Source organism: Peptoniphilus rhinitidis 1-13 (assembly GCF_000246925.1).
Lineage (GTDB): Bacteria > Bacillota > Clostridia > Tissierellales > Peptoniphilaceae > Peptoniphilus_A > Peptoniphilus_A lacydonensis.
On the sequence record NZ_BAEW01000009.1, the window covers coordinates 1 to 57,671 of the forward strand.

A 57,671-nucleotide genomic window follows, 5' to 3' on the forward strand; every position below is an offset into this window, starting at 1 on the left:
AATTAAATTAGTAGGAAGTTTAGTTAGTAGTATTTTTTATTTTTTTTTTTTGAATACGTTTTCTCTTTTTCTATTAGTCAAATTTTTAATATTCTTAGTCTTATATTCTAAGTATTTATTTTTTACTTAACTTTTTAAACCTATTATAAATAAAATTTTACAAATACTGCTTTTAACTTTGGGTAATTTGAGTTAATATAAGGATGGGGGTGCTTATGAAAAAATTATTTGGCGCTTTAGTGGCGAACTTTTTATCATTTTACATTTTAGATTTACTATTTGACAAAATTCACTTCGCAAATGCTGGATCAATTGTTGCCATGGCAATAATATTTGCACTAGTGAATATGACAATCAAGCCAATTTTAAAAGTATTATCTCTGCCAATTACAATTGTAACTCTTGGTATATTCTCACTTGTAGTAAACGCAATTGTTTTGGAAATCTCCTTTAGTCTTGCACCAAACTCTTCCATCGGAAGTTTTGGTACGGCTTTCTGGGCAAGTATCGTGCTAAGTTTTCTAAATAATCTTATAAGAGAAGCTATTAGCAAAAATTTTGAAAAATAATAAAAAACCCGCAGTTTTGACAATGTCTATCCTGCGGATTTTTTAATTTGTATCATATTTATTTAAAATTTAGTGATTTTTTAAAATATTCGTTGCAAGCTCAAGCATTTCAATTGCAACATTAAAATTGTCCCCAAATAAATCAAACACAGCATCTTCAGACAAAACTCCACAAGGCAAATTTTTAGGAAGTTCGCCTTTATCATATCTTTTTAAATCGTCAAAATAAACTTCAGAGCTGTAATAATCGCTTAGCTTTTGGTATTCACCTTGATGTTTTTCAAACTTCTCGATTGCATCTCTCAAGTTTTTAATTAAATCTTCGTGATCGTTTAAAATTCTTTCCATTTCAGTAATTCTTTTAACAGGATCCATACCGTCCTCCTTATAATATAATTTTTATCCTTTATCTTATTTAATTTTTACTCTTCACAATATAAATTATATTATAAAAAGAGATTTATATGAAGAAAAATAATTGAATGAAAAACAACCCTAACATATTGCCAGGGCTGTAAAAATTTTATTTAATTATTTTCTTCTACTTTATCTGGAATAGTAATCTTTCCAATTTTAACTTTATATTCATCTGAAGCACTAACAGTTTTATCATCTTTTGTTGATTCAAAATTTACAGTTGCCGTTATTGTCTTTCCCTCTAATTTTTTAATGCTTTCTGGGGATGAATCTTCTATATTTATTTCTGGTGCATTTAATAATGCTTCGATTACAGCTTTCTTTAATTCTTTATCTGACTTTTTTTCAAGATTATCAACAGTTGTTGTGCCTATTGTAAAAGACTTTAGTCCATGATTTGCTACTAAATCTTTTAACTTTACTATTGCATTTGTTCCTGTTATATTTTCAAGTGCTGTTTGTAAATTTTCTATATCAACTGTTGCTGTTCTTGTTTCTTTGTTAAATGTTTTTGTCATTCCTTCAAAATTAATTTCATCTATCGCACTAGAAACGGCATTTGCAAAGTCTTCTTTTAATTTTTCTTCTTCTGAAACAGGTGCTTCTGGAACTATCACTTTGTCAAATACAATTTTGTAATTATCTGTTACTTCTCTCTCACAATTCTCTTCTTTTGATTCGATTCTTACTGTTGCTTCTATTTTCTTTCCTTCTAATTTTTTATAGCCATCTGCTGTTGTAATATCTAAATTTTGTAGTTCTGGTGCATTTAATAATGCATCAATTACAGCTTCCTTTAATTCTTTATACGACTTTTCTTCAAGATTATCAACAGTTTTTGTGCCTATTGTAAAAGACTTTAGTCCATGATTTGCTGCTAAATCTTTTAACTTTACTATTGCATTTGTTCCTGTTATGTTTTCAAGTGCTGTTTGTAAATTATTTATTTCTACCTTTGATGTTCTCGTTTCTTTGTCAAATGTTTGCGTTAATCCTTCTGGCAATATTATTTTATTTATTGCTTTTTCTACTTCATTTGCAAAGTTATTTTTCACTTCATCTTCTGTTGGGCATGTTGATGCTTCATCTTCATAAGTCAATTTTATTGTTGTGTTTTCTGTTATAGTGAATGTATATTTTCCATCTTCTCCTATTGATAATTCTTCTGAATTTTCTCCAACAACTTTTTCTACTTTTGCAACTTTATCTTGCACTGCTTTTACTGTAAATGAAATTTCTGTACCTTTGTCGTATTTTCCATTTTCCTTTGGTGCTGTTAAATTTTCTATTCCACTTTGTTCATCAATTACCTTCAAAGTAAATTCATCTGTTGTTGGTTTTGATGGTTCTAATGGTGTTATTGTTTCTGCTGGTATTAATGGAACTAATGGACTTGATTCTTTTCTAGTACTTCTATGTGATTTTGATCCTCCACCTGTTGGCCATTTGCTATCTTTAATATCCATTACTGGTAAAGAATTCTTTGCTACTTTTGTAGTAGTCTTTTCTTCTTCCATAAAAGCATTGTAAAACATTGTGAAAACATCGCCTCTTAGACCTTCTTTTGAAAAATCTAAGTCTTCTTTTATATTAGAGTCTTTTCCAATAATTCCAAGTTCCCTTGCCCAAGCTATCCAAGATGTTGGCCATGTAGCATTTTCATACATTTCCTTAGTCAAATCTTTTTTCTTTAAGCAAACTAACATTTTGATTACTTCTGCATTAGAGATTTTATTTTCAGGCTTAAAAGTTCCATCTGGATATCCTGCAATAATATCAATATTATTTGCACTCTTTTCATCTTTTACAACCGAAATAATTCCATTTGCCCAATATTCTTTTTCTACGTCAGTAAATGGTTTTTCCTTTCCTTGTAATTTCTTTGCTTCCTCTTGTTTTTCTAAGGCGTACACAATTATTGTTGAGAATTCACTTCTTTTAATCTTATCTTCAAGTTTCAAAGATCCGTCTGCATAACCATGTAGGTAGCCTTTCTTTTGTAAAGTTTCGATTTTTTGATCTCTTCCAATAGTATGATCAAACTCTGGCAGTGCAAAAACATCTGCAAATGTTAACATAACCATTACTAATGCAAGGACCAGACAATTAATTCTTTTTGACATAATAGTCCCTCCTTATTTTTTGAAAACATCAACGATTTTCATATCCAATAATATCATAATCCTTAGATTTTTTCTATTGATTTAGATGATTGTAAAATATAAATAAAAACTTTCTACGATTTTACATTCGCACTAAATAAAAAGGACTACCTTTTGATAGCCCTAATTTTGTGTTTAGTCTTTTTTGAAAAATTCTACACCTGCTGTAAATATATCTTCTAATTCTATTCCATCAATATTTTTAAATGTGTCTTCTGTCACTCTCTCACTGTGACCCATCTTTCCTAAAATCTTTCCGTCCTTTGACATAAGTGCCTCTACATTTAGTGCTGATCCATTTGGTGCATCTTCGTAACAAATTGCGATTTGTTCATTATCTAACATTTCTTTTATTTTTTCTTCACTTGCTATAAGTCTTCCTTCTCCATGTGAAACTGGAACTTTGTAAGTTTTTCCAACTTCTAGTTTTGAAAGCCAAGGTGAATTGTTAGACATCACCACTGTGTCAACTACTCTTGCTATATGTCTTGTACAAGTGTTATACGTTAACGTTGGATCCTCTTCTTTTAATTCTTTTATTTCTCCATAAGGAAGCAGCCCTGTCTTTATAAGTGCTTGGAATCCGTTACAAATTCCTAAAATCAGTCCGTCATTTTCATTTAAAAGTTTTTCAATCGCTCTTTTTACTTTTTCTGATCTTATTACATTTGCAATAAATTTTCCTGATCCTCCTGGTTCATCTCCCAATGAAAATCCCCCTGGTATAGCAAGTATTTGTGCTTCTGATATTTTTTCTGCAAGTTCCTCTATTGATTCTAAAACTTTGGCCTCGTCTTTATTTTTAAATATTACAATTTCTGCTTTTGCTCCGGCTCTTTCAAAGGCTCTTGCTGTATCATACTCTGAATTTGTCCCAGGGAAAGCTGGAACTATTACTTTTACTTCGTCAACTGGTTTTTTAGACTTTCTTCTTCTATCTGGTGCTTTATTTTGTTTTATGTCACTTAATTTATGGGAGTCAGTTGGCTTAAATATTTTGTCCATTGTGTGAAGATAAGCTTTTTCTAATTTTCCTTTGTCAAGTTCTTTTCCATTTACTTTCATCTTCATGTCACTTCTAAATTCGCCAATTTTTTCGATAAAATCTCTGTCTTCTAAATATTCTACGACAAAAGAACCATAAAGTGGTGAATAAAGGTCAACTACTTGTAAGTCAAAACCTACATTATCTATTGCCATTTCATATATTTGTGGAAGTGTTCCCTTGTGATTTATTGCTGCTGCTGAAATTATATTGCCACTTTTTATTTCTTGTTCTAGATGTTCAAAGTTCTCTTTTGCTTCTTCTAAGTTAAGTGTTCCAATGTGTTCTCTGTCTGTTTTTATAACTCCGATTTTTCCCTTGCCTTTAAATTCTGGGCTTATAATATTTTTTGCATCTTGTGTATTTACTGCAAAGGAAATTAATGTTGGAGCTACATTTATATCTTCAAAAGTTCCACTCATTGAATCCTTGCCGCCAATTGGAGGTGCATCAAAATATCTTGATGCTGTAAGTGCTCCTAGTAGTGACTTGAGTGGCTTTGACCAAGATTTTTTATTGTCCATCTTTTCATAAAATTCTTGGAAAGAAAGTCTAATTCCAGTAAGGGGTGCACCTGCTGCAATTAGTTTTGCAATTGATTCTATTACTGCATAATATCCTCCAAGATATTGCGATTCTTCTGATAGTTTTGGATTAAAGCCATAACTCATAACAGATGCTGTTTTGGAATTGCCATCATCTGTTGGTATGAGTGCTGCCATAACTTGTGAAGGTGTATTTTGTTTTTTACCGCCAAAAGGTTGAAGTACAGTTGACGCTCCCACTGATGAGTCGAAAATTTCTACCATATTTTTCTTTGATGTGATATTTAAATCTGATAAGTACTTTTCTAAATCTTCTACTCCATCTTTATTTGTCAAAAATTCTGGGAAGTCTTCGCTTACTACTTCAACTTTTTCTTCTCTCTTTGCACCAGTTTGATTTACAAAGTCGTAGCTCATGTCGCAAATTAGTTCATCTTCATAATACATTTTAAGTCTGCCGTCGCCAGTTACCTTTGCAACTTCTGTGCTTTCTAAGTTTTCTTTATCTGCAAGTTTTATAAATTTTTCTACATCTTCTTTATCTATAACTACTGCCATTCTCTCTTGCGATTCTGAAATTGCAATTTCTCTTGGCTTTAGTCCAGAATATTTTAGAGGAACTTTATCAAGCTTTACTTCAATAGAATCTGCAAGCTCTCCTATGGCAACGGAAACTCCGCCTGCTCCAAAATCGTTACATTTTTTAATTAATTTTGCTGCATCAGGATTTCTGAAAAGTCTTTGAATTTTTCTCTCTTCAGGTGCATTACCTTTTTGCACTTGTGCTGATTCTGTTTCAATTGAAGAAACATTGTGTGACTTTGATGATCCCGTTGCTCCACCAATTCCATCTCTACCAGTTTTACCTCCGAGTAAAATTATTACATCGCCCTCTATTGGTTCAATTCTCTTTACATTTTCAAGAGGTGCTGCGGCAATTACTGCACCCGTTTCCATTCTCTTTGCAACATATCCACTGTGATAAACTTCATCGACAAGACCCGTTGCAACACCAACTTGATTTCCATAGGATGCATAACCAAGTGCTGCTTCTGTTACGATTTTCTTTTGGGGAAGTTTTCCTTCTAAAGTTTTTTCTATTGGAGTGAAAGGATCTCCCGCTCCAGTTACTCTCATAGCTTGATATACATAACTTCTGCCAGAAAGTGGATCTCTTATTGCTCCACCAAGGCAAGTGCTTGCTCCACCAACTGGTTCGATTTCTGTCGGATGATTGTGCGTTTCATTTTTAAACATAAGTAGATAGTCACGAAGTTCTTCTTTGCCATCTACTTCTACCTTTGCCTTTATCTTAACAGAGCAAGCATTTATTTCAGAGGAAACTTCTAAATCTTCTAGCTTTCCATTTTTTCTAAGTTCTTTGGACAAAATTGTACCAAGACTCATTAGTGTAATTGGTTTTTTTATGTCTAGTTCTTTTCTCATGTCCATGTATGAGTCAAAAGCTCTTTTTATTTCTCTATCAAGTTCTGTCACAACATCAAAATCTATATCTAATTCTGTATTAAATGTTGTGTGTCTGCAGTGGTCAGACCAATAAGTATCTATTATTGCAACTTCTGTTTCATTAGGATCTCTATTTTCAGATTTAAAATAATTTTGAAGAACTTTTAAATCTTCTTTACTCATGGCAAGGGACTTTTCTTCTACAAAGTTTTTTAATCCATTTTCATCTAAATTGTTAAAACCATTATAAATTAGATTTTCGTGATTTTCTTTTGCGTCATCTTTTAAATCTGTTTTTTCAAATACATCTACTTCGTGAGAATCGACAGGATTTATTAAAAATTCTTTAATTTTTTTAAGTTCATCATCACTTATGCCCTCTATGTCATAAATTTCTGCCACCTTTGCCTTTATTTTTTCATCGGTAAAAAGTGCAAGTGTTTGAATAAGTCCATCTTCTCTATTGTCAAATTGTCCAGCTTGATACTCAACTCCAATTGTCTTGTAAAAACTTTCTTCTAATCTTTTGTAATCTTCACAATAAATTTCTTCTACTGGTGGTTCATAAAATACATTTGAAATTGTTTCTTCCAAAGTTTTGTCAGAAATTTCAACATCATATCTTCTGTATTTTTTTAAACTTAAAGCATCAATTCCAAGAGATGATTTTATTTCTTCTCGAAGTGCTTTTGAATCGTGGTCAAATTCATCTTTCTTGCATACATAAATTCTCTTAATATTATTTTTCATCTTCAACTAACTCCTTTGGCTCAACTGCATAATTGCCATTAAAGCAGGCCTCGCAGAAAATATTTTCTTCCATTAAAGTCGCATCTAGCATGCCTTCCATTGATATAAAAGCTAAAGAATCTGCCCCAATCTTTTCTCTCATTTCTTCAACAGAATAATTTGCTGCAATAAGCTTTCTTCTAGACGGTGTGTCTATCCCATAGTAACAAGGATATTTTACTGGAGGCGAAACAATTCTCATATGAACTTCCTTTGCTCCAGCTTTTTTCATTCTCGTAATTAAATTCTTTGAAGTTGTTCCCCTAACTATGGAGTCATCTACAACTACAATTCTCTTGTCACGCAAAACTGTTTCTAAAGGATTTAATTTTAATTTTACAGAAAGTTCTCTTTCTTCTGCCGTAGGCTTTATAAAAGTTCTACCCATATATCTATTTTTTACAAGACCTTCTGCAAAAGGAATGCCTGATTCTTGTGCATATCCCATTGCCCCAGGTGTCCCAGAGTCTGGTACTGCAATGACAAGATCTGCATCAACTGGTGCTTCCTTGGACAAAATTTCGCCACATCTTCTTCTGAAATTGTAGGAATTTACTCCGTCAAGTGTTGCATCTGTTCTTGCAAAATAAACATATTCAAAGATGCAATGTTTTTTTTCTTTGTTTTCATAAAAATCTGAGTGGATTCCATTTTTATCTACAACAATAATTTCTGAAGGTTCTACATCTCTTATGGCATCTGTTCCAATAATTTCAAGAGGAGCATTTTCAGATGCAATTATAACTTCACCATTTTTTGCCCTTCCTATAAGAAGAGGTCTAAATCCATAGGGATCTCTAAAGGCTATGAGTTTATCTTCAAAAAGCATTACAACACTGTAAGCTCCTTTTATCTTTGCCATAGTTTTCTTAACAGCTTCAATTATATCGCCTTTATAATATTTTGCGACAAGAGATAAAATTACTTCTGTGTCAATTGCAGTTTGGAAAAGCATACCTTCATCTTCAAGTTCTTTTCTAATTGACTTGTGATTTACGAGATTCCCATTGTGTGCAAGAGCAAATTCTTTGTTCTTTGAGAAAGCAAGTAGTGGTTGTGAATTGTACTCATAAGATCCACCTGCTGTGGCATAGCGAACGTGACCTATGCCAATATTTCCACTTAGTTTCAAAAAACTTTCATCATCAAAATTATCATAGACAAGACCCATACCCTTATCTAATATCATATTTTTTCCATCAAATACACAGATTCCGCTTGCCTCTTGACCTCTGTGTTGAAGAGAGTTAAGTCCATAAAATAGTTTTTTACTTACATCACTCTCAGAATAAATTCCAATAACTCCACACATTAAAATAACACCCTCTTATAATTCTATAAATTATTTTCAAATTAAAATAAAATTACCCACTGCTTTCTCTAAATAAAAAAGCCCATCAAAAGATGAGCATCAATTATCTATATGAAAAATTAGTCGCAAAAATTGCGTTTCTAAGTCCATGATCTCTATGATAAAAACTTTTTGAAAACGCAGAAAATAAAAACATAAAATCAACTAATCCTCCAACCATAATAAAATAATTATATCATAAATATATGAAATTGTAATTATTACATCTAATTTTTAAATTGTGATATTACTTTTCCCTATACTTTACAGAAACTATATCTACAATAAAAATCGCAATCATATTGTTTAAAATCCAAGTTTTATTAGGATAACTTAAATAAACTGGATCCCATGTTGGTGAAAACTTTTCCTTATAAGCCCTAAGTCCTTCAAAAGAATAAAATTTATATCCAAACTTATAAATTAAATATGCAACCTTTTCTTCTACAAAACTATTTGTATTAATGCCAACATTGGAAAGTGGCGCCATTCCTATCTCAAAATATTTTTTCCCTTGTTCTTTGAAATATATCGTAAGTTTCAAAAGCAGGTATTCCATAATACTATCTAAATTTTCATCTTTTTTGTATCTCATAAGATCAATTGTGGCACAAACACTATTTGGATTTGGCATAATGTTTGCAAAAGCAAGGATATTTTTATCTTCATCTCGCACTACTGCCATGTCGCAAAACTTTAAATAATCTCTGTCAAAATACCCAAGAGAAAATCCTCTTTCTTTTTTATCGCCAAGCCAATTTGCGGAAATATTTTCTAACTTATTCAAAAATTCTTCATCATAGGGAGGTTTTAAAACTTCGAATGTATAATTATTTCTTTCAAATTTTGAAAGAACTTTCCTCTGCATCTTGTGTTTTTTACCTTCCAATGAAAATTTTTCAAGTTCTATATTTGCAGTTTCTCCAAATTTTAGAAAAGAAAATCCATAATCATGGAGTTTTATAGTTTGTTTTTCTCCAATTTCATAAAAAATTGGACTGTATCCGTAAGTATCTGCATCTCTTATAAATTTATCCAAAAGTTTATCGAAGTCTTCTTTATTGCCAAAAGGTTCGCCCATTACAATTATTTTGTCTTTATAAGTGTAAATAGACATCCCACAAGTTGCAACTTCCTCATCTTTGTAATAATAAATTTCTTTATCTCCAACAAGGGCAAGACCTGATTCAGGATGAGAATCATAAATTTCTAAAAGGCTTAAGATTTTTTCTGGATCCATTTTCTCTCCAAGCTTTATCCTTTTTCCTTTTAAATATCTTGATAGAAAAGACGCTGACACTATTAAAAGTGTAAATACAATGACAAAGTGTAAAAAGCTATTTTCAAAGGGCACTATAAAGAAGTCCTTTGGATTTATAGGTTTTAATTTATAATTTATTGCCATAAAATAAATTGTTACAATAGAAATTATTCCAAGTATAACCATATCCGTTGTAACAGCTTCAGATGAGTAGACAAGCTGCTCTCTATGAGGAATTTTTCTTGTTGTTATTGTCAAGAAAATTAAAATAATTATAAAAAACATTTCAATAAATCCAAATCCACTTAAAATTGAATAGGTAAGTGCGAGTACAAGGTAAATCAAAGTAACTTTTGTAGTCCTCTTTACTTTTTCTCTTGTGCTTCGCCCAAGTATTATAAAAGAAAATCCAAAGAAGAGGCTTGGAAATTGATAAATTAAATTCGCATGAAGGGGACTAAAATTTTTTAGCCACTGAAATTTTCCAAGCTCATCTGGTATTGTGGTGGAAATTATCATAAAAGCACCTGTTATATAAAGCATCGTTGAGGATAAATCGAGCCCCAAAGATTTTATTATCTTTGAAGGGATATTGTCCTTTTTTTCGTCAAAGACTGAGCCCAAATCTTCCATAAAAAATAAAAATCCAATTGCAAAGGGAATTATATAGTAAAAAATTCTATAAAGTAAAATCCAAGAAAAAACTACTTCGCTTTTAACTCCAACAGATGTAAGTGCAGCAAGTGCCACTAAATCAAAAGAACCAATGGATCCCGGCATAAAGGATGCAATTCCAATTATATTTGCAATTACAAAAATTGATAGTATATTAAAAAATTTTACTTTTATTCCCAAAACAAATCCAATAAAAATAAAAAATAGGCAAGCTCCAAGCCACTCCAAGAAAGAAACTAAAGAAACTTCTGCTGCATATTTTTTTGAAATTGCAAATTCTCCATCATTTCTTATTTTTGAAGCGAGAAATAAAACTGGATAATATAGCACTCCTCCAATTAACCAAATCTTATAATTTATTAAAATTTTACTTTTTGAAATTAACAAAAATATTAAAGATATAATTGCAAGAAAAGAAATTCCTGCCAAATCAAAGAGAAGGGACTTCACAAGAAATTCAAAGAGGTGCTTGTCCTCTTTTTCTTCTCCAAAGTATCTCATTCTAAGTCCCAAGTTTATTACTCCGCCAAAACCTATTAAATTATTAAAAGAATTTATTGTAATGGATCTCTTTACAATATACTTTTTGTCCCTATTTATTTTTAAAAATTTCTTGAGCAAAAAATCATAGCCAAGCATTGGCAAAAAAGATACAAATCCTAAAATTGCCATGGCAAAAATTTTTATTAAATTTATTTCATAAAATATTCTAGAAATTTCTTCTAAAGATATTTCTTTTCTAAGTTTTCCAAATTCAAGAACAATTAATAAAATAACGCCAGATAAAAATATTGGCTTTATATTCTTTAAAATTTTCTTTAACTTTTCCACTATTCCCCCCTATATAAAATAAATTTTACCTCCAAATTCATTTTACAATTATTTTTTAAATTTTTAAATAAATAATATAAAAAGATGCCCTTTGACATCTTTTAGATTGATTACAAATTAAAAACTCCTTTGTGCGAAGTTTTTCTACAATCTTAATTCGTCTTAAGCATCTTTTAAAATAAATTTATTTTGGAATTATTAAAGTAAATTTACAATTACTCTTGATATTTCTGATCTCGTTATATTATCTTTTGGTGCAAATTCTCCATTATCTCTTCCTTCAAAAATACCTCTATTTACAGCCTTTTTAACTTCATCCTTCGCCCAGTCTGAAATCTTTTCAGAATCTTTAAAGTCAATGTCTTTAAACTCTTTTCTTTCAATTCCAAGCTTTTCAACATATCTATTTAAGATAGCTGCAACTTCTTCTCTTGAAATTTCTCTATCTTTTTTAAATTCACCATCTTCATATCCATAGATAATCCCATTTTTGTTTGCCCAAATTACATAGCCATTATCATCTGAATCTTTGTCCAAATCTTTAAAGATTTTTTCATTGTAATCTTTAGGGCTTACATTTTGCATCTTTGCAAGTGCCTTTACAAGTTCAATTCTTGTGGACTTTTTGTCTGGATAAAATTTTCCACTTTTTAAGTCCATTAGATTTTTATCTAAAACTTTTTCTATATATTCTTTTGCCCAGTGATCTTTATAGTCACTTTCATCTGAAGTTTTATTTGATACAACACTTTCTTTTTTATTTTCTTTCTTTAGTGTGCTTCCTGCAAATACTGAATAAGTTTTTCTGTTATGAGAATGATGTTTCTTGGTTGAACTTTTCCTATCTTCCTTTGAATTATCCTCAGTATTATTATTTTTATTTTCTTTATCTTTAATTAATTCCGCATTGTCTTCTATATCTGTCCATGGAATTTTCTTCGAATCTTGATCTTTCTTTTCATATTCATATTTTTTTGCGAAGTCAAATCTATCATTGAAGTTAAAATTAACTACATCGTCATTTCCCTTTCCAAGCATATAATTTACATCAAAGAAAGTTTTTTCATCATTAGAAAGACTTGCAGCATAAGGTGAATAAGTTTTTAAGAAAATCTTATTCGCATCTTCGTCAAACTCTATATACTTGAAAAATCCATTTCCGCCATTGTATGAAAATTGATAATCAGCCAAAACTGTCAAGACTGGCTTTCCATTGTCATTCATATAAACTTTATTTCCAGCTCCATGATAGTGACCTGATACTGTCATAAATACTTGATCATACTTTTTAATTACATTCCAAATTTCTTCTCCAACTCCTGAAAACTGAACAGAAGATGGCTCTGTGTCAGAACAGTCAACTACATTGTGAGCCACAATTATTGTTGGATTTTCTTTATTACTTCTTAAAATATTTTCAAACCAATCCATGTCACGACCAAGATCATACCAAGAAAGACCAATCATTAAATACTCATAGGAGCCTGCTCTAACTTTCATGTAAGATGATCTTCCAGAAGGAGAATCATTTACTACATAACTTGCCTTTTTGGTAAATTCTGAATCCTTTCCATAATAGTCTTTATAAAATAAATCTTTAGGATTGTTGTTTGGATTCATATAGAATTCTTTATCATCATAACCATATCCATCTTCAGGCAGATAGTCGTGATTGCCTGGAATAATCAAAGTTTTTATTTCAGAATCGGCAAGTTTATAAAATGTATTTTTAGAATTTTCAAACTGTTCCTTTGAATCGTAATCTTCAACTATATCTCCAAGGTGTGAAACTGCTTTAATATTTCCCTTGTCTTTGTCATTAATTAATCCCCTAATAGCACTATCCATTACATCTGGTTTAAATTTGACAGTGTTTTGCGTATCTGGTAAAAATACAAAATTGTAATTATCTTTATTTTCTAAGGCAAATTCCTTATTTGTGCCAAAATCTCCTGCAAGACTTTCTGGATTTGGTATCAACCACTCACTTCTATCTAGTGCCCCTTTAGAAATTCTAACTGTTTCAATATTTCCATTTAAAAATTTATCTAAAGTTTGATTTCCTTCCTTCCACCAAGATGATCCAACTCTAAATCTTCCATCTTGTGGATCGGCAAAAATACCTTTCATAGCTCCTCCATCTGTTGAATTATAATTTCTAAATGATTCCGCTCCATTTAAGAAAGACTTTATATTTCCCTTATCGTCACAAGTTATAGCAATATGATACCATTGACCACCCTTATCCATTGCAACAGACCACACAGATGAATTCATAAGATGTGAATCCTTTTCATTCACTGTCAAATATTGAATTTCTTTACAATTTGAAACTGCAACAGATGTTGAACCAAGTTCTGCTTCGTCCATTGTATTGACATTTTTGGGATCAGCAACTTGTCTTGCCAACATTCCCATCCATCTATCGCTATTAGTCCAAGTCTTTGGCAAATAATATAAAATTTCAATTGTATAACCATCACTAAAAGTTTCTTTATTTATTGGGGCATTTTGAGTCGTTATAAAATCTGCCCCTCTATCCTTTGCGATTCCACTAAATTCAACGGAACCTTTTCCTAATACTGATTCATTTGAAAACTTCAAATATTTTTCCCACTCTTCAGCACTCTTATCATCAGTAAGATGTCCTCCTGTGTAAGTTTGCATTTCTAAGTCGTTATTATTTCCACTTTCATCTTTAATCTTAAGAGTTCCATCTTCAATAGAACCTGTGGAATTATCTTTGTTAAAATTCCATTCTGCCACAACATTTGATTTTGCAAAAATTCCATTTGGAATTAGAGTAAAAATTATTGCAATAATCAAAAATAATGACAAATACTTTTTCTTAAATTTGTTATTCATCTAAAAAACCTCCATTATTGTATTCATTGTTAATATAGTTTAACTTTTTTAATCTTTAAATAAATTTGAGTAAATAATATGTAAAACAAGATTATTTAAATAATTTTTCACGCAAAAAAAGAGCAACCTCAAGAGCCGCTCTTTTAACTAAAAACTTTTTAATTTTATTCTTCAATAGAAACTTTATTTGCACCATCAATTTTAATATTTGTGCTGTAATATCTTGTAAGTGCCTTTATCATATATTCTGGATCTTTTGCACCTGCTGTTTCATAATTTGAGTGCATTGCAAGTTGAGCAAGTCCAATATCCACTGCGTGAAGGGAAACTTGTGTGTTAGAAAGATTTCCAAGAGTCGACCCTCCTTGCATATTGCTTCTATTGGCAAAATGTTGCACTGGAACATCTGCAAGGGCACAAATCTTTTTAAATATTGCTTGTGAAAAAGCATCTGATGTGTATTTTTGATTTGCTGCCTCTTTTACAACAATTCCTTCATTCATAAAAGTTCTATTTTCATCATCAGTTAGTTCCTTGTGATTTGGATGAACTGCGTGGGCATTGTCTGCACTAATTAAAAATGATTTTGCCACTGCTTTGTAATATTCTTCTTCATCAAAACCAAGTGATGCATTAAGTCTTTTTAAAGTATCGTGGAGAAGTGTACTCATTGCACCTTGTTTTGTATTTGAACCAACTTCCTCGTTGTCAAAACAAGCATATACATTTACAGCTTTTTCATTTTCTCCTGAGATAAAAGCTTTTAATGATGTGAAAGCACATTCTAAATCATCAAGCTTTGGTGATGAAACAAATTCATCTTTATATCCCCATATTTTTCCAATTTGTCTATTTACAAGAAATAAATCTTTTGAAATTATTTGATCTACTTCTACGCCAAGTTCTTCTGCAATCATTTTGTCATAGTCACCTTTTTTAAGTGCACCTGTTGTAAATAGCGGAAGTAAATCAACTTGTCTATTGTAATTATAACCCTTATTTATATCTCTATTCATGTGGATTGCCACATTTGGAATTATTAAAATATCTCTATCAATATATAAAAGTTTAGAAACAATTTCTCCATCTTCTTCGACTAGAATCCTTCCTGCAATTGTAAGAGGTTTATCGAACCAAACCGAATCAATTGGACCGCCATATACTTCTACATTTAATTTTAAATAATCCTTTGGGCCTTCAAGTTCTGGAACGCTTTTTATTTTAAAAGTAGGTGAATCAGAGTGAGATGCTACAAGTTGGTAGTGATAATCTAAAAGATCAGATCCAACTTTAAAAGCAATTATACTTGAACCATTTCTAGTTGTGTAATAATTTTTTCCCTTTTCAATATTCCAACTTTCACCTTCTTTTAATTCTATAAAATTTTCTGCATCAAGGTATTCTTTTACAGTTGCCACTGTATGAAACATACTTGAACTTTTATTTATAAATTCTAATAATTCCTTTGAAATTTCTAAATAACCCATACTTCCTCCTTTTAAAATCAGCTTAATTTTTTATCTTCTTTCGCTCTAATAACTGGCAATATTACCCCAAGAGCAATTAAAACAACTGGTGTAATAATATTTAGTTTTAATTGGAAAGGATCATCTGATGCCATACCTAGTACACAACAAAATGCTGTTACTAGAAAACACCAAAATCCAAAGAAAAGTGCTACTCCATTATTTTTTGAAAATTTAAATTCTCTGTCAAATTTATCATTATTTTTTCTAAGATAAATATATGCCAAAAATACCCATAGATAACGAAGTGGCATCATAATGGAATTTAGTTTTGTAAGTTGTCTTAAAACTGTTGCTGCTCCTGGCACCAAAATTTGTGCAAGAATAATTGAACCAGAAAGTACAACTACAAGTTTAATTCCATTTTTATATGCTCCATATTTATTTTTCTTTAAAAGATTTCTCGGAATAAATTTATTAGTTCTATCATCGTCTAGTAACATTCTCAGTGGTGCATCAATACTTACAACAAGAGTTGAAAACTGTCCAATCATATTACATAGAGCATAAATAACCATTATTAAATTTCCAACACCATAGTAATCTCCTAATTTTTGGAATGCCCAATAAGCACCATTAGCTGCATAAGAATCAAAAGTTGCTTGATCTGCATTTATAATAGCTGGATCAAACATCATACCCATTGCAATTGTTCCAAAAATAGCAGAAACAACTACCATTATAGCCGCAAAAATCATTGACTTAGGAAATTCTTTTGCTGGATCTCCGTCCATATTGTTGACATAGGGACTCATTTTTTCAATTCCTCCAACAGCAAATACAAGTATAGATAAACTTGTAAAATACTTCATATCAAAAGTTGGAATTATGTTGTCAAAGGACCAATCCATTTTTAAATATCCACCATTTGGATTAATTTTTGGTGCAGCTAACATCATTAAAATGTATAAAATCCCCATGATAAACATACTAGAACCTGCAATAGTAGCTAATTTTTTTAGAGGATTAAGACCTCTACTTGCTACCCAGCAGAAAAATAAAAATATACATAAAGTAGCAATTTGAACATAAACTGTTGGCAAAGAATCATAAAATTCTGCATTGTGATAAATCATCCAGCTAAGTGCCTTTAGTCCACCAGAGCCCTTTGAGGCAATATATGTTATATGAACTGCCCAATAAGTCCAACCAGCATAATATGCAATTTTATCAGTAGTAGTTGCCCTCATCCATGAAGTAACTCCTCCACCTTCATCTTTAAAAGCAGATCCCAGTTCTCCTACCATGAGTGCATAAGGAATAAAATAAAGTACGAACATTAGGACCCATGAAAATATTACTTGAATTCCGTTAAAGAATACGAAACCGTTAACAACATTTCCAAAACCCCACAAAGTGGAAAACGCCATAAAGCAAAGCATATACCACTTAATTTTCTTTTGTGAATCTTGCATTGTATTTCTCCTCTCATATATATTGCATGATTAAATTAATTATAACCTTAATGATTTTTACCGTCTAGTTAATTTAAAAAAATAGAAAACATTTTTACAATAATAGCTATTATTTCTTATGTATTAATTGAATTCAATTGAATATTAACATCAAAATCCTTTAAAATACATTTATGTACCATCATTAAGTATTTATTATTTTGAAAAATATAAATTTTAACCTTAAAAAATATAAAAATACAATACTTAATAAGTTAATCATAACCACCTCTAAACAGATGATTTGCTCTCCTCCTATAATGGTTTTACCAACAACATTTCATGCTTTGAATTTTCTTTCTCGTGTACAAATTCCATAACTAATGCTGAAACATCTTATTTTTGTTTCTGTCTTACTTGCTCACCAATAATCAGGTCTGTATCGATTAAACATAATTTTCGTATATCCTTTGGATAAATACAATATTATATTTACGCATACATTTGTCTGTGATAATCAATTTGCCTTTTTAGTCATATTATAACTACCTCTTATTATTTTATGTCTAAAAAACTCTATTATAATATTGAGGTGATTTTTTGTTTCGCATACGTTACATCTTAAATAAATAGGATTAAAAAAAGCCATCCATAACGAATGACTTAAAATATTGGTGGAGGCGGCGGGAGTCGAACCCGCGTCCGAAGACCTCTTACAGAAAGATTCTCCGAGTGCAGACTCCTCTTTAATTTTCCTCTGCATTACTAGAGTGTCAAACTCATACAGAGTATCGCCATTAACCCCCTCTGCTATGGCGAATCACAGAGTTCGTTTGTCCGCTAATTTGAAACCCGGTTACAGTTCGCGGCATCTGGCCGGATTGCTACCTAAACTTAGGCAGCTAGTGCGAAATTATTTTCGTCGTTTATTTTTTATAGACCATTTTTACGTTGTATGATCCATCAACGACTCGCTACTTAAAGCTCAAAATCCCCGTCGAAACCATTTTCGCCCCCCTATTTAATTAGATTAAAATTATACTAAAATTTGCTATTTTTGTCAATTTTAGGTACACTCTCAAATTTTTTATTTTTGTCTATTCTTCTTTGCAAATTTAAATCTCAAAGAACTTTTCCAAATAAAATATCCAATAGCTGAACCTAGTACATTTAAAATCAAATCATCAATATCCACTGATCTTCCAATAAAAAATTGAATAAACTCCACAGAAAGAGATGTGAAAAAAGACAATTTAACAATTTTTGAAACATTTCTATATTTCTTAAAAATTTCAGGAATTAAAATCCCAAAAGGTATAAAAATTATTATATTCCCAAAGACATTTGTAAGCGTGTGAAGAAAACCAGAATACTTTATATAATTTTTTATAGTCCTAAAGGGAATTAAATTTACTCCCCATGATCCCGATGAAATTCTATCCTTAAAGTTTCCAACAAAGTCAAAATTTTCATTAGTCAGATTAATACCAGAATTTGCAATATAAGAATTGGGGGTAAATAACATTATAATTAAAAAAGCAATATATCCTGCTAATATACTCAAGAGTAGTTCTCTAAAACCACTTGAATCTTTTTTCCTATGGGGAAAAAACTTGACTCTTACTAAGGAAAAAATTACAAAGGTAATTATAAAGGCAGGTATAGCTCTTGCTGCAAAAAATAAAAACAACTTCATATATTTTTTAGTTCTATTAGATTTGTTATAGAATAATCATTTTCTTTTACTATAGTATCCCAGGTGTCACTAGAATTTTCATCATAAATACCAATAGTCTTTAATCCTGCATTTTTAGCAGTTCTAAGTGCCAAATATGAATCATCAACTAAATAAATTTCTTCTGGTCTATTGCAAAGATTTTGGGCAATTGTAGTGAAAAATTCTTCTTCAGATTTTATAAATCCCAATGAATCTGATGTATAAATTTCCTCAATAAAATTGTCTATCCCATATTTTTTTATTACTATTTCCGCAAATTTTTCTGCAGTAGATGTCCCTACTACAATTTTAAATCCTTTATCTTTAAAATAATTTAAGACCTCAATAGCATTGTCCTTTAAGTTAACTTTATTTTCATAGAAATCTATAACTGCATCGCTAAATTCTTCATATAGCTCTTCAAAACTCTCACTTAAATTGTAATATTCTTTTAAATATCTAAGTGAAGTTTTTAAACTCATAGTAGTCATTGTGTGCCCTACTTCATTCGAAATATCTATTGATTTCGTCCTCATAAAATTTTTGGACAAATTTCTCCAATATCCCATAGAATCAACTAAAGTACCATCTAAATCAAATATAATAGCTTTCATACTACCTCCATTCTTCTTTAGCTAATTATATTTTAGTTGTAAACTTTTTACAAATCAACTATAATAAGTTTTCAAAACAAGTAAAATTTTTTTAAAAAAGCTTTGACATTTTTTTATTTGATGTTATAATAATATTTGTTGAAAAAATAATATAGAGAATTTAAATTTTTTGTAAATTTTTTGTTATCGGGGTGTAGCGCAGTTTGGTAGCGCACGTGGTTTGGGACCATGGGGCCGGGGGTTCGAATCCTCTCACCCCGACCATTTTTTTGAAAGACTTTGTTCTTTCTTTTTTTTTTGCTCAATTAAATTTCTATTCTCTTCAAAAATTTAATTTCTTTTATAAAGTTTTATACTAAAATTTTACAAAAATATTTTTTGCAAACGATCTACTTGTTGGAATCTCTCATTTCTTTAACTTGTATTTATTATATTAATGTTTTATAATTAAAATGAGAAATAATAAATGTAAAGGAGGATATTTATGTTACTATTTATTATCGGACTAATAATTTTATTCGCAGGCGGATTTTTTTACTCAAAATATGTGGAAAGCCAACTGCAACCAGATGACAGAGAAACTCCTGCTGTTAAAAAAGCTGACGGAGTTGACTATGTAGTAATGAGCGAAAAGAAAAATTGGTTAATCAATTTACTTAATATTGCCGGAACTGGCCCTATTCTTGGACCTATTCAAGGAATTTTATTCGGACCAATTGCCTTTCTGGCAATTCCTATTGGATGTGTTTTTGCCGGAGCAGTTCACGACTACATGACAGGTTTTATATCAATGAGAAATGGCGGATCCCAAGTCCCTAAACTTGTTGGAAAATACGTGGGAGATGGTGTTCGTAAATTTTACAATGTTGTAATTGCAATTTTATTACTTTTAACAGGCGTTGTTTTTGTTTACACTCCTGGAGATCTAATTGCCAATGATATTTTAAAAGTTGGCGCTGATTCAAATGCTATTTGGATTATTTATGCAGTAATTTTTATTTACTACATCCTTTCAACAATTCTTCCAATCGACAAATTAATTGGTAGGATCTATCCAATTTTTGGAGCTTTTTTAATTATTTCTGCTCTTGGAGTATTCATTGGTATATTTGCAAAGGGGAATAATCAATTAGCTTTTGCAAATGCTGGTCTACTTGCTGAACACCCTCTTGGGCAAAAATTTATTCCATCATTCTTTATCACAGTTGCTTGTGGTATACTTTCAGGTTTTCATGGTTCTCAAGTAACTCTTGTTTCTAGAACTATTAAATCAGAATCTGAAGCTAAAAGAACTTTCTACTCAACTATGATTGCAGAAGGCTTTATAGCAATGGTTTGGGCAGCAGGTGCAATAGTTATTTTCTCTTCAGGAATGGCTCCACTTGATACTGCTGGTACACTTATGGTTGGTAAAATTTCTAAATATTTTATGGGAAATATCGGAGGATTCCTTGCAATTCTTGGCGTTATTGCACTTCCTATTACTTCAGGAGATACTGCTTTTAGATCACTAAGACTTATTGTTTCTGAAGAATTAAATATTGATCAAAAATCTCCTACAAAAAGAGCTGGACTTGCCGCCGTATTATTTATTCCTGCAATCGCAATTCTTTACTTTGCAAAATCAAATCCTAATGGATTTAATATGCTTTGGAGATACTTTGGATTTACAAATCAATTTGTAGCAACATTTGCACTTGCCGTAGCTTCTATTTACTTGATGAATAATAATAAAAATTATTTTATCACTCTAATTCCTGGAGCTTTCTACACATTTATCGTATTTTCTTTTATATTAAATGTTAAAGGTCTTGGGTTTGGATTGCCTTTTGCAATTGCATATCCATTAGCAGGAATTATAGCTTTCCTATATGTACTCTTTATTATTAAAACTGGAAAGAAAAACCATAACAGAATTGAATCAATGATTTTAGATTAATAATTTTTTAAAAAAGGTGGTAGGAAAGCCACCTTTTTTTATTATAGGAGGACATATGAAGTTTAAATTAAAGGATAATGCACTAAAATATTTAAATAAAAAAAGTATAAATAAAATTTTTATAAATCCAGATATTGAAACAAAAAAAGATTGTTGTGGTCTTGCAACTATGGATTTTAATATTTCTACAAAAAGAGATGATGAGAATAGATATAAAGTATCAAAAATTTCCAACATTTCAGTTTTTTACAATCCAACTTTGGACTTATATTTAGATGATAAGAAAGATGAGGAAATTATTATTTCTGCAATTGGTATCGGAAAATTTAAAAAACTTTATGTTGAAAATGAACTAAATATAATTGAGCGATAATTAAGTCTAATATAAATAATAAAAATTTTTGAAAAATATCTAACATGAAAAATTTTAATTATCTAAAAAACTGCAGCTATTAATAAACTGCAGTTTTTTGAGGTATAAATTTTATATTCAAATAATTGGATTCATTAAAATTTAATTCTATTTTTTATTATTTTACTAATTCAAAAGCTTTTTGAGGAACATAAACTGATTTTGTGCTATAAATTGTAAGTCCGCCAATTTCAACTTTTTCTCCATTTTTTATCGCATAATTTTTTGAAACTGGGAATATTATTTTGTCATCGCCCTTTGTTACAATAGATTCATAATCATTTTCACCTTTAACTTTAAATTCAACTTTTGCTCCCTTTTCTTCAAAGCCTTTTCTAATTGGTTGATAAAGTTCCTCTGTTAATTTGTCAAGATCTATGTCTAAAATATCTTCTACATAACGACCTATTTCATAATTGTGAACTGTTCCCATTAATTTTTTGGCATCTTTTGCAGTTGAATAACAATATAGCCCCACATCTCCGCCAACATGTCCTCCAGTAGTCCATGCAATGTGACTTCTTTCTGAAATTACTCTTCCCATTGCAGATACTATATCTTTTTCATTCTTTATAAAATTTAATTCTTCTTCTGTCAAATTATTTATGCCAAAATCTTTTTCCATTATTTCTTTAACATTTGATTTTTCTTCATTGATTTCTTCAGAAGCCTTTGTCACAGAAATTTTTGCATTAGAGATAATATCAGTAAATTCATTTAAAGGTGCTTTATCATAACCTTTTGTAATATTTCTATGTCCAAAAGTAACCCCGCCGGTGCCATGGTCTGCTGCAATTAAAATTACAGTGTCACCCTTCTTATCCGCAAAGTCTTTTGCAACTTTCACAGCATCATCAAAAGCTTTAATTTCACTCAAAAGTGCAACAGGATCATTTGAGTGTGCTGCCCAATCAACTTCTGATCCCTCTACCATTAAGAAAAAACCCTTGTCATTTTTAGAAAGAATATCTAAAGATTTCTCAGTCATTTCTGCAAGTGATGGTTTCAAATTTTTGTCCCTGTCAATATCATAAGAAAAAGATTCATCTTCAAAAAGTCCCCAGATTTTATCGCCTTTAGATGATTTCATTCCATCTAAAGTATCTACATAATCGTACCCTTTATTTTTAATTTCAGAAATTAAATCTTCTTTATCTTTTCTATTTTCCTTAGTTAAATATTTGCTTCCTGCACCAAGTACAACATTCATATCTTGATAAACTTGTTGTTCTCCAAGATCCTCATAATTATTTCTGTCTGGATTATGTGCAGAAAAATCCGCAGGTGTTGCGTGTTGAATATTTGAAGTAGATACAATCCCTGTTGACCTTCCACTTCTCTTGGCACCTTCAAGCACATTTGCAATTGGTTGTTTTGCTCTATCTTTTTCAATTTCACAAGCTCCTGGCATTCCACCTTTAGTTGGATAAGTTCCTACAAAGGGAGACTCTGTCTTTATACCTGTTGCCATTGCTGTACCAGCAGGTGCAGAATCTGCGATAGGTGTATTTGAATTGTTCGTTCTAACAAGTCCTGTCGCAAAATCATCCATTACAAATTTTTTATCCTTTGTCATCCATCTTGCAGTTGTAAGTGCTTCAACACTCATACCATCAGGTATCATTACAATAACATTTTTTGCACTTCCATAATCTTCACTCTTAGCAAATACAAAACTTGGTGCAAGCATCGTAATTGCCAATGCAGTAGTAAGACCTCTTTTAAATTTTTTCATTTCTTCCTCCTAGGCATTATTTAAATATAATGTATCAAAGCCTTGTAAAAATAATATTTTTTATTTGTAAAATTAAAATTTTTAAAATCTTGAGGAAAAATAATTTTTAAATTTATATTAAAAAAGAAAAAAGACGCGAGCTAAACTCACGTCCAGATTATCAATTTAGAATTTATTAAACTTCGATTTTACCGTAATTTCCATCTTTTCTTTTATAAACTATTGCTACCCTTTCACTATCTGCATCTAAGAAGACAAAGAAATTGTGATTTAGAAGTTCCATTTGAAGCACAGCTTCTTCTTCACTCATTGGATTTAATTCAAAATTTTTTCTTTTTACAATTTTATTTTCGGGTTCCTCTTGATCTTTTTCCCTTTCCATAATTTCATCAAATCTAATACTTTCATTATTTTGGTATTTTCTCTTTAATTTAGTTTTATGTTTTCTAATTTGCCTAGCAAGTGCATCCACTGCTTGATCAATAGAAGAGTACATATCATCAGTAGTTTCTTCTGCTCTAATAATAGTCTTTGGCAAAAATATTGTAACTTCCACAGTTTGTTCTTCTCTTACAGTAGAAAATACAACTCTCGCTTCTACCTCTTCAGAAAAGTATTTGTCCAACTTGGAAAACTTTTTTTCTGCCACGTTCTTCAAAGATTCTGTAAGTTCAATATTTTTCCCAACAAAGTTCAATAACATAAATGTCACTCTCCTTTTCTTTGTAAAATATTTACCCATTTTTTACAAAAAATATCAAATTAAAATGATTTCCTCTTAATTCTGAAAATGTACTTTTAAACTTTTTCTTGATATAATTGTGTTAAATAAAATGAAAGTATTGGATGGGATTTCATGGCTATAAAAAATAAATTAGATTACAATTATAGAATTGGAATGAGAGCAATAAAAACTGCTCTTGCCGTTGTGATAGGTCTTTATATTTCACATTTACTAAACTTAAATTCTCCAATATTTGTTTCCATAGCAGCAGTATCTTCTATGAAACCTTCAATGTCAGAATCTTTAAAAGATACAAAGAAGAGGCTGTTTACTTGCGTCTTTGGAGTTATACTTGGCTATTTAACTTCAATTATATCTGTACCACCTTTAGTAGAGCCACTCATTGCAGGTCTTGGAATTTTAATTACAATTTATATTCTAGTAGTATTTAAAATGCGTGATATGACTCAACTATCATGTATAGTTTTTGTTGCAAGTTTTTCTTCCAATTCTGACAAAGCTTACTATGCAGTCAATAGAATTATAGGAACATTTATTGGAATAATCGTGGCCGTTTTAATAAATTATTTAATATCATCTCCAAATATCTGGCAGGATTTTATCGATGCTTCCAAAAAATGTTATCGCTCTGCAAATAGAGCTCTTAGAGAAATTATTTATGACAAAAAAACTGATTTATCAGAATTTAATACAGATATTGCAAGTGCAAACACCCTCTATAAACTCTTAAAACAAGAGGTGAAGACTCCTTTTAATCGTGACCTATCAATTTCCAAGGAGAAAAAAATCATGTCTTTAATTGAGAGCATATCTGTAAGACTCGAAGTTATAAACAATATGAATGCAAATTATTTTAGCAATAAAATTTCTGAAGATATAAGAAAAAGATATGACTTTGGAGAAGATAATTTTTCTAGCAACTTAGACGAAATTGACAGTGTATACAATTATCATGTCGAATATATTTTAAAATACATGGATGAACTCAAAGAATTACTTGATGAAGAATAGGAGAAAAAATGGACTTAAAAAAAATTTATAATTCAACTCAATTGATTTTAAACATATCTGCTAAAGATTTTTACGAATTTTTAGATGAAGATCTAGATAATCCTTTTTTAAAAAATAGAGATGCTGAGGATTTTATCACCTGGCTTTTATTTGACTGTGACGAATTCGAAAAAAATTCAGATATTTGGTTTGACAATTATCATAATTATTTCTCTAGTGATATCGAGGAATTTAAAAAAATTAAAAAAATCTTGAAAGATTCCTATGTGTCAATTTTCGAAATTAAAGAATATGAAAATTTTTATGAATTAGAAGACTTAATTCTTGGAGAAACTTATAAAGTTTTACCAAACGAAGAAATTGAAGGTGTACAAAATGGCTTTGGATTGCTTAGAATATTTGGCAAAAATGAAAAAATGGTTCTACAACTCTTAGACATAATAGATGACGATCTTATGAGTACCTTCATGGAAAATTTAATTTCATATATAAATTACACAAAATCTAAGGACTTGATACAAGAAATTGACAAAAATTACTTAAAAAATGAATTTTTAAATATTTTATCTGTTTTTGAAGTTTCATTAGTTCAATCTATTGAGGAAAACATCTCAAATGAACAAGAAAAAATCTTTGTCAATTCTTTTTATGATGACGACTACTTAACTCTTTTCGATGAAAATTTTGAGTTGAGTTTTAACAAAAATATGCCAAATAATGATTTTGGTATAGACTTTTTAAAATCTCTTATGAGCAATATTTTTTTCAAATATTTAAGCCCAAAAGAAGAAACTTTTAAAAATTATAATTTAGATTATAGTAAAATACTTGATGAAATGTGCAAATCAGGTGACTTCCCAAATGAAAATACAATGGAGGTTTCCTTAAATATTCTTACTTCATACTACAATAAATTAAAATCTTCTGGGAAAAAAGTAGATAACATATTAAAATCTCTTGAATACGTTAAGAAAAATATATTTATCTATTCAAATAAACTTAAAAATAGTAAAAATGGAGTCTTTTGTGATTCTGAAATTTTAAAAATTTGCGAAAAAGAGTTTATAAACAATAAAGAAAATAAATTCTTGCAAAAATTTGAAGACTTTCTCACTTTTTTAGACATAAATTACGTATATCTATTAAAGTCAAAAGACATAACGCCAGTTTTACTTACACCTTTTGTAAATGATATAGGACTTGAACCTACAAAAAATGTAAAAAATTATAAAAATAGACACTTCCCACTTGTAGAATTGTTTTTAAACTATGCCCTTACTAAGAAAATTGCCACAATCCCTATGGAATATAATACTGATTACTTAGAGCTCAACGACAATGTTTCAATTTATCTTTCTCTTCCAGACTCTTTTAAACTTGCAAATTGGATAACTACAATTGCAAATAACTCTTTCTTAAAAGATTCTTTTTCTAAAAACTATGAAAAATACAAAGACTTTGTAATTGATTTGTTAAAAGAAGTTGACTCATCAAGAAAAATTGACAAAAAAAGATTTACCCTTGAAGAAAAGGCTCTGTTAAATATTTTAATTGACTTAAACATTTTAGATTCAAAAAAATTAAATTTTACAAACTTTGGAAAAGAATTATATAATTATTACAACACAGATCAAAAAAAATATGACAATATAATAAAAATTGACTTCACTTAAAAAATTAGCTTGCTGCAAATGTGGCAAGCTTTTTATTTTTCCTAATATTCTTTTAGTCAAACTTTTATACAAAATATCTATATTAAAAAATAAACTATATGATAATTTTTGAAGTTTTATATAATAAAGACTACTACTGTGGTATAATAAATTGAAATCATGTTAAAATGATATTTTAAAGGAGGTTTTTTATGGAATCAAAAAAATATAATTCCAAAGATGTAATCATTTTCATTCTTTATGCTCTTTTTGGAATCTTTATGTTTTTCGTGCCTATTGAAATAGCTGGTGCAAAAACAATTCCAATTGATCATATTACGAGTTTTGTAAAGAAAATACCAAACTACAATTTAACATTCGGTGTCTTCATGGTAGTTGCAGGTATAATTTATGCGATCAAAAGTAAATCTTGGCAAAAAAGCAAACTTCATTCAGTTTTCTTTGTGCTTAAACTTGTAAGTTTAATTTTTGTTTTTATGTACATTACAAACAAAGGACCCGCAAGAATATTTGACGACGATATGCTCCCACTTATCTGGAATTCCATTATGGTATCTGTAACTACAATTGTTCCCATTGGATCAGTCTTCTTAGCATTTTTGACAGGCTTTGGTTTAATGGAATTTATTGGGGTATTTATGGAGCCTGTTATGAGACCATTTTTTAAAACTCCAGGTAGATCTGCAGTAGATGCCGTTGCTTCTTTTGTTGGAAGCTATTCACTTGCACTTTTAATAACTAACAGAGTTTATATGGAAGATACTTATACAAAAAAAGAAGCTGCAATTATTGCAACAGGTTTCTCAACAGTTTCTGCAACCTTTATGATAATCGTTGCAAATACTTTGGACTTAATGGACCATTGGTTATCCTACTTCTGGATAACTTTATTCGTAACATTTTTAGTTACTGCAATTACCGCTAGAATATTTCCTTTGCGCAAAAAGCCTGAAGAATATTATTCTGGAAAAAAGTACATCCCTGAAGACAAGAGAAAGGTTACTTTCAGAGATGCTACAAAAGCTGGGATGACAGCTTACAAAAATTCTGGAACATTGCCATCAGTTGTTAAAGAAAACTTTATCGATGGATTTAAAATGGCACTTAATATTGCACCATCACTACTTGGTGTGGGCATGATTGGACTTTTACTTGCAGAGTACACTCCAATCTTTGACATAATTGGATATATTTTCTATCCTTTCACATTTTTAACTAGAGTAGAAGAACCACTTATGGTGGCTCAAGCTCTTGGAATGAGTATTGCAGAGATGCTTTTACCAGCACCAATAGTTGCAGGTGCAGGTCTTGGTCTTATTGCAAAGATGCTAGTAGCAATAGTTTCTGTATCAGAAATTTTATTCTTTTCAGCATCTATACCTGTTATGATGGGAACAGAAATTCCTCTTAAATTTTCAGATTATATTATAATTTGGATTGAAAGAGTAATTTTAAGTATAGTTATATCTATGCCAATACTTTATTTGTTTTTTAGCTAAATGATAAAATAACTTAAAACCTTAAAACCAGGTACAAACCTGGTTTTTATATATTATTTACAAATATAATTTATAATGAATTTGGTGATAATATGAATTTTTATTTTATAACAAAATCTATAATTTACATATCTCTAGAATTTTTATTTTGTTACAATTTAGAAAAATCAAATTACTTTAATAGAAAATATTTTTATTTGTTAAGTGTCTTCATAATTCTTCTAGAAATTTTAAAAATAAAGTATTATAATACTAACTTTTGGGACATTCAGTCCATAGGAGCTCTAATTGGATATAATTTATACTTCTTTACAAAAGGCAAGCTAAAAAAGAAAAACAAAAAAACTGCTGGATAAACCAACAGTTTAAATCTAATTAGTCAGCGCTATATGGAATAAGTGCAATTTGTCTTGCTCTTTTTATAGCAACTGTCATTTCTCTTTGATGTTTTGCATTTAGACCTGTAATTCTTCTTGGAAGAATTTTACCACGATCTGAAATATAATTTTTTAGCATTTCAACATCTTTATAGTCAATTTTTTTTGTTTTATCTTTTTCAAAAGGATCTACTTTCTTCCTTCTGCCAAATCTTCTTTGCATTTTTGCCCTCCTTAAAATGGAATATTATCATTATCAACAGGGAAAAATCCGTCTTCATCGTCATCTTTATTTTGTGAAAAATCATTTTCGTAAGCAGAATTTACTGGTCCTGGATTATTAAATCCGCCTTGATTTTGAAAATTATTATTTTGATTAAATCCGCCTTGGTTTTGTCCTTGGTTTGTGCTTATGAAAGTTAAATTATTTACAACTACATCTGTTGTGTAAATAGTTCTTCCATCTTTTTCATAACTTCCTGTTTGAATTCTACCATCAATTCCAATTTGGCTGCCCTTTCTGTGGTAATTAGCAATAAGTTCTGCTGTTTGACCAAAGGCAGTGCAACCAATAAAATCAGCTGTTGGTTGATTATTGGCTTGTGCTTCTTGTCTTTTTTGCTTTGACATTCTTCTGTCAACAGCAATAGTGAAACGACACATTGCCGTTCCTGTTTGAGCATAACGAAGTTCGGGATCTCTTACTAGTCTTCCTATTAAACTAACACAATTCATAAAAACTCCTTAGTCTTCAACTTTTATAATCATTTGTCGCATAACTGGGTCCATGATTTTTGCGATTCTGTTGATTTCAGCAATATCTTCTGGTTTTGTTTCGAATTCAACGAATGTATAATAAGCTTCATTTTTGTAGTCGATTTCGTAAGCTAATTTTCTCATGCCCCATTCATCAACATTATTAATCTTTCCGTTTTTTTCGATTACTTTTTTTAATCTTTCGAAAGAAGCGTTTCTCTTTTCTTCTTCCACTTCAGGATAAAACATAATCACCGCTTCGTATTTATTCATACTTTCACCTCCTTATGGTCTTCGGCATAGTCAAAATAACTATGCAAGGATTGCAATCTTTGATATTATATATTAAAGAATAAACTTAGTCAAGAATTTTTATTATTTTGAGGTGTCTATGCAAGTAAAAAAAATAAAAGTAAATCGCAAAAAAAATATTGCACTTGTGGCACATGACCACAAGAAAAAAGAACTTTTAGATTGGGTCAAAAGACATGAAGAAAAACTTTCCAATCATAACTTTATTGGGACTGGAACAACTGCTGCTTTAATTTCTAATGAAACTTCCCTTGATGTAAAAAGACTTGTTTCTGGTCCTCTTGGTGGTGATCAACAACTTGGGGCAAAAATTTCTGATTCCAAAATTGATATTTTGATTTTCTTTTGGGATCCCCTAGAAGCACAACCCCACGATCCAGATGTGAAAGCACTTCTTAGGATCTCTACTCTCTACAATATTTCTATGGCAACATCTCCTACTACTGCAGATTATATTTTGTCATCTCCAATGTTTAATGAAGAGTATGAAGTTGAAATTTTGGACAATGAATATTCTGTTGAAGACAGAATTTCAAAAAATAATTTTGACCAATTTTAAAAAATAAGTGGTGAATTATACTTTATAAAATCTTGGCACAATTATTAAAATATTGTAAGCTTAAAATTTATTTTGCTAATTAAATTTTTAGGAGGAAATATGGATTACAAAAGATTTGACGATAAAATAATCGCGAGAATTGACAGAACTGAAGAAGTTCATGAAAAATTAAAAGAGATTGCTTTAAAAGAAAATATTAAACTTGCAAGTGTCTATGGTATTGGTGCAACTGATAACTTCACTATTGGACTTTTTAGCGTATCTAAAAAAGATTACAAAGAAAAAAATTTCAAGGGCGAGTTTGAAATTCTTTCAATTATAGGAAGCATATCCACTCTAAATGGTGAGTACTACCCTCATCTCCACATCTCAACATCTGATGCCGAGGGAAAAGTTTTTGGTGGTCACATGAAGAGTGCAAAGATAAGCGTGACTTGCGAACTCACTATAAGTATTATAGAAGGAATTGTCGAAAGACAAAAAGACGACTTTACTGGAATTAATATTTATAAATTTGACTAATCTTAATATCCTTAGTCCCTATATTTTCACAAAAGCTAAGGATTTTCGTAATAATTTTTTATAAAAATATTATATGTGATAAAATTATAGATATAAATTTCATTTGAGGAGGAATAAATATGTTAAATAGATTTTTAAATTATATTTCCTTTGAAACTACAAGTGATGAAAATTCCAAAACTTGTCCTTCCACTAAAAATCAACTCGACCTTGCAAATTATTTAGTGGAAGAATTAAATAGTCTTGGCATAGAAAGTGAACTTGATGAAAATGGCTATGTCTATGCAAATATCCCAGGCAATATAAAAACTGAGAAGACTGTTGGATTTATTGCCCACATGGACACTTCCCCAGATATGTCTGGCAAAAATGTCAAAGCAAATATAATTAAAAACTATAATGGATGTGATATTAAATTAAATGATGAGTTCACCACAACTGTAAAAGACTTTCCTTTTCTAAAAAGTTTAAAAGGAGAAACTATTATAACGACTGATGGCACTACTCTCTTAGGTGCAGATGACAAAGCTGGCATTGCAATTATAGTTTCTGCAGTTGATGAACTAATAAATGATAAAGATGCGAGATATGGTGACATAAAAATTGCCTTTACTCCTGATGAAGAAATTGGCAGAGGAGCAGATTTATTTGATGTTGAAAAATTTGGTGCAGATTTTGCATTTACTATTGATGGAGGACCAATTGGCGAACTTGAATACGAAACTTTCAATGCCGCTTCTTGTAAAATAGAAATTCAAGGGAAAAATGTCCATCCTGGTTCTGCAAAATACACCATGGTAAATTCTCAAATTATTGCAATGGAATTAAACAATATGTTACCAATTAATGAAAGACCTGAAAACACAGAAAATTATGAAGGTTTCTTTCTTCTCACAAATATTTCAGGAAGTGTAGAACATACTGAAATGAACTACATTATCCGTGATCACTCAAGAGAAAAATTTTTGGAAAAGAAAAAATTGTTTGAAGAAATTGTAAAATTTTTAAATATAAAATATGAAGACAGAATTACCATTGAAATAAAAGACCAATATTACAATATGCGAGAAAAAATAGAAAATAATATGGAGATAATAGACCTTGCCAAAAAAGCATTTAAACTTTCCAGTGTAGATCCAAAAATTGGACCAGTACGTGGTGGCACTGATGGATCCAAACTCTCTTTTATGGGTCTTCCAACTCCAAATATTTTTACAGGTGGCTACAATTATCATGGTCGCTATGAACTTGTAAGTCTTGACCAAATGGAAAAGTCAAAAGAAATAGTAAAAAATATAGCAAAACTTTTGGCAGAATAATTTTATTTTAAAGAATCATCCATTGTGGTGATTCTTTTTATGTAAACAAAAAACTGACCTCATTAAGTTGGTCTGTTAATCCAGCTTTTGGTGTCAGTACAAAGAGATCCTAAGTCCCCTTTATTTTTAATTTTCATCTGTATCATTTAAATTGTTATTTTTTATAGAATTATTTCTCACAGCTTCTCGTTGCAACTTTTCTCTTAACTTTCTATCTCTAATTTTTTGCTTTACTTCCATTCTTTCCTCTTCTGTCATATTTTGCAATTCTTCTTCTGTAAAATCTATATTTTGCTTTTCGCCTTCACCCTGTTCAATTTCATTTCTCATATTTTCAAAAACTTTCATTTCATTTTTTGCACTATCTTTATTTACATAATAAAAAGGTGAGCCCTTTTTTGTAGTGCCGTCAATAGTCTTTTGTTCTATATTTTCTTTATCTAGAGTTACACCATAATAAGCAAGATAGGAAAGCTGTCCATAGTTCATGTCAGTTTCAACATATTTATCTGCAATAGAAATTAATTTTGGAAGTTTTAAAAACATCTTTGGAGATTTCATTTTGTCAAAAATCTTCATTATAAATTCTTGTTGAACCTTTATTCTTCCTAAGTCTTGATCTTCATAAATTTTTCTTATTCTAAGAAGTTTTACTGAATCCTCGCCATTTAAATGATGAAGTCCTTCTTCAAAATCAATGTCAAGTGGCGGTATAGTTGATGGATCTTTATATTTATATTCTGGTGTATACATTTCAATTCCGCCAATTGCGTCCACAATTTCTTTTACAGCCTCATAATTTACTGTAACATAGTGATCTATTTTTATACCCATTAAGTCTTCTACACTTTCAACTTGAAGGTCAATTCCTCCACGAGAATAAGCCGCATTCATTCTATAATTGTCAAAACCTTTTATTTTATAATATGTATCTCTAGGTATTGAAAGAAGTCTTACCTTGTCAATTTTTGGGTCTATAGAAAGAAGCATAATTGTGTCTGCTCTTTTAGAATTTTCATCTACTTCATAAGTTACTTTGCTGGAATCGATTCCAATTAATAAAATATTTACAATATCTTCTTCTTCATTAAAGATTGTAACTTTTTCTGGTTCATAAACTTCTTCTTTATTTTTATTTATATTTTTTTCTTGATTAAGTTTTTTTCCTCTTGGTGCAAACATAAAAGTTAGACACAACGCTCCAAGGAGGATTATTACTGTAAGGAATATAAAAATTCTGTATATATGTTTCATGTTAACCTCCTTCATTAAGTCTATATAAAAATTTACAATTTTTCAATAGTTTTTATATGATATGATATTATAATTTTTATTGGGGTATAAAATATATTAATGAAAATATTATTGGATGCAGACGGTTCTCCTGTGAGAAAAATTACAGAAGAACTCTCAAAAAAATATTCCGCAAAATTAATTATGGTAAAAAACTACACGCAAGAATTTTACGCAAATTATGGAAGAGTAGTAAACGTTGACATATCAAAAGAGGCGGCCGACTTTTATATAGTAAATCACGCAAATATAAATGACCTTGTTATAACCAATGATAGAGGTCTTTCTTCTCTTGCACTATCTAAGGGTGCTAAGGTTCTAGACTTTCAAGGAATCTTTGTTGATGATGAAAATATTATGTCAATGTTAAGTTCACGCCATTTTAATAAAAAAATGCGAGATAGAAAAATTTATTCTAGAATATCTAAGCGAGAAAAAAGTGCAGATGAAAATTTTTACAATGCACTTGATAAATTTTTGGAGGAGATAAAAATGCTTACACTTTTTGTATCTAGCCATTGCCCAGACTGTCCACCTGCAATAGAAGAAATTAAAAGAAAAAATCTTGATGTAGAAATTGTTGACATTACAGCATCTATGTCAAATTTAAAAAAATTTTTAAAGTACAGAGATTTTTCTGACTATTTTGACGAAATAGTGGACGCTGGAAAAGTGGGAGTTCCTGCTCTTATGAGAGATGATGAATTTTATTTTTTTGATGGAAATTTAGATGAATTTTTAGAAGGATGATTTTATGGAATTTAATGAATTTATGGAAATTGCAAAGGCAAGACAATCTTGCAGAAATTATGATAAAGACAAAGTTGTTGAAGTAGAAAAATTGAAATCTTGTCTTGAAGCTATGAAACTTTCACCTTCAGCTTGCAATGCACAACCTTATTACTATTATATTGTGAGTGGAGATGATGCAAAATATATTTCAAAATATTTCCAAAAGGGAAAAATGAATTCTTTTACAGACAATGTAAATGCCTTTGCCATTGTCACTGAAGAAAATTACAATTTGTCTGCAAAAATTGGTTCAAAGGTAAAAGATCAAGACTACAAATCTATTGACATTGGCATATCTGCTGCTTACTTCACTGCACAAGCAACTACACTAGGTCTTTCAACTTGTTGTATAGGATGGTTCGACGAAGAAAAATTGCAAAAATTTTTAAAAACAAAAAATAGAATTAGACTTGCAATAGCAATTGGATATCCAAAAAATGATGAACTCCGTGAAAAGAAAAGAAAAACCGCAGATGCCCTTTACACAATAATAAACGAAGAAGTTGAACTAAAATAAAAATTAATTTTATATAAAAAAGATCTTATAAAGTAGACAATTTTAAAAATCTACTTATATAAGATCTTTTTGTTTTTATTTACCTATTAATTCCATATTTCATAAAATTTACTAATATCTCAATTTTTAAAACTGTGTATTGGTGCAGGAATAAATCCTCCACGATTTGCAAAATTATCGCAATTTCCCTTATGAACAGGTATTATTGGTGCAGAACCTAAAAGGCCTCCAAAAGTTGCCTCTTCTCCAACACCCTTTCCAATAACTGGAATAAGTCTTACAGCAGTTGTCTTTTGATTTATAATTCCAATCATAGCTTCATCAGAAATTATTGCAGAAAGTGTAGTCGCCTTAGTATCTCCAGGAATCGCAATCATGTCAAGACCAACGGAGCAAACACAAGTCATGGCTTCAAGTTTGTCTAGTCCTATGTGACCATTTTTTGCAGCTTCAATCATTCCTTCATCTTCACTCACTGGAATAAAAGCACCACTAAGTCCTCCAACATGATCAGATGCCATAATTCCACCTTTCTTCACTGCATCATTTAACATTGCAAGGGCAGCAGTAGTGCCATGACCTCCTGCAAATTCAACGCCAATTTCTTCTAGAATTCTTGCAACAGAATCTCCAATAGCTGGAGTTGGAGCAAGAGATAGATCAATTGTTCCAAAAGGAACTCCAATTTTATTTGCAACTTCTTTGCCAATCAATTCTCCAAGTCTTGTTATCTTAAAAGCAGTCTTCTTAATTGTTTCAGAAACTACATCGAAACTTTCTTCTCTTACTTTTTCAAGAGCATACTTCACAACTCCTGGGCCAGACACTCCAACATGAAGAACTATATCTCCCATTCCAACTCCATGAAAAGCCCCAGCCATAAATGGATTATCTTCTACTGCGTTGGCAAAAACAACAAGTTTTGCACAACCAATAGAATCTTCTTCTTTTGTATTTTTTGCAGTTTCTAATATAACTTCACCCATAAGTTTAACGGCATCCATATTTAGACCTTTTTTAGTTGTCCCAACATTTACTGAAGAACAAACTTTTTCCGTTTCAGCAAGTGCACGAGGAATTGAATTTATTAAAATTTCATCAGCTGGAGTCATATTTCCATGCACAAGAGCAGAAAAACCACCAATAAAGTCAACTCCAATTTCCTTCGCAGCTTTATCTAGGGCTCTTGCAAATTTTGTATAATCTTTTTCATCTGTTGCACCTGCAATAAGAGCAATAGGCGTAACTGAAACTCTTTTGTTTACAATTTCAACTCCATATTTTTTTCCAATTTCATTTGCAGACTCTACTAAATTTTTCCCATATTTTACAATTTTATTATAAATTTTTTCGCAAGCCTTATCTGCATCTCTATCTATGCAATCTAACAGTGAAATGCCAAGAGTTACAGTTCTAATATCTAGATTTTCTTCGTCAAGCATCCTCACAGTTTCTAAAATTCTTTTTTTATCCATGATAACTCCTTAAATTTGATGCATCTTTTCAAAAATACCTTGATGTTGGACTCTTATAGAAAGTCCAAGTTCTTCACCAAGTTTTTCGTAAGCGTCTACAACTTCTTGGAACTCTACATTCATCTTAGTAAGATCTACAATTACAATCATTGTAAAATAATCATCTAAGATTGTTTGAGTTATATCCACAATATTTAAATCAAACTCCACCATTTTTTTAACAACTTCATATACGATACCAATTTTATCACTACCTATTACAGTTATAACAGCTTTCATAGTGTGTCCTCCTTTTTAAAATTACAATTATTATAACATAGTTCAATAAATTTATAATTTTTTTTGTAATTGTATTTTATTTTTTGAATCTTGATACAAAAAATAAAAACCCTAATCAAGGAAATATTATAAAAAATTTATTTTATAAAGTTCAAGAAAAAAGTTTAGAATTATAACTTCTTGATTAAAAAATTATACTGCTATATAATTTACTAATCAGAGGTGTGCTATGAACTTAAAAAGACAATTTTTCAAATTTGTAATCCCATCAATAATAGCTATGTGGGTTTTTTCAATTTACACAATTGTCGATGGATTTTTTGTAGCAAACTTTGCAGGCGAATTAGAGCTTTCTGCAGTGACAATAGTAATTCCCTATGTCAATTTTCTCTTTGCCATTGCAATAATAACAGGCGTTGGATCTCAGACTATTATAGGAATAGAACTTGGACGTGGTAATCGAGATGAATCAAATAGAGTATTTACTTTTATAATTTTATTTATACTTGCATTTTCAGTGACACTTGCTATTATTGCAATAATTTTTATGGATAAAATTATTTTATTTTTAGGTGCAGACTCTTCTCTCTTCAATCTATCTCACGAATATCTTTCGGTAATTGTATTTTTTTCTCCATTTTACATAATTGCATATGCCTTTGAAGTCTTAGTAAAGGTGGACGGTTTTCCACGAACTGCAATAGTAGGTGCAGTGTCTGCTTGTGTTACAAATATAATTTTAGATTATATTTTGATAGATAAATTTCATATGGGCGTTAGAGGTGCAGCACTTGCGACAGGTATTGCACAGTTTTTATCCTGTGTAATATTTTTCATTCACTTTAGAAGTGCAAAGGGATATCTACGCTTTGTTAAAATAAAAATGAGTGGAAAAGAAATTTTAAAATATTTAAAAACTACAGTAATTTATGGATTTGGAGAATTTATATCGGAACTAAACTCTGCAACTTTTGTTTTTATTTTTAATTTATTTATTATAAAATATATTTCTCCAGAATTTTTATCTGCCTACGCAGTTATAAATTATATGTCCCTTTTTGCAAATTCAACTTTTCAAGGGGTGTGCCATGGAACTCTTCCTCTCCTTTCCTTCTATCATGGTTCAAAGGAAAGAGATAAAAGTCTTGAGATTATAAAAATAAGTTTTATTTCTATCTTTATAATTTCAATAATTATGTACATGATATCTTTCTTTGGAGCAGGAACCCTATTTAATATGTTCCTAGAAAATAAAAATATGATTTCATCATCCATAAGACCAATGAGAATTTACGCTCTAATGTTTTTATTATCAGGCCACAATTTATTTATTGCAACACTTTCATCAGCAATTGGAAAGCCTAAATATTCTATTATAATAAATATTATGAGGGGCTCTGTTGCATTATTTTTATCCATCTATTTATGTGTACATTTATTTGGGTCTAAATATCTTTTCTTTGGAGCAGTAATCTCAGAATTTGTAGTATTTTTAATATCAATTTATTCTCTGAAGAAAATGACAAAAATTCCAGAATAAGATTTTTCTTATACAAAATTTTCATAAAAAATATAAAAATAAATTCAATTTAAAAAGGAAGGTCAAAAAGCCTTTCTTCTTTATTAATAAACCATATATTTTTCAAATTCATCAGGAATATTTTCTGACAAATAACCAAGACCACATATATCTGGTCCAACATGAGCCGCTATTGTATGTCCTATCTCAAGGCACAAAAAATTTTTATATCCAATCTTTTTCAATTTAGAAATAAGTGGATCTAAAATTTCTTTTTCATCTGCGTACACAGGAAAGACTCTATCATCTCCATTGGAATTTGATTTTTCTGAAATTATATTAACCATTTTTTTATATGTTCTGTTTTTTCCACGTACTATTTCTGATACATATAATTTTCCTTCACTGTCAACTTCTATTATGGGAACAATATTTAAGACACTAGATATCTTTGCCTTCGTTTTTGAAACTCTGCCGCCTTCATACAAATATTTTAAATCAAAAACTGTGAAAATATGCTTTGTTTTATTTACCAAGAAATTTAATAATTTTAATAAATCTTCAAAACTTGCATTATTTTTAGCAGCAAGTCCTGCATAATATGTAATTTGTCCAAATCCAACTGAAGCTGCAAGAGAATCTACCACTTCCATTTTTACATCTCTATATTTTTCTTGTAACTCCTTTTTTGCTATGTATGCATTTTGAAATGTTCCACTCATCCCAGATGATAGTGTTATGCAAATAAAATCTGTGCCTTCTTTTGCCAATTCTTCAAACTTTTTATAATATTCATAATATGTAATTTGGCTCGTCTTAAAATATTTGCCCTCTCTCATTTTTCTATAAATCTCTTTATTAGTTATATTTTCTGGCAAATCTTTATGATCTTCGTCTGTATTTTTTATTTTTAAGACTTCTATTTGTAATTCTTCCAAAGTTTTTTTATCTAAATCACATGAAGAATCAGATATTATCTTAACAGTCATTTGTCCTACCTCGTTAATTTTTATTTTTGATTCTTTATAAATTTTATCATTTTATTATTAATATTATATCACAGACTATTTTTTATATATTATTTTGCTTATTATAAAATAATAGTTCTTAATATTTTTATTTGTTATAATACTTTTATGGATACTAAATATATGAAAGAAGCAATTGCCTTTGCAAAAAAATCTCTATCCTCAGAAGATGTTCCTATTGGATGTGTGATAGTAAAAAATAATAAAATAATTGGATATGGATACAATAAAAAAGAAGATTTTAAATCACCTATTGCACATGCAGAAATCCTTGCGATAAATATGGCATCAAAAAATTTAAATTCATATCACCTAGAGGATTGTGATATTTATGTAACTTTGGAGCCATGCCTTATGTGTGTAGGGGCAATTTTAAATTCCAGAATTAAAAATTTATATTTTGGTGCAAAAAACAAAAGATTTGGAGCAGTTATTTCTCATCAAAAAATAGAAAACCTCATAACTAATCACAGAATAAGCTATGAGGGTGGCATTTGCGAGAAGGAATGTTCCAAACTAATTAGCAATTTTTTTATAGATCTAAGAAAGAGGTCTAAATAAAAATCCACAATTATCACGCAAAAATTCTAATATAAATTTATCGTAATTATTTTTTGTAATTATAGCAATAATTATTCCAAGCGCCGCTCCAATAATTACATCGCTTGGGTAATGTACAAAGTGATATATTCTTGAAAATGCAATAAGAGATGCTATAACTAAAAATACAATTCCCATTCCTTTGAAATAAAAATAAATAGTTGTTGCTGCTGCAAAAGAAGATGATGCGTGACCTGACGGAAAAGAAAAATCTGTTGGATTCTTTATCAAAAGTTCAACCTTTGAAATCCATGAAGGTCTTTTTCTTTTTAAAAGATTTTTTAAAAAGAGATTGCATATTATTCCATTAAAAATTAACGCCAATATTATATTTACACTCTCTACTCTAAACCCTAAGTAAAATAATATATAGGTGATAAAAATCCATATTGCACCACCAGTTCCAAGGTGTGTAATGGCGATCATATATCTATTTAATGTATCATTTCTCATTTGCAATAAAAAATTTAAAAATTTCTCTTCCATTTATTTTTACCTCTTTACGAAAAATGGTCCCACTAAGGACCAAATTTTATCTTCTATTTTGATTGTCAACCCAATCTTTTGCTTCTTCAACAGATTCTTCTGTGGGAATTTCTACTCCTGTTTCTGGGTCTTTTCCTTCAGTTTTTGCATAAACATCAGATTGAGCTCTGTCGTCGTTATCAATTTCTTTTTGTTGTTCAAGATTTGCCTTCATTTCTTTCTTTTTTGAATCAGAAAGAGTTTTTGAATTTTCTATTAATTCTTTTTCTTTTTTTAAATCTGCCATATTATCCCTCCATTTATTATATAATATTACAAAGAGATCTTAAATACAATTCATTTTAGTAAAGTAATATAATAATTTTAGTAAATTGTTTATGTGAAAATTTTTTGGGTAGAAAATCTATCTTAGATAGTATTATCTTTATATAAAATTACAATATTTTTAGTTAGGGTGTGAAATATGTTAAAAGTTATTTCTGATAATCTAGGCGAGTATAAAAAACAAGCATTGCTCTCGCCCTTTTTTGTTTTATTAGAAGTTTTGATGAATGCAATGATTCCATTTTTTATGACAAAAATTATTGATGAGGGAATCTTAAATAATTCCAGAGAAAATATTATTAGATATGGCATAATCTTACTGATAATTGCTGCCATATCTCTTGGCACAGGCGTCATGAGCGGTTATCTTGCTACTAAGGCCTCTAGTGGCCTTTCCAAAAATATGCGATCAGCTATGTTTTACAATATAACAAACTTTTCCTTTGAAAATATGGACAAATTCAAAAGAGGAAGTCTAATAACTAGAATGACAACTGATGTGCAAATGGTTCAAATGGCTTTTCAAATGACAATTAGAATGGCAATTAGATCTCCTCTTACAATTATATTTTGCTTTATTATGAGTTTTAAACTTTCAAAAGATCTTGCTCCAACTTTTGTAATTATAATTCCTCTTATTTCAATTGGAATGGGAATCATAATTAAGAAAGCCTATCCAATTTTTGAAAAAGTTTTTAAAATTACAGACAAGTTAAATACCGATGTTTCAGAAAATTTATCTGCAATTAGAGTAGTAAAATCCTTTGTCAAAGAAGATAAAGAAATAAAAAAGTTCAATAATATTTCTGATGAACTTCAAGATAATTATGTAAGGGCATCAAAACTTTTAGCTCTTGCAAATCCTCTTATGAATTTCTCAACTTATCTTATGACAATTTTAATTGCCTGGCTTGGTTCTCACTTAATTGTTTCAGGCAATATGAGCACAGGTGCTTTAACTGGTTTAATTACCTATGCGATACAAATTCAAATTTCTCTAATGATGCTTTCTATTATACTTGTTCAAATAACTATTGCTAGAAATTCTATTAAACGTATAGATGAAGTAATTTCTACTACACCAGAAATTGTAAGCCCAAAAAATCCTATAAAAGAAATAAAAAATGGTGAAATTATTTTTGATGATGTTTACTTTTCTTATTCAAAAGATATAGATAAGTCGGTTTTAAAAAATATAAACTTAAAAATAAAATCTTCTGATTATGTGGGAATAATAGGGCCAACTGGTTCGGGGAAAACTACTCTTATAAACTTAGTAGCAAGACTTTTTGATACAACAAGTGGTGATGTCCTTGTAGCAGGAGAAAATGTAAAAGATTATGATTTAAAATCTCTGCGTGATGAAGTATCTGTTGTCTTACAAAAAAATCAGCTCTTTACAGGAACTCTTCGTGAAAATTTAAAATGGGCAAGGGACGACTTAAGTGATGAAGATTTAAAAGAGGCACTTTATATTGCAAGTTGTGACGATTTTATCGATCCAGAAAAAGACTTGGATATGAAGGTTCAAAGAGGTGGAACAAACTTTTCTGGCGGGCAAAAACAAAGAATTTCCATTGCAAGATCCATTCTAAAAAATCCAAAAATTTTAATAATGGACGATTCAACTTCTGCTCTTGATAATAAAACAGAAGAAAAAATCATAAAATCTTTAAACAAACTTAGACCTGATATGACAAAAATTTTAATTTCTCAAAAAATAAAGTCACTTAAAAATACAGATTATATAATTGTAATGGACAAAGGAGAAATAGAATCTATTGGAACTCATAAAGAACTTATTTCCAAAAGTCCAATTTATAGAGAAATAAATGAAACTCAAGAAAGCGATGGTGATTTTGATGCGAAAGAATAAAGAAAAAATTTCATCTTCTGAAAATAAAGTTGCTGCAAAAAAATTATTTTCCTTTATTTTTAAAAGGCACAAATACAAACTCATTGCAGTTTCAATTATGGTAATAATTTCATCACTTGCAACAATTTCTATCTCACTTTTTATGAGATTTTTAATTGATGATTATGTAATGCCACTTCTTAAAATGGACGTGCCAGATTATTCCAACCTCTTGGCTATGCTTATTAAGATGGCAATCTTTTTAGCTGTTGGAGTTTTTTCTTCATTTATGTACTCAAGACTAATGGTATATATTTCAGAAGAAACTATGGGAAACATGAGAAAATTAATGTTTGAGAAAATGGAAGCTCTTCCAGTGTCTTACTTTGACAGTAAAAGTCATGGCGACATTATGAGCTACTACACAAATGATGTAAAGGCATTAGGCGACATGATTGCTCAATCTTTCCCTTCCTTTGTGTCTTCTCTTATGACAATTATAATGGTTTTAATTGCAATGTTTTCTCAATCATTTTTATTATCTCTTATAATAATTCTTACAGTGGGGCTTATGATATTTGTTATGAACGTCATTGGTGGCAAATCTTCACACTTCTTTTTAGAACAACAAAAATCTCTTGCTAAAACAAACGGCTATATAGAAGAAATGATTGATGGTCTTAAAGTCGTAAAAGTTTTTAATCACGAAGAAAATGCCAGAGAAGATTTTGAAGTTATCAACGAAGAACTAATGGAGAATACAATGATTGCAAATAGGCTTGGACTATTTTTATTCCCAATTATCTTTGGAATTGGAAATTTTCAATACATCTTATTTGCATTAATTGGTGGATTAATGGCAGTTTCTGGAAAATATGGAATAACTGTTGGAATAGTTGCATCCTTTTTGCAACTTTCAAGAACTCTAACGGGTCCCATGGGACAAATTGGTGGAAATATAAATTCAGTAGTCCTTGCCATTGCAGGCTCCAGAAGAATTTTTGAATTCCTTGAAGAAGAACCTGAAGACTATTCAGGAAGTGTTGAAAAAGTTGTTAAAAATATCAATGGAGAAGAAAAATATTTTTGGCACGATATTGAAAGTGACGAATACAGAGAACTTTTGGGCGACATAAGATTTAATGACGTAACTTTTTCTTATGATGGAGAAAATAAAGTTCTCAAAAACTTAAACCTCTATGCAAAACCTGGCCAAAAAGTTGCCTTCGTAGGTGCAACTGGTGCAGGTAAAACTACAATTACAAATTTAATAAATAGATTTTATGAAATCGACAGCGGAGTTATTACTTTTGATGGAATTGACATTAGAAAAATTAAAAAAGATGATTTGCGATCTTCTCTTGGAATGGTACTTCAAGACACACATCTTTTTACTGGCACAATTGCAGAAAATATAAATTATTCTGTTAATGATATTGATATGGAAAAAACAATTGAGGCTGCAAAAAGAACTAATGCCCACGATTTTATAAAGAATTTAAAAGATGGATATTATACAGTAATTACTGGAGCAGGTGGCGAACTTTCAGAAGGTCAAATGCAACTTTTATCTATTGCAAGAGCTGAAATCTACAATCCTCCTGTAATGATACTTGACGAAGCCACATCATCTATTGACTCTCGTACAGAAAAAATTGTACAAGAAGGCATGGATGAAATCATGAAGGGCAGAACTACCTTTGTAATTGCACACAGACTTTCAACAATTATGAACTCTGATGTAATAATAGTTCTTGAAAATGGAGAAATTATAGAAAGAGGCGACCATGAAGATTTATTAGAACAAAAGGGAATCTATTACAACCTTTACACAGGTGGATTTGAAGAATAATTATAAAAATTAAGGTGCTGAATTTTTTCCAACACCTTTTTTATAGTTATCATTTTTATACCTGTATCACAATTTAAAAAATTTATGATTTAGATTACTTCTCAAATAAAAAACTTGGTTATACACCTATTAGCACTTAAAAAAGATTGCGATGCAAAAGTACCGCAATCTTTTTTTTATAATAAATTTTATTTTTGAACAATAGACTTTATTTCTGAAATTAAATCATCATCAGATAAAAGACAAGCCCCTTCATATTTTCCAAGTCTTCCAGTAAAAGTATAGTGGAATTTTTTTGTATTCCTATCTCTTTCTGAATCATACATATAAATTGTATCTTCTTTGTCTTTAGTTTGAAATTTTATTAATAAAGATTTGTAGTCTGGAATTGAAGCATAAGAGTATCCTTCATCTGCGACTTTACAATTACCTAAGAGATTTATTATTTCCCCTAACTTTTCTTCTTCGCCTTCACTATTAAAAATCTCTCTTGTAGTCATTTTTTCTTCATCAGAAATCACTTCTACAGATAAAGACTGAAAATTATAAACTTCTCCAGAGGAAAATTTTATCTCATGAGAATCATCTTTTTTGCAAGATGATAACAAAAACATCATCATCAATAAAAATATTATTTTTTTCATAATCTTCCTACTTTGACAATTTGTTAATTATACTGTTTATCTCTTCAATTTTTTCATCAATTTCATCTTCACTTTTTCCGTAAGATTCCTTGACACAGCCCTTTAAATGTGCCGTCAATACATCTTTATTTATATTTTTTAAAATTGAAATTGATGCCATAAGCTGATTTGATATATCCAAACAATACCTGTCATCTTCAACCATTTTAATAAGACCATCAATTTGTCCCCTGACAGTTTTTAATTTTCTAAGTTGGACTTCCCTATCTGCTCTCATTTTTCAATTTTTGCAGAGTAACCAGCATCTTTCACTACTTTTACAAGAATTTCATCAGAAACTTCTTTATCAAGTTTTACTTCTGCTCTCTTTTCTTCAAGAATTACATCTGCTTCTTTTACACCATTAACATTTTCTAGTGCTTTTTTTACTGTAGCCACACAGTGATTGCAGCTCATTCCTTCAACATTTAAAATTTTTTCCATACTATCTTCTCCTTTATTTTTAATAACTTCATAACCTGCTTCTTCCACTGCATTTTTTATTTCTTCTTCTGTGATGCCTTCATCTATAAATTTTACAGAAGAATTTTCATGATTTGCTTCTACATTTTTTGCCTTTCCAGTTTTTTCTAGTGCATCAGAAACTTTCTTTTCGCAGTGCTCACACGTCATGCCACTTACTTTTATTGTAGTCATATTTTTTTCTTTTTCAAATTTTTCTTTACTATCTTTTTTAATATCAGAATTTTCTTTCATGGGATTTACTACTGTCCTTGGTTTAAACCTTCTAAGCCTTAGTGCATTATTCACAACAAAAATTGAACTCATGCTCATTGCAAAGGCTGCAAACATTGGCGACAATTTTATACCAAAGTGTGGAAACAAAATTCCAGCAGCTATAGGTATTCCAATTACATTGTAGAAAAATGCCCAAAATAAATTTTCCTTAATATTTTTTATTGTCGCCCTTGAAATTTCAATTGCGGAAACTACATCAATTAGATCTGATCTCATTAGAACTACATCTGATGATTCAATTGCGACATCTGTGCCATGACCTATTGCCATTCCTATATCTGCCTTTGCAAGTGATGGTGCGTCATTTATTCCGTCACCTATCATAAGAACTTTTTTCCCAGATTTCTGAACTTCATCAATTTTTTTATTTTTTTCCTGTGGCAAAAGTCCTGCAAAAGTTTCATCTACTCCAATTTCATTTGCAATTGCCTTTGCAGTTTTTTCATTGTCGCCAGTTAACATTACAATTTTTTTGTTCATTTCTTTTAAAAGAGAGATGGCCTTTTTAGAACTTTCCTTTGGAAGATCCTTTACAGAGATTATCCCAATAACTTCATCTTCTCTTGCAAAGTACATTGAAGTCTTACCCTCTTTTGCAAGATTTTCTGCACTTTTTTCAAAATTTTTCAAATTTATTTTTTCTTCAAGCATAAATTCTATATTTCCTGTGAAATATTTTACACCATCTATATCTGCACTAATACCTCTACCACTTACAGAGTTAAAATTATCTGCATCAGAAATCTTTATACTTTTTTCCTCAGCATAATTTAAAATTGCAGAAGCAAGTGGATGCTGTGAATTTCTCTCTAACGAAGCGGCAATTTTTAGAAACTCATTTTCATCTAAATCTGTAATTATATCTGTAATTTTTGGATTCCCCTCTGTAATTGTGCCAGTCTTATCCATTACAATTACGTCAACTTTGTGAAGATTTTCCAAAACCTCTGCATTTTTAAATAAAAGTCCAAAGTCTGCACTTTTACCTGTTGCAACCATTATAGAAACTGGCGTAGCAAGTCCAAGAGCACATGGACAAGATATCACGAGAACAGAAATTGCAAAATTAAGCGCATTTTCAAAACCATAACCAAGACTCATCCAAATAATAAAAGTTACAGTTGCAATAATCAACACTGTTGGCACAAAAATTCCTGCAATTTTATCTGCAAGCTTTGCAATAGGTGCTTTTGATTGATTTGCCTCGTCTACTAATTTTATTATCTGTGAAATTGTAGTGTCCTCTCCAACTTTTTCTGCCACAAATTTAAAGGAACCTGTGTTATTAATAGAAGCAGAGATAACTTTATCGCCAACAGCTTTTGGCACTGGTATTGATTCACCAGTAACTGCCGATTCATCAAGAGTTGATGATCCTTCTATTATTTTTCCATCAACTGCAACAGATTCTCCAGGTTTTACAATTAAAACATCGCCGACTTTTACATCTTCAATATTTTTTACAATTTCTTCTCCATCTTCTACAACTGTCGCCATTTTGGGAGCAAGGTCCATAAGTTTTGAAAGAGATGATCTAGTCTTATTCTTTGATTTTTCTTCCAAATACTTTCCAACAGTTATTAAAGTTAATATCATTGCAGAAGATTCAAAATATAAATTTTTTCTGTAAAGGTCAACAATTTCCATATTATTGTATCCAAAACCATAGGACATCATGTAAATTGCAAAAACTCCATAAATAAGTGCAGCCGATGAACCAACGGCAACAAGACTATCCATGTTTGGAGCTTTGTTTTTTAGTCCTTTAAAACCAGAAATGTAAAAATCTCTATTTATATACACAACAGGTAATGCCAAAAGAAATTGCGTAAAAGCAAAAATAATTGACCCTTCTCTTCCATTAAAAACTTTTGGAGTTGGAAGGTGAGCCATATGCCCCATTGATACATACATTAGTATCACCATAAAAATAATTGAAGATACAAGTCTATTTTTTAAATTTTTTTCTCTGTTATCTTCTACTTTATCTTCCTGTGAAACTTTTTTGCCAGACACACTTGCACCATAGCCAATTTTTTCCACTGCACTAATTATTTTTTCTTCATTTACTTTATCTTCATAAAAATTTACTTTCATAGAGTTTGTCATAAGATTTACATTTGCAGACTGAACTCCATCAAGTTTTTCAACAGCTTTTGTGACATTAGCCACGCAAGATGCACAAGTCATTCCACTTACATCAAATTTTTTCTCCATATTACCTCCTCCCACCCCCTATTGGGTGTCATCTATTATTAGATTAACACAAATAAAAAAAATTTACAAATCTTCACATAAAAATCTTTTTTATTTCCTAAATTGCATAATATTTTATAAGATAAAGCGTACAATAAAATATGGTCTAGTAAAAAACTAAACCATATAAAAACTTCTTATTAAATTTTTTAACTTCACAAAAACTTACATCTTAAATAAAATTTCATTTTCTATATAAATATGTCTTCTTATGTCCTTGTCAAGCTCTTCCATAAGACTATTAAGTTCTTTAACTTCTGGTTCTTCCGCATTCATTTTATAATCACGAGTTAAATATTTTACTCTGTCAAAAAGTCCAATTGTCTTTTCATGTTCTGCAATCAAATTTTCGAAATCAACATCTTTTCCAGCCAAAGCATCTTTAAACTCAAATTCCTCTTCGCTTGAAAAGTGTGAAATAAGTTCTGCTTTAATGAGGAGTATAACTTCATATATTACAAATAGTTGTTCTCCTCTTTCTCTATAATATTTTTTTATTGCACCCCTAAAAATTTCATCAATTTTTTCTGTCATTTCAAGTTCGTAAGGATGAATTTCATTTACAATATAATTTATAAGTTCCTCCTTATTCATTTTATAAACTCTGTCCATATCCTTAAATTCAACTTGATCCTGAACTTTTTTTAGAAAATCTTCATAATTTGTATCAAGAGATTTTAAAGCATCTTCCAAACTTTCCATTGCAACAAAATCATACTCTGCACCAAGTTTTTGAATTTCCTTTAAAACCTTTGGATTCTCCATAACTGCAGCTTCAACTGTCATATTTTTATCTAACATTTTTTCCTCCTATTTATCTAAAGAATTTAAAAATCCTATTACATCACTCTCTTCTGTTCTGTAATTTGTAACTAGTCTAATAATTGACTCTCTTTTATTATCTATTTCAAAAATATTTTCTCTTTGTAACTTTTTAATTTCGTCTGGATTTGACTTTATAAAAATTTGATTTGACTCTCCAAAAAGTGGCTCTCTTCCCATTTTGCTAAGACCATGGAACAGAAGTCTTGACATTTTATAAGCTTTATTTGCATTTTCATAGTAAAGACCACTTTGAAATAATACTTTAAATGACAAACCTATCAAGAAAGATTTTGCCATCATTGCCCCTCTTTGTTTCAAATAATATCTAAAATCCTTTCTTAAATTTTCATCTAATATTACAAGAGCTTCGCCAAAAATTGCGCCATTTTTTGTGCCACCAATAGAAAAAATATGTGAGTATTTTGCATAATCAGAAAGTCTTGAATTATTTGCAGCCATTGCATGGGCAATTCTCGCACCATCAATATATAAATAAAGATTATTTTCCTCGCAGACTTTATAAATCTCTCTTATCTCATCTACCGAATAAACTGTCCCAAGCTCTGTGGTTTGTGAAATATAGACAACTTTTATTTTTACATCAATTTCTCCAGCTTGATTTTCTAGTAATTCTTTTATATCTTCTGCTTTTAATTTTCCATTAGAATTTTCTATTGTGACGACTTTATGACCTGTCGCCTCAATTGACCCCGTTTCATGATGAGTTATATGGCCAGTACTTGCAGATAAAACTGCTTCAAAAGGCCTTAATGCAAAAGTAGTTGCCAAAATATTTGTAGCAGTTCCTCCAGATACAAATTCTATATCTGCATCACAATCTATTTCCTTTAAGATTAATTTTCTAGCAGAATTAGAAATTTCATCTAAACCATAACCAGAAATTTTTTCATCAAATATCTTATTAATTTCCTCATAAATTTCTCTTGAACCAAAATCGTTATAATCATTTAAAAAATTATTCATAACTCACCCCGTATTATTATTACCCAATATTATATATTAAATGTGAATTTTTAAAAAATAGGCTACAATATTAAATTATGATATCTTTTATATAATATTTGAAATAAAATATAAAAAAGTGATGAACAGAATAGATCTTCCTATTCTGCAACATCACCTTTTATAGCTTTGATTTTTTCAGTTTTCGATATTTTCGTCACTTCTTATTAATTCTGATTTAATTAAGAGTCTTTTATCATTTTTTGGATAAGGGTGACACGCCATTAAAAATAGCTTTGTCTTTCCTTCCTCTCGTGTGAATTTACTCCAATCTGTGGGTTCAATCACTTCTTTATCAACTACTTTGTAGTAAAGTTCTTCTTCTCTTGTAGTGATTTTTAGTTCATCGCCAATTTCCAGCTTATCAATATTTAGAAAGGATTGCGTTTCATTTCTTCCCCCTCTATGTCCTGCAAGAACTGTTATAGTGTTGTCTTTTGATGTTGGTATATCAGTACCTTCTACAATGCCTGAACCAGTCAATAAAGATTGTTTACTGGTATTTTCACTAATAGGAGTTATAACCCCAATCTTATCAATTCTGAGAACACCTATTGCTGTATCTTTTATAGTATCCTTTACTTCATCTGGTTGTTCTTCTTTTTCATAATTTTCTAAAGAAGGTAATTCCTCTTTCATTTGGCTTTCAAGGTTTATTGATGCTTCTTTTTTAAATTCTATTCTTTTTTTGTTAAGAACCAGAAATGCAATGGCAAAGACTATTAATATTAATCCAATACCAATAAGAGATTTACTAAGATAATCCTTTCTTTCTTTATTTGACATTTTTCTTTCTTCTTGAGTTTAGTTTCTTTTTTCTTTGAATTCCAGCAAATGTAGAAAGATTTCCTAGTCCCAGTAGAATCCAAGCGTAAGTTGATAAATTCAATCCATCTCCTGTCTTAGGCAATTCTTTACCTTGTGAAGGAGTCTTGGAAGTGTTTGGTTTGTCTGGTGTTTCAACCTCATTTGGTTCTTCTGGAGTGTTTGGATTTTCAGGCTCTTCTGGATTATCCAGTTTATTTGGAGTATCTGGTTTTTCTGGTTTCTTTGGATCTTCTGATCTATCTGGTCTAGTTGGCTTTTCTTCTTTGTTTACAATCGTAAATCCATCTTCTGCACTGCCAAGATAATTGACATCAAACCATTTTCCATCTAATTTTATTGTGTTTCCAGCTTCGCCAACTTCTTTTATCGTATAATGATAATCATGTGTTGAATTTGAACTTTTCTTAGCGTCTAAATCTTTAAATTCACCACTCCAATTATTGTCTTTATTTAAGTCAAGGAGCTTTCCTGTCGCTTCTCCATCCCTATAAAGTTCTACTTCTATTTTGTCTACTGGCTTATTTCCATATAGAATCCAGTCTTTTTTAACTTTAATATCTATGGTATTAGGTTCTGATGGTCTTGGTCTTGGCGGTGATTTTGGTTCTTCTTGATTTCTTATAGTATAACCATCTTCCATAGATCCACTATAATTCACTTTGTACCAATTTCCATTAATCTTAATTGAACCAGTATCTTCACCAACTTCTTTTACTGTGTATTGTAATAGTTCTTTGAATCTAAGCTTTCCACAACGTCTAAGTCTTTGAATTCTGCTGTCCACTTGTTGTCTTTTGTTAGTTCTTTCTTTTCTCCTGTAGCTTTTCCATCTCTATAAAGTTCTACTTCTATTTTGTCTACTGGAGCTTCTATAACTTTTCCATTCTTATTTTGCCAAACTTTTTCAACTTTGATGTCTTCTTTTGATGGAGTTATTGGTGTCCATGGGTCTGATTTCTCTTCTAACTTATTTTTTATTGTTAGACCTTTTTCTTCATTTCCATCGTAACTTACTTGGTATTTTTTATCACCAATTGTAATTTTACCATCTTTTTCGCCAACTTCTTTTACTGTGTATTCGTAGGCTTTTTTTGAGTCCAATTTTTCTACTACGTCTAAGTCTTTGAATTCTGCTGTCCACTTGTTGTCTTTTGTTAGTTCTTTCTTTTCTCCTGTAGCTTTTCCATCTCTATAAAGTTCTACTTCTATTTTGTCTACTGGGGCGGTTACTTCTTTTCCGTCTTTATTTTGCCAAACTTTTTCAACCTTGATGTCTTCTTTTGATGGAGTTATTGGTGTCCATGGACTTGATGTTTCTTCTAACTTGTTTGTTATTTTAAAGCCATCTTCTTCTGTTCCACCATAAGTTACCTGGTATTTATTGTCGCCAATGGTAATGCTACCATCTTTTTCGTCAGTTTCTTTTACTGTATAGACAATCTTTTCGTCATTCTTGTATTCGTCTAGATTTGTAAAAGTACCTTTCCAATTATTATCTTTTGTTAAAGCTAATTCTTTGCCTGTATCAGCTCCATTTGCTAATAACTTAACTGTTGCTTTATCTGGTCTTTTACCATCTTTGTTATTGTTATCTTCCCAAATTTTTTCTACATTAATATCTGTTCTTCTTAATAATCTATTCGTAACAGAATTAGATTTTCCGAAATTTCCATCATCTGCATATCTTACAAAAAAGCTGTTGGTTGCGACTTTATCATTAAGAACATTGCTGCCAGGATATTCTGGAGCTTTCATTTGAAGTCTGATATCTAAGGTTTCATATTGTGTTAATACTGGGTCATAATTACCGATTATCTTTACAGCGGTAACATCTTCGTATGATGTCGGATTTTTAACCCAATTTTGGCTTTTTACAGCTTTTACTGGGTCTTCTGAAGGATTCTCATCTGTTGTATAAAAAATATTAAAATCCTTTGTTATATCTTTACCAGCTTTATAGATTTTTATTTCATCGACAAGTTTATTTCTGTATTTATTATTTCCATCTGTAAAACTTGGTAGTACATCATATATTTCCAGTTTATTTAAATACTCATCTTTATAGTTATTTACTCTCAGCTGATATTCAAACCTACCTAATTTATCATTGGCTTTATCAGCATAATTAGTAACTGTATCTAATGAAAATGCCCTGTCATACACAAGGTCCCCATTTTCTTCTGCTGGCTCTACACTTCTTATTCTTTTAATACTTTTTACACTCTGTGCCAAAGTTGAGGTTACCTTTGACTTCGCCATTAGGATAGAGTCATGTGTCTTCCCATTTCTATTGATATCCAGCTTATCAACAACTACTGTAGATGACATAGGGTCCCCAACCTTAGGGTTTAACACAGATTGGTCATCATTGAAGTAAGAATAGACTATGTTGTCATTATTAATCTTGTCTGTAATTGCCCTTTCTGGGACAATATTCTCATTAATTCTTCCTCCAAAACTAAATTCTAATTTCTTACCATGAACATTCCTAAATTCACCCACTAAAAAGTTGTCATATTTTAAAATAAAAGCGTCTCTACCAGTATTATTGTAATTCTTTACCAGCTCATATTTATAATTAAATCCACTTCCGACATCAGCCCTCAATCCTAATTCTTTTGGATTTACAGTTATACCTTCAGGTAAAAGATCTACAAATGTTAAGTTTGAGAGTTCTCTTTGGTCAGACAATCCTTTAAAATCATATTCTATTCTAAATCTAATCTGATCTCCAACCTTAGGTGTAGGATTACGTAAGTAATCGGTGCTTTTATAGAGCTTAACAGACTCTTCTATTGGTATGAGGTATTTATCTGCTGATGCTGTAAAATTATATTCATCCTCTCCGGATTTTAAATTTACTTCTGCTGTATTATTAAGGGCTCTATCTGGTTCAAATTTAACCTTAAAAGGATCCTTGTACTTCATTTTTACATCTAATCTAAGCTGAGCACCTACTGGCAACTCATAATTTTTAAAATGTATCTCTACTCTATCATACTCTGGATTTACAGCTGGAGCATTTTCTCTTTCTATCTTTCCATCAAGAACTTGCCTTCTTATATTTTTTGCTTCTTCCTGAGCAAGTTTATTTATCGGATACTCTTCATATCCAAATAACTTTTCAGTTATAATATCATAAGTCCCGTCTGACTTAATCCCCCTTATCTCATACTGACTTGAATCCACATATTTTTTCCCAGGTGAAAATTCTAATGGCCCAAACATACCTGACACATAAAATCTGGAATCAAAGTTCTTAGCATCTTCAATGATGACGATGTCTTTCATAGGCTCAGATGTTTTGTTTTTTAAATAAATACTATAGTTTACTTCTGCTGTAGCCATTCCTGTTGGGTCATAATAAGTCTTGGCTGGCGTTTCCGGATAGTTCACGCCGTCATCAAATCCATTATTCTTCCAAAATACGCCGCTTCCATCTAATGGATCGGATGTCAATTGAAAGCTTAAATTAGCTGAAGCCTTGTAGACTTCCCCTTCACTTGGGTTATATGGCCTTGCTTCTATATCAACACTATTGTCATAATAGACCCTATCATCTCTTGGAGTGTCCTTTGAATTGGTTTTTGCGCCTGGAAAGCGTAATTTTAGCTGAACACCTTCTTCATATAAATCACCTTCAGCACCACCGCATAAAAAGTCTCCGTCCTTATTACTATGTCTTTTTCTTTCATTAAGATTATAAGTTACAGTCTTTCCATCTTTAGAAAGCACCCATCCTGGGTTTTCTTCCTCTCTAAATTCAGCTGTCCTTTCATTTCCATCCTTATCCGTATAAGTTGGAAGGGTATCTGTGATTACATAAGATTTAAGAGCTCTTGCTTTGCTTCCATTGTAACCACGATCTTTAACTTCTAACTTGAATTGGAAGCTTACAGGTCTTGTGTCATTTTCTGATATTCTTCGAGGATTGTTTTTATCTTCACTACCGCCATAATTCATTTGGTCTTTTTCACTAGATAGGTTAACTAATTTTCTTCCTCTAAAGTCATCATATTTAATAGAATATTCTTTGTCTTTTACTTCTTTTATAAGACATCCACTTGCGTCATAAAGCTTAACTTCTGGTTGGAATTTATAATCTGGTGGTGTAATGTTATCTTTAAAACTGAAAGTATAAGGTATCTTTAAAGTGGTAGTCGAATCTATGGCTTTTAAATAAACTCTATAGATAGTCTTGCCGTCTTCTACTCTCTTTTCCACCCTATCAATCATAGGATAATTTTGGATAGTAGCTGTAGAATCTATATACTTTCCTTGGTTATTTGGATCTTCCCATCTTGTCACATCAATAGGATCCCAGTTCCCATCGTTTCTTATTGGAAACTCTTCAGAAGGGAATATAATATCATAATATAATCCTTCAACTTGACCTTCAATTCCCTTACCATCAATTACTACATTACTTTGAATTAAATCTGTTCCATAATATTCTGTTTGTTCGTGTGATTCTATATCTAAGCTAAGATTAAGATTAGAACAGCTTCCATTTACCTCATTATCTTCATTATTATTATCATTTTCATTATTTTCAGCATTCATCATTTTTTCTGTCGATGCTTCGTCTTCTTTAATTTCTAATTCTCTTTCTTCAGGAGGATTGTTTGTATTTAGTAGGCTGCCTTCGATAGCAATACTACCTGCTACATCTGTTTTATCCTCTACAAGGCTTGTAAATACTACCTTTAGAGTACCTCCCCCAACTTCAGAATTAGAGTTATTTACTTGTGCCTTTGCAACTTGAACTCCATCAATGGTATTGACTGTAAAATCATTTTCTAATGTTTTAAAGTTTTTTGGAAGGTTTACATTAAAGTAATCTCCTGCTTTAATGTTTTCTTTGTATTCACTAGAATCCCAATCAAACTCTAATTTACAATTTTTTTCTTCTGCAATGTCGTCATTAAGATCAATGGTATTTCCATCTTGATCTTTAACTTCCATTCTACTTATCTTTGTTTTTGTTAGCTCATTTGCAGCTTGTGCAAATATTTCTCCAATTGGAACAAATGTGCTTAATAGCATTAAACAAGCTAAAAAAAATGCCATTAATTTTTTATTTCTTAACATAATGTCTTTTCCTCCTTTTTGCTATTTATTTTTCCTCAAAAACAATTCTATATAATAAAATTATTTTAAGGAATATTAAAGAAGACATTTATATTATGAGTATATCATATTTTCAATTATTTTTTAATCAAAAGACACTATTTTATCAGATTTTTCTAACTTTTATAATAAAATTTTTTTTAATTACTAAAATGTCTATATTTTTGGTCAAATTTATATATTAAATGTAAATTTTTAAAAAATAGGGTACAATATTAAGGAGGTGTTTAAATGAATAGTCATGGTGCAAATATTTTTGAAATTGCAAAAAATAATGGTATAGAAATAAAAGATATTAAAGATTTTTCTTCCAACATAAATCCCTTGGGACCAAGTGTAAAAGCTCTAAATTCTCTTAAAAATAATTTAATTTTACTTTCAAGCTATCCCGATGTAGAATACATAGATCTTAAAAACTCTATTTCAAATTATGCAAGTTGTGATGAAAAAAATATTGTACTTGGACTAGGCTCCACAGAAATTTTAAAGGATGCTATAAAATTTTTTGATCCAAAAATTTCTATGATACTCTCACCTTGTTACTCTGAATATGAAAATGAACTAAAAAAAATAAATTCTAAAATAATAGAATACAATCTAGAAGAAAAAAATAATTTCGAAATAAATTTAGACGAAATTATAAATTTAATAAATAAAAATAAAGTTGAACTTTTTGTCTTTGCAAATCCAAATAATCCCACTGGAACAATTTTAAGTGCGTTAGATATTGAAAAAATTTTAACAGAAACTGATGCAAAAATTTTAGTAGACGAAACTTATGTGGAATTTACAGACATGGATATTTTTTCTTCTGCAAAGCTAACTAAACATTATAAAAATCTTGCGATAGTAAGAGGTACTTCAAAATTTTTTGCACTTCCTGGAATAAGACTTGGATATGGAATTTCTTCTGATAAAAACTTTTTAAATTATTTTAAAGAGATGGAAGTTCTTTGGCAAATAAATTCTGTTGCAGAAATTTGTGGCAAGGTAATGTTTTCTGACAAAGAATATATTGATAAAATTTTTAATTTTATAGATTCTAGAAGAAATTATATTTACAATGAAATTTCTCAAATAAAAAATTTAAAACCTTTTAAAAGTTTTGGGAATTTTATTTTAATAAAAATTTTGAATGGGATAAATTCTACAAATTTGCGTGAAAAACTTTTAGAATATGGAATTGTTATAAGAGATTGTAAAACTTTTAAAAATTTAGACAATTCTTATTTTAGAATTTGCATTTTAGATGATAATTCAAATGAAAAATTATTACAATTTTTAAAAGAAATTTATTAATGGTGATAAAATGAAAAAATTAAAAAAAATATTTTCTATTTTAGTCTTAGTGCCTTCACTTTTTGTGCCAAGTTTGACTTTTGCTACAGATAGAAATGCTCCTGTTATTACTGAAGTCAAGGTAGAGGATAATTTTAATAAAAATAGCGAAAATCAAAATACTCTAGATAAAAAAATAGAAGAAGCTCACGAAGTGAAATCTAAGGAAGAATCCACTGCACCTAAAGATCTAATGTTTAGTCCTTGGGCAAGTAGTGAATTAAATGATGTACAATTTATGGGTTTATTTCCAATTTCAAGCTTTTCAAATGGAAAGGATTTTACAAAAGCCGTTACTAGGGAAGATGCAAACGCAGCTTACAATCTTGCAAAAGAAAAAATTGAATCTCGCAACATAAAAACTGGTGGGAATTTTAATTTTAAAAATTTAAGTCGTCTTGAAACTTTAGAATCTATTTCAAAACTTTTAAATGATGATAAATTTTCAATAAAATCTTTAAAAGATTTGAAAATATTTTTGGGCGAAGATAGTAAAAATTACTTAAATGAAAAAATTCCTCTTGAAGAAATGCTTTCTCTATACAATAGAGCTGTTAAAAAAGTTTTGCAAGACAATGACAAGGTATCAAAGGGATTTTTCTACGAAATAAATAACAAAAACAACAAAGTTTATATGCTTGGATCCATTCATGTAGGCAGAAATTCCCTTTATCCTATTGACAATAATATTGTAAAGTCTTTAAAAAATTCTGATAAAATTT

At 30.1% G+C, this 57,671-nt stretch carries 47 protein-coding genes, 1 tRNA gene and 1 other RNA gene (1 of these 49 running past the window's edge); 19 read left to right on the plus strand and 30 right to left on the minus strand.

Annotated elements, in window-relative coordinates; all coding sequences use genetic code 11:
* Positions 1–215: 215 nt before the first annotated feature.
* Entirely contained in the window at positions 216–569 is a 354-nt protein-coding gene (locus RH95_RS06240) for a phage holin family protein (RefSeq protein WP_010246172.1), read from the plus strand.
* Between the two features lie 69 nt (positions 570–638).
* Here RH95_RS06240 and RH95_RS06245 read toward each other — a convergent pair whose 3' ends face one another.
* The 11 genes from RH95_RS06245 to RH95_RS06290 form a co-directional block, all read right to left on the minus strand.
* Positions 639–944 carry a DUF4298 domain-containing protein gene (locus RH95_RS06245; protein ID WP_010246175.1) on the minus strand — a complete coding sequence of 102 codons (306 nt, stop codon included), beginning with the start codon at positions 942–944 and terminating at the stop codon, positions 639–641.
* Between the two features lie 152 nt (positions 945–1,096).
* Positions 1,097–3,109, minus strand: coding sequence for an S-layer homology domain-containing protein (locus tag RH95_RS06250; protein ID WP_010246178.1), 2,013 nt, complete (start codon positions 3,107–3,109; stop codon positions 1,097–1,099).
* A gap of 174 nt (positions 3,110–3,283) precedes the next feature.
* A complete protein-coding gene (locus tag RH95_RS06255) occupies positions 3,284–6,955 on the minus strand; it encodes a phosphoribosylformylglycinamidine synthase (RefSeq protein ID WP_010246181.1) in 3,672 nt (1,223 codons plus the stop codon).
* Complete coding sequence (purF, locus tag RH95_RS06260) at positions 6,945–8,306, minus strand: amidophosphoribosyltransferase (protein ID WP_010246184.1); 1,362 nt, start codon at positions 8,304–8,306, stop codon at positions 6,945–6,947. Before purF ends, RH95_RS06255 begins: the two co-directional genes overlap by 11 nt.
* A gap of 286 nt (positions 8,307–8,592) precedes the next feature.
* A complete protein-coding gene (mprF, locus tag RH95_RS06265) occupies positions 8,593–11,112 on the minus strand; it encodes a bifunctional lysylphosphatidylglycerol flippase/synthetase MprF (protein ID WP_010246186.1) in 2,520 nt (839 codons plus the stop codon).
* Positions 11,113–11,310: 198 nt separating this feature from the next.
* The gene (locus tag RH95_RS06270) at positions 11,311–13,977 is read right to left on the minus strand and encodes an S-layer homology domain-containing protein (protein WP_010246190.1); all 2,667 of its coding nucleotides are present in this window, start codon (positions 13,975–13,977) and stop codon (positions 11,311–11,313) included.
* Between the two features lie 164 nt (positions 13,978–14,141).
* Positions 14,142–15,464: a M18 family aminopeptidase gene (locus RH95_RS06275; RefSeq protein ID WP_010246193.1), complete on the minus strand. Its 1,323-nt coding sequence runs from the start codon at positions 15,462–15,464 to the stop codon at positions 14,142–14,144.
* Positions 15,465–15,481: 17 nt separating this feature from the next.
* Complete coding sequence (locus RH95_RS06280; RefSeq protein WP_010246196.1) at positions 15,482–16,918, minus strand: APC family permease; 1,437 nt, start codon at positions 16,916–16,918, stop codon at positions 15,482–15,484.
* A 651-nt stretch (positions 16,919–17,569) separates the two neighbouring features.
* Positions 17,570–17,914, minus strand: a transfer-messenger RNA (tmRNA) gene (ssrA, locus tag RH95_RS09365).
* A gap of 70 nt (positions 17,915–17,984) precedes the next feature.
* Positions 17,985–18,593, minus strand: coding sequence for a VanZ family protein (locus tag RH95_RS06285; protein ID WP_010246198.1), 609 nt, complete (start codon positions 18,591–18,593; stop codon positions 17,985–17,987).
* A complete protein-coding gene (locus tag RH95_RS06290; RefSeq protein WP_010246201.1) occupies positions 18,590–19,228 on the minus strand; it encodes an HAD family hydrolase in 639 nt (212 codons plus the stop codon). Before RH95_RS06290 ends, RH95_RS06285 begins: the two co-directional genes overlap by 4 nt.
* 187 nt (positions 19,229–19,415) lie before the next feature.
* On the opposite strand from RH95_RS06290, the gene RH95_RS06295 reads away from it, so the two are divergent.
* The 3 genes from RH95_RS06295 (at position 19,416) to RH95_RS06305 (ending at position 21,540) form a co-directional block, all read left to right on the plus strand.
* Positions 19,416–19,492 (plus strand) — tRNA-Pro (locus RH95_RS06295).
* 220 nt (positions 19,493–19,712) lie between these two features.
* The gene (locus RH95_RS06300; protein WP_010246205.1) at positions 19,713–21,167 is read left to right on the plus strand and encodes a carbon starvation CstA family protein; all 1,455 of its coding nucleotides are present in this window, start codon (positions 19,713–19,715) and stop codon (positions 21,165–21,167) included.
* A 55-nt stretch (positions 21,168–21,222) separates the two neighbouring features.
* Positions 21,223–21,540, plus strand: a complete 318-nt coding sequence (locus RH95_RS06305; RefSeq protein WP_010246208.1) for a CC/Se motif containing family — start codon at positions 21,223–21,225, stop codon at positions 21,538–21,540.
* Between the two features lie 157 nt (positions 21,541–21,697).
* On the opposite strand, the gene RH95_RS06310 is transcribed toward RH95_RS06305, so the two are convergent.
* On the minus strand, positions 21,698–23,314 hold the full coding sequence (locus RH95_RS06310; protein WP_010246211.1) for an alkaline phosphatase: 1,617 nt from the start codon (positions 23,312–23,314) through the stop codon (positions 21,698–21,700).
* 175 nt (positions 23,315–23,489) lie between these two features.
* The gene (gene hpf, locus RH95_RS06315; RefSeq protein WP_010246214.1) at positions 23,490–24,017 is read right to left on the minus strand and encodes a ribosome hibernation-promoting factor, HPF/YfiA family; all 528 of its coding nucleotides are present in this window, start codon (positions 24,015–24,017) and stop codon (positions 23,490–23,492) included.
* A gap of 153 nt (positions 24,018–24,170) precedes the next feature.
* Here hpf and RH95_RS06320 point away from each other — a divergent pair, with 153 nt between their 5' ends.
* The 4 genes from RH95_RS06320 to RH95_RS06335 all read left to right on the plus strand — a co-directional run bounded on the left by RH95_RS06320 (position 24,171) and on the right by RH95_RS06335 (position 28,598).
* Entirely contained in the window at positions 24,171–25,070 is a 900-nt protein-coding gene (locus RH95_RS06320) for an FUSC family protein (protein WP_010246216.1), read from the plus strand.
* An 8-nt stretch (positions 25,071–25,078) separates the two neighbouring features.
* Positions 25,079–26,743 (plus strand): hypothetical protein, encoded by a 1,665-nt coding sequence (locus RH95_RS06325; protein WP_010246219.1) that lies wholly within the window; start codon positions 25,079–25,081, stop codon positions 26,741–26,743.
* Between the two features lie 191 nt (positions 26,744–26,934).
* Positions 26,935–28,242, plus strand: coding sequence for a YjiH family protein (locus tag RH95_RS06330; protein WP_010246222.1), 1,308 nt, complete (start codon positions 26,935–26,937; stop codon positions 28,240–28,242).
* A gap of 92 nt (positions 28,243–28,334) precedes the next feature.
* Complete coding sequence (locus RH95_RS06335; protein WP_010246225.1) at positions 28,335–28,598, plus strand: hypothetical protein; 264 nt, start codon at positions 28,335–28,337, stop codon at positions 28,596–28,598.
* 19 nt (positions 28,599–28,617) lie between these two features.
* Here the strand turns inward: RH95_RS06335 and rpsR are convergent, their stop codons facing one another.
* From rpsR to rpsF, 3 genes are read right to left on the minus strand one after another with little or no spacing between them, the layout of a single operon-like run.
* Positions 28,618–28,842, minus strand: coding sequence for a 30S ribosomal protein S18 (rpsR, locus tag RH95_RS06340; RefSeq protein ID WP_010246228.1), 225 nt, complete (start codon positions 28,840–28,842; stop codon positions 28,618–28,620).
* Positions 28,843–28,853: 11 nt separating this feature from the next.
* Complete coding sequence (locus tag RH95_RS06345) at positions 28,854–29,354, minus strand: single-stranded DNA-binding protein (protein WP_010246231.1); 501 nt, start codon at positions 29,352–29,354, stop codon at positions 28,854–28,856.
* 9 nt (positions 29,355–29,363) lie between these two features.
* Positions 29,364–29,648: a 30S ribosomal protein S6 gene (gene rpsF, locus RH95_RS06350; RefSeq protein WP_010246234.1), complete on the minus strand. Its 285-nt coding sequence runs from the start codon at positions 29,646–29,648 to the stop codon at positions 29,364–29,366.
* Positions 29,649–29,766: 118 nt separating this feature from the next.
* Between rpsF and RH95_RS06355 the strand changes: the two genes are divergently transcribed.
* The 3 genes from RH95_RS06355 (at position 29,767) to pepT (ending at position 32,087) form a co-directional block, all read left to right on the plus strand.
* Positions 29,767–30,246 (plus strand): methylglyoxal synthase, encoded by a 480-nt coding sequence (locus tag RH95_RS06355; protein ID WP_010246236.1) that lies wholly within the window; start codon positions 29,767–29,769, stop codon positions 30,244–30,246.
* A gap of 99 nt (positions 30,247–30,345) precedes the next feature.
* Positions 30,346–30,768: a PPC domain-containing DNA-binding protein gene (locus tag RH95_RS06360; RefSeq protein ID WP_010246239.1), complete on the plus strand. Its 423-nt coding sequence runs from the start codon at positions 30,346–30,348 to the stop codon at positions 30,766–30,768.
* A gap of 119 nt (positions 30,769–30,887) precedes the next feature.
* Positions 30,888–32,087: a peptidase T gene (pepT, locus tag RH95_RS06365; RefSeq protein ID WP_010246241.1), complete on the plus strand. Its 1,200-nt coding sequence runs from the start codon at positions 30,888–30,890 to the stop codon at positions 32,085–32,087.
* A 126-nt stretch (positions 32,088–32,213) separates the two neighbouring features.
* Here the strand turns inward: pepT and RH95_RS06370 are convergent, their stop codons facing one another.
* Positions 32,214–33,341 (minus strand): LCP family protein, encoded by a 1,128-nt coding sequence (locus RH95_RS06370; protein WP_010246243.1) that lies wholly within the window; start codon positions 33,339–33,341, stop codon positions 32,214–32,216.
* A 99-nt stretch (positions 33,342–33,440) separates the two neighbouring features.
* Here RH95_RS06370 and RH95_RS09230 point away from each other — a divergent pair, with 99 nt between their 5' ends.
* Both RH95_RS09230 and RH95_RS06385 read left to right on the plus strand, forming a co-directional pair.
* Positions 33,441–34,130, plus strand: a complete 690-nt coding sequence (locus tag RH95_RS09230; protein WP_010246248.1) for a DUF188 domain-containing protein — start codon at positions 33,441–33,443, stop codon at positions 34,128–34,130.
* Positions 34,131–34,134: 4 nt separating this feature from the next.
* Positions 34,135–34,689: a nitroreductase family protein gene (locus RH95_RS06385; protein WP_010246250.1), complete on the plus strand. Its 555-nt coding sequence runs from the start codon at positions 34,135–34,137 to the stop codon at positions 34,687–34,689.
* 119 nt (positions 34,690–34,808) lie between these two features.
* Here RH95_RS06385 and RH95_RS06390 read toward each other — a convergent pair whose 3' ends face one another.
* Positions 34,809–36,164, minus strand: coding sequence for a PFL family protein (locus tag RH95_RS06390; protein ID WP_010246254.1), 1,356 nt, complete (start codon positions 36,162–36,164; stop codon positions 34,809–34,811).
* Between the two features lie 9 nt (positions 36,165–36,173).
* Positions 36,174–36,443 (minus strand): ACT domain-containing protein, encoded by a 270-nt coding sequence (locus RH95_RS06395; protein ID WP_010246258.1) that lies wholly within the window; start codon positions 36,441–36,443, stop codon positions 36,174–36,176.
* A 229-nt stretch (positions 36,444–36,672) separates the two neighbouring features.
* Here RH95_RS06395 and RH95_RS06400 point away from each other — a divergent pair, with 229 nt between their 5' ends.
* A complete protein-coding gene (locus RH95_RS06400) occupies positions 36,673–37,983 on the plus strand; it encodes an MATE family efflux transporter (RefSeq protein WP_010246259.1) in 1,311 nt (436 codons plus the stop codon).
* Between the two features lie 83 nt (positions 37,984–38,066).
* On the opposite strand, the gene RH95_RS06405 is transcribed toward RH95_RS06400, so the two are convergent.
* Entirely contained in the window at positions 38,067–38,951 is an 885-nt protein-coding gene (locus RH95_RS06405) for a DegV family protein (RefSeq protein ID WP_010246823.1), read from the minus strand.
* Positions 38,952–39,098: 147 nt separating this feature from the next.
* Here RH95_RS06405 and RH95_RS06410 point away from each other — a divergent pair, with 147 nt between their 5' ends.
* Entirely contained in the window at positions 39,099–39,551 is a 453-nt protein-coding gene (locus RH95_RS06410) for a nucleoside deaminase (protein ID WP_026038603.1), read from the plus strand.
* On the opposite strand, the gene RH95_RS06415 is transcribed toward RH95_RS06410, so the two are convergent.
* Both RH95_RS06415 and RH95_RS06420 read right to left on the minus strand, forming a co-directional pair.
* Positions 39,531–40,076, minus strand: a complete 546-nt coding sequence (locus tag RH95_RS06415) for a phosphatase PAP2 family protein (RefSeq protein ID WP_010246827.1) — start codon at positions 40,074–40,076, stop codon at positions 39,531–39,533. The two genes, RH95_RS06410 and RH95_RS06415, sit on opposite strands and share 21 nt — an antisense overlap.
* Before the next feature lie 46 nt (positions 40,077–40,122).
* Complete coding sequence (locus RH95_RS06420; protein WP_010246830.1) at positions 40,123–40,362, minus strand: CDIF630_02480 family spore surface protein; 240 nt, start codon at positions 40,360–40,362, stop codon at positions 40,123–40,125.
* Positions 40,363–40,539: 177 nt separating this feature from the next.
* Between RH95_RS06420 and RH95_RS06425 the strand changes: the two genes are divergently transcribed.
* Together RH95_RS06425 and RH95_RS06430 are read left to right on the plus strand one after the other, a co-directional pair.
* On the plus strand, positions 40,540–42,276 hold the full coding sequence (locus tag RH95_RS06425; protein WP_010246832.1) for an ABC transporter ATP-binding protein: 1,737 nt from the start codon (positions 40,540–40,542) through the stop codon (positions 42,274–42,276).
* A complete protein-coding gene (locus RH95_RS06430) occupies positions 42,263–44,107 on the plus strand; it encodes an ABC transporter ATP-binding protein (RefSeq protein ID WP_010246834.1) in 1,845 nt (614 codons plus the stop codon). Before RH95_RS06425 ends, RH95_RS06430 begins: the two co-directional genes overlap by 14 nt.
* Positions 44,108–44,295: 188 nt before the next feature.
* Here RH95_RS06430 and RH95_RS06435 read toward each other — a convergent pair whose 3' ends face one another.
* From RH95_RS06435 to RH95_RS06470, 8 genes are all read right to left on the minus strand, one after another.
* Entirely contained in the window at positions 44,296–44,751 is a 456-nt protein-coding gene (locus tag RH95_RS06435; protein WP_010246836.1) for a membrane lipoprotein lipid attachment site-containing protein, read from the minus strand.
* Positions 44,752–44,758: 7 nt separating this feature from the next.
* The gene (locus tag RH95_RS06440; protein ID WP_010246838.1) at positions 44,759–45,028 is read right to left on the minus strand and encodes a metal-sensing transcriptional repressor; all 270 of its coding nucleotides are present in this window, start codon (positions 45,026–45,028) and stop codon (positions 44,759–44,761) included.
* Complete coding sequence (locus RH95_RS06445; RefSeq protein ID WP_010246840.1) at positions 45,025–47,766, minus strand: heavy metal translocating P-type ATPase; 2,742 nt, start codon at positions 47,764–47,766, stop codon at positions 45,025–45,027. Before RH95_RS06445 ends, RH95_RS06440 begins: the two co-directional genes overlap by 4 nt.
* 204 nt (positions 47,767–47,970) lie before the next feature.
* On the minus strand, positions 47,971–48,606 hold the full coding sequence (locus RH95_RS06450) for a hemerythrin domain-containing protein (RefSeq protein ID WP_010246842.1): 636 nt from the start codon (positions 48,604–48,606) through the stop codon (positions 47,971–47,973).
* 9 nt (positions 48,607–48,615) lie between these two features.
* A complete protein-coding gene (locus RH95_RS06455) occupies positions 48,616–49,614 on the minus strand; it encodes a threonine aldolase family protein (RefSeq protein ID WP_010246844.1) in 999 nt (332 codons plus the stop codon).
* A gap of 177 nt (positions 49,615–49,791) precedes the next feature.
* Positions 49,792–50,439 (minus strand): class C sortase, encoded by a 648-nt coding sequence (locus tag RH95_RS06460; protein ID WP_010246846.1) that lies wholly within the window; start codon positions 50,437–50,439, stop codon positions 49,792–49,794.
* Positions 50,429–51,265: a Cna B-type domain-containing protein gene (locus tag RH95_RS06465; protein WP_010246848.1), complete on the minus strand. Its 837-nt coding sequence runs from the start codon at positions 51,263–51,265 to the stop codon at positions 50,429–50,431. The genes RH95_RS06460 and RH95_RS06465 overlap by 11 nt, the downstream gene beginning before the upstream one ends.
* Positions 51,193–55,572: a Cna B-type domain-containing protein gene (locus tag RH95_RS06470; protein ID WP_010246850.1), complete on the minus strand. Its 4,380-nt coding sequence runs from the start codon at positions 55,570–55,572 to the stop codon at positions 51,193–51,195. The genes RH95_RS06465 and RH95_RS06470 overlap by 73 nt, the downstream gene beginning before the upstream one ends.
* Before the next feature lie 270 nt (positions 55,573–55,842).
* On the opposite strand from RH95_RS06470, the gene RH95_RS06475 reads away from it, so the two are divergent.
* Together RH95_RS06475 and RH95_RS06480 are read left to right on the plus strand one after the other, a co-directional pair.
* Entirely contained in the window at positions 55,843–56,910 is a 1,068-nt protein-coding gene (locus tag RH95_RS06475) for a pyridoxal phosphate-dependent aminotransferase (RefSeq protein ID WP_010246852.1), read from the plus strand.
* A gap of 10 nt (positions 56,911–56,920) precedes the next feature.
* Positions 56,921–57,671, plus strand: partial view of a TraB/GumN family protein gene (locus RH95_RS06480; protein WP_010246854.1) — the 5' portion only. 680 nt of this gene lie beyond the right edge of the window; only the first 751 of its 1,431 coding nucleotides appear in the window; the start codon lies at positions 56,921–56,923; the stop codon falls past the right edge of the window.

Bases quoted from the DNA above. Each gene is read 5' to 3' on its own strand.
- RH95_RS06275 (WP_010246193.1), bottom strand. From the start codon at position 15,464: ATGGGTTATTTAGAAATTTCAAAGGAATTATTAGAATTTATAAATAAA.
- RH95_RS06390 (WP_010246254.1), bottom strand. From the start codon at position 36,164: ATGGATAAAAAAAGAATTTTAGAAACTGTGAGGATGCTTGACGAAGAA.
- RH95_RS06455 (WP_010246844.1), bottom strand. From the start codon at position 49,614: ATGAATAATTTTTTAAATGATTATAACGATTTTGGTTCAAGAGAAATT.
- RH95_RS06345 (WP_010246231.1), bottom strand. From the start codon at position 29,354: ATGAATTGTGTTAGTTTAATAGGAAGACTAGTAAGAGATCCCGAACTT.
- RH95_RS06370 (WP_010246243.1), bottom strand. From the start codon at position 33,341: ATGAAACATATATACAGAATTTTTATATTCCTTACAGTAATAATCCTC.
- RH95_RS06325 (WP_010246219.1), top strand. From the start codon at position 25,079: ATGGACTTAAAAAAAATTTATAATTCAACTCAATTGATTTTAAACATA.
- rpsR (WP_010246228.1), bottom strand. From the start codon at position 28,842: ATGCAAAGAAGATTTGGCAGAAGGAAGAAAGTAGATCCTTTTGAAAAA.
- RH95_RS06435 (WP_010246836.1), bottom strand. From the start codon at position 44,751: ATGAAAAAAATAATATTTTTATTGATGATGATGTTTTTGTTATCATCT.
- RH95_RS06400 (WP_010246259.1), top strand. From the start codon at position 36,673: ATGAACTTAAAAAGACAATTTTTCAAATTTGTAATCCCATCAATAATA.
- RH95_RS06415 (WP_010246827.1), bottom strand. From the start codon at position 40,076: ATGGAAGAGAAATTTTTAAATTTTTTATTGCAAATGAGAAATGATACA.
- RH95_RS06310 (WP_010246211.1), bottom strand. From the start codon at position 23,314: ATGAAAAAATTTAAAAGAGGTCTTACTACTGCATTGGCAATTACGATG.
- RH95_RS06300 (WP_010246205.1), top strand. From the start codon at position 19,713: ATGTTACTATTTATTATCGGACTAATAATTTTATTCGCAGGCGGATTT.
- RH95_RS06270 (WP_010246190.1), bottom strand. From the start codon at position 13,977: ATGAATAACAAATTTAAGAAAAAGTATTTGTCATTATTTTTGATTATT.
- RH95_RS06385 (WP_010246250.1), top strand. From the start codon at position 34,135: ATGGAATTTAATGAATTTATGGAAATTGCAAAGGCAAGACAATCTTGC.
- RH95_RS06445 (WP_010246840.1), bottom strand. From the start codon at position 47,766: ATGGAGAAAAAATTTGATGTAAGTGGAATGACTTGTGCATCTTGCGTG.
- RH95_RS06430 (WP_010246834.1), top strand. From the start codon at position 42,263: ATGCGAAAGAATAAAGAAAAAATTTCATCTTCTGAAAATAAAGTTGCT.
- RH95_RS06440 (WP_010246838.1), bottom strand. From the start codon at position 45,028: ATGAGAGCAGATAGGGAAGTCCAACTTAGAAAATTAAAAACTGTCAGG.
- RH95_RS06410 (WP_026038603.1), top strand. From the start codon at position 39,099: ATGGATACTAAATATATGAAAGAAGCAATTGCCTTTGCAAAAAAATCT.
- RH95_RS06320 (WP_010246216.1), top strand. From the start codon at position 24,171: ATGGCTATAAAAAATAAATTAGATTACAATTATAGAATTGGAATGAGA.
- purF (WP_010246184.1), bottom strand. From the start codon at position 8,306: ATGTGTGGAGTTATTGGAATTTATTCTGAGAGTGATGTAAGTAAAAAA.
- RH95_RS06395 (WP_010246258.1), bottom strand. From the start codon at position 36,443: ATGAAAGCTGTTATAACTGTAATAGGTAGTGATAAAATTGGTATCGTA.
- RH95_RS06255 (WP_010246181.1), bottom strand. From the start codon at position 6,955: ATGAAAAATAATATTAAGAGAATTTATGTATGCAAGAAAGATGAATTT.
- RH95_RS06240 (WP_010246172.1), top strand. From the start codon at position 216: ATGAAAAAATTATTTGGCGCTTTAGTGGCGAACTTTTTATCATTTTAC.
- RH95_RS06355 (WP_010246236.1), top strand. From the start codon at position 29,767: ATGCAAGTAAAAAAAATAAAAGTAAATCGCAAAAAAAATATTGCACTT.
- RH95_RS06405 (WP_010246823.1), bottom strand. From the start codon at position 38,951: ATGACTGTTAAGATAATATCTGATTCTTCATGTGATTTAGATAAAAAA.
- RH95_RS06290 (WP_010246201.1), bottom strand. From the start codon at position 19,228: ATGAAAGCTATTATATTTGATTTAGATGGTACTTTAGTTGATTCTATG.
- pepT (WP_010246241.1), top strand. From the start codon at position 30,888: ATGTTAAATAGATTTTTAAATTATATTTCCTTTGAAACTACAAGTGAT.
- RH95_RS06475 (WP_010246852.1), top strand. From the start codon at position 55,843: ATGAATAGTCATGGTGCAAATATTTTTGAAATTGCAAAAAATAATGGT.
- RH95_RS06420 (WP_010246830.1), bottom strand. From the start codon at position 40,362: ATGGCAGATTTAAAAAAAGAAAAAGAATTAATAGAAAATTCAAAAACT.
- RH95_RS06245 (WP_010246175.1), bottom strand. From the start codon at position 944: ATGGATCCTGTTAAAAGAATTACTGAAATGGAAAGAATTTTAAACGAT.
- RH95_RS09230 (WP_010246248.1), top strand. From the start codon at position 33,441: ATGAAAATATTATTGGATGCAGACGGTTCTCCTGTGAGAAAAATTACA.
- RH95_RS06250 (WP_010246178.1), bottom strand. From the start codon at position 3,109: ATGTCAAAAAGAATTAATTGTCTGGTCCTTGCATTAGTAATGGTTATG.
- RH95_RS06305 (WP_010246208.1), top strand. From the start codon at position 21,223: ATGAAGTTTAAATTAAAGGATAATGCACTAAAATATTTAAATAAAAAA.
- RH95_RS06280 (WP_010246196.1), bottom strand. From the start codon at position 16,918: ATGCAAGATTCACAAAAGAAAATTAAGTGGTATATGCTTTGCTTTATG.
- RH95_RS06450 (WP_010246842.1), bottom strand. From the start codon at position 48,606: ATGTTAGATAAAAATATGACAGTTGAAGCTGCAGTTATGGAGAATCCA.
- RH95_RS06360 (WP_010246239.1), top strand. From the start codon at position 30,346: ATGGATTACAAAAGATTTGACGATAAAATAATCGCGAGAATTGACAGA.
- RH95_RS06425 (WP_010246832.1), top strand. From the start codon at position 40,540: ATGTTAAAAGTTATTTCTGATAATCTAGGCGAGTATAAAAAACAAGCA.
- RH95_RS06335 (WP_010246225.1), top strand. From the start codon at position 28,335: ATGAATTTTTATTTTATAACAAAATCTATAATTTACATATCTCTAGAA.
- RH95_RS06470 (WP_010246850.1), bottom strand. From the start codon at position 55,572: ATGTTAAGAAATAAAAAATTAATGGCATTTTTTTTAGCTTGTTTAATG.
- RH95_RS06330 (WP_010246222.1), top strand. From the start codon at position 26,935: ATGGAATCAAAAAAATATAATTCCAAAGATGTAATCATTTTCATTCTT.
- rpsF (WP_010246234.1), bottom strand. From the start codon at position 29,648: ATGAATAAATACGAAGCGGTGATTATGTTTTATCCTGAAGTGGAAGAA.
- hpf (WP_010246214.1), bottom strand. From the start codon at position 24,017: ATGTTATTGAACTTTGTTGGGAAAAATATTGAACTTACAGAATCTTTG.
- RH95_RS06285 (WP_010246198.1), bottom strand. From the start codon at position 18,593: ATGAAGTTGTTTTTATTTTTTGCAGCAAGAGCTATACCTGCCTTTATA.
- RH95_RS06460 (WP_010246846.1), bottom strand. From the start codon at position 50,439: ATGTCAAATAAAGAAAGAAAGGATTATCTTAGTAAATCTCTTATTGGT.